Origin of the sequence: Raoultibacter massiliensis, assembly GCF_900199545.1 — a bacterium.
GTDB lineage: Bacteria > Actinomycetota > Coriobacteriia > Coriobacteriales > Eggerthellaceae > Raoultibacter > Raoultibacter massiliensis.
In genome coordinates this window covers 2,136,235-2,193,905 of record NZ_LT962671.1, presented here as the reverse complement: position 1 = coordinate 2,193,905, position 57,671 = coordinate 2,136,235, and the positions used below count along the sequence as shown (strand labels likewise).

At 58.3% G+C, this 57,671-nt stretch carries 51 protein-coding genes; 39 read left to right on the top strand and 12 right to left on the bottom strand.

Annotation, left to right across the window (positions count from 1 at the left end; genetic code table 11):
* Positions 1-127: 127 nt before the first annotated feature.
* Entirely contained in the window at positions 128-1,906 is a 1,779-nt protein-coding gene (locus C1719_RS13665) for an FAD-binding protein (protein ID WP_102375609.1), read from the bottom strand.
* A 258-nt stretch (positions 1,907-2,164) separates the two neighbouring features.
* On the opposite strand from C1719_RS13665, the gene C1719_RS16110 reads away from it, so the two are divergent.
* On the top strand, positions 2,165-3,865 hold the full coding sequence (locus tag C1719_RS16110) for a helix-turn-helix transcriptional regulator (RefSeq protein ID WP_245874537.1): 1,701 nt from the start codon (positions 2,165-2,167) through the stop codon (positions 3,863-3,865).
* Positions 3,866-3,979: 114 nt separating this feature from the next.
* Here the strand turns inward: C1719_RS16110 and C1719_RS13655 are convergent, their stop codons facing one another.
* Positions 3,980-4,534, bottom strand: a complete 555-nt coding sequence (locus tag C1719_RS13655; protein WP_102375608.1) for a TetR/AcrR family transcriptional regulator — start codon at positions 4,532-4,534, stop codon at positions 3,980-3,982.
* A gap of 255 nt (positions 4,535-4,789) precedes the next feature.
* Here C1719_RS13655 and C1719_RS13650 point away from each other — a divergent pair, with 255 nt between their 5' ends.
* The 4 genes from C1719_RS13650 to C1719_RS13635 all read left to right on the top strand — a co-directional run bounded on the left by C1719_RS13650 (position 4,790) and on the right by C1719_RS13635 (position 11,372).
* A complete protein-coding gene (locus C1719_RS13650) occupies positions 4,790-6,874 on the top strand; it encodes an efflux RND transporter permease subunit (RefSeq protein WP_245874536.1) in 2,085 nt (694 codons plus the stop codon).
* The gene (locus C1719_RS13645; RefSeq protein WP_102375607.1) at positions 6,871-8,649 is read left to right on the top strand and encodes a hypothetical protein; all 1,779 of its coding nucleotides are present in this window, start codon (positions 6,871-6,873) and stop codon (positions 8,647-8,649) included. The genes C1719_RS13650 and C1719_RS13645 overlap by 4 nt, the downstream gene beginning before the upstream one ends.
* 67 nt (positions 8,650-8,716) lie before the next feature.
* On the top strand, positions 8,717-10,075 hold the full coding sequence (gene lysA, locus C1719_RS13640; RefSeq protein ID WP_102375606.1) for a diaminopimelate decarboxylase: 1,359 nt from the start codon (positions 8,717-8,719) through the stop codon (positions 10,073-10,075).
* Between the two features lie 13 nt (positions 10,076-10,088).
* Positions 10,089-11,372 (top strand): homoserine dehydrogenase, encoded by a 1,284-nt coding sequence (locus C1719_RS13635; RefSeq protein ID WP_102375605.1) that lies wholly within the window; start codon positions 10,089-10,091, stop codon positions 11,370-11,372.
* A gap of 55 nt (positions 11,373-11,427) precedes the next feature.
* Here C1719_RS13635 and C1719_RS13630 read toward each other — a convergent pair whose 3' ends face one another.
* A complete protein-coding gene (locus C1719_RS13630; protein ID WP_102375604.1) occupies positions 11,428-13,770 on the bottom strand; it encodes an FAD-dependent oxidoreductase in 2,343 nt (780 codons plus the stop codon).
* A 208-nt stretch (positions 13,771-13,978) separates the two neighbouring features.
* Between C1719_RS13630 and C1719_RS13625 the strand changes: the two genes are divergently transcribed.
* Positions 13,979-15,520, top strand: coding sequence for a helix-turn-helix transcriptional regulator (locus C1719_RS13625; protein WP_180963621.1), 1,542 nt, complete (start codon positions 13,979-13,981; stop codon positions 15,518-15,520).
* Positions 15,521-15,540: 20 nt separating this feature from the next.
* Here the strand turns inward: C1719_RS13625 and C1719_RS13620 are convergent, their stop codons facing one another.
* On the bottom strand, positions 15,541-16,353 hold the full coding sequence (locus tag C1719_RS13620; protein WP_245874534.1) for a transglycosylase domain-containing protein: 813 nt from the start codon (positions 16,351-16,353) through the stop codon (positions 15,541-15,543).
* 261 nt (positions 16,354-16,614) lie between these two features.
* Between C1719_RS13620 and C1719_RS13615 the strand changes: the two genes are divergently transcribed.
* Complete coding sequence (locus tag C1719_RS13615) at positions 16,615-17,265, top strand: HAD family hydrolase (protein WP_102375601.1); 651 nt, start codon at positions 16,615-16,617, stop codon at positions 17,263-17,265.
* A gap of 199 nt (positions 17,266-17,464) precedes the next feature.
* A complete protein-coding gene (locus tag C1719_RS15800) occupies positions 17,465-18,661 on the top strand; it encodes a DUF4190 domain-containing protein (protein ID WP_180963620.1) in 1,197 nt (398 codons plus the stop codon).
* A 108-nt stretch (positions 18,662-18,769) separates the two neighbouring features.
* On the opposite strand, the gene C1719_RS13605 is transcribed toward C1719_RS15800, so the two are convergent.
* Together C1719_RS13605 and metA are read right to left on the bottom strand one after the other, a co-directional pair.
* Positions 18,770-18,958, bottom strand: a complete 189-nt coding sequence (locus C1719_RS13605; protein ID WP_102375600.1) for a hypothetical protein — start codon at positions 18,956-18,958, stop codon at positions 18,770-18,772.
* A 2-nt stretch (positions 18,959-18,960) separates the two neighbouring features.
* Entirely contained in the window at positions 18,961-19,890 is a 930-nt protein-coding gene (gene metA / locus C1719_RS13600) for a homoserine O-acetyltransferase MetA (RefSeq protein ID WP_102375599.1), read from the bottom strand.
* Positions 19,891-20,233: 343 nt separating this feature from the next.
* On the opposite strand from metA, the gene C1719_RS16275 reads away from it, so the two are divergent.
* From C1719_RS16275 to C1719_RS13580, 5 genes are all read left to right on the top strand, one after another.
* Positions 20,234-20,746 (top strand): alpha/beta fold hydrolase, encoded by a 513-nt coding sequence (locus tag C1719_RS16275; RefSeq protein ID WP_342745919.1) that lies wholly within the window; start codon positions 20,234-20,236, stop codon positions 20,744-20,746.
* Positions 20,747-20,824: 78 nt separating this feature from the next.
* On the top strand, positions 20,825-21,121 hold the full coding sequence (locus C1719_RS16270; protein ID WP_342745918.1) for an alpha/beta hydrolase family protein: 297 nt from the start codon (positions 20,825-20,827) through the stop codon (positions 21,119-21,121).
* Between the two features lie 538 nt (positions 21,122-21,659).
* Complete coding sequence (locus C1719_RS13590; RefSeq protein WP_102375598.1) at positions 21,660-22,940, top strand: O-acetylhomoserine aminocarboxypropyltransferase/cysteine synthase family protein; 1,281 nt, start codon at positions 21,660-21,662, stop codon at positions 22,938-22,940.
* A gap of 925 nt (positions 22,941-23,865) precedes the next feature.
* The gene (locus tag C1719_RS13585) at positions 23,866-24,048 is read left to right on the top strand and encodes a hypothetical protein (protein ID WP_102375597.1); all 183 of its coding nucleotides are present in this window, start codon (positions 23,866-23,868) and stop codon (positions 24,046-24,048) included.
* Positions 24,049-24,201: 153 nt separating this feature from the next.
* A complete protein-coding gene (locus C1719_RS13580) occupies positions 24,202-24,927 on the top strand; it encodes a B3/B4 domain-containing protein (protein WP_102375596.1) in 726 nt (241 codons plus the stop codon).
* Positions 24,928-24,950: 23 nt separating this feature from the next.
* Here the strand turns inward: C1719_RS13580 and C1719_RS13575 are convergent, their stop codons facing one another.
* Positions 24,951-26,330, bottom strand: coding sequence for a helix-turn-helix transcriptional regulator (locus C1719_RS13575; RefSeq protein ID WP_102375595.1), 1,380 nt, complete (start codon positions 26,328-26,330; stop codon positions 24,951-24,953).
* A gap of 301 nt (positions 26,331-26,631) precedes the next feature.
* On the opposite strand from C1719_RS13575, the gene C1719_RS13570 reads away from it, so the two are divergent.
* The 3 genes from C1719_RS13570 to C1719_RS13560 all read left to right on the top strand — a co-directional run bounded on the left by C1719_RS13570 (position 26,632) and on the right by C1719_RS13560 (position 29,947).
* On the top strand, positions 26,632-28,296 hold the full coding sequence (locus C1719_RS13570) for an FAD-dependent oxidoreductase (RefSeq protein ID WP_102375594.1): 1,665 nt from the start codon (positions 26,632-26,634) through the stop codon (positions 28,294-28,296).
* 127 nt (positions 28,297-28,423) lie between these two features.
* Entirely contained in the window at positions 28,424-29,233 is an 810-nt protein-coding gene (locus C1719_RS13565; protein ID WP_102375593.1) for a hypothetical protein, read from the top strand.
* A gap of 102 nt (positions 29,234-29,335) precedes the next feature.
* A complete protein-coding gene (locus C1719_RS13560) occupies positions 29,336-29,947 on the top strand; it encodes a cytochrome c3 family protein (protein ID WP_102375592.1) in 612 nt (203 codons plus the stop codon).
* A 139-nt stretch (positions 29,948-30,086) separates the two neighbouring features.
* Here C1719_RS13560 and C1719_RS13555 read toward each other — a convergent pair whose 3' ends face one another.
* Complete coding sequence (locus C1719_RS13555) at positions 30,087-30,944, bottom strand: ZIP family metal transporter (RefSeq protein WP_102375591.1); 858 nt, start codon at positions 30,942-30,944, stop codon at positions 30,087-30,089.
* Between the two features lie 326 nt (positions 30,945-31,270).
* On the opposite strand from C1719_RS13555, the gene C1719_RS13550 reads away from it, so the two are divergent.
* The 3 genes from C1719_RS13550 (at position 31,271) to rpsI (ending at position 32,731) form a co-directional block, all read left to right on the top strand.
* The gene (locus C1719_RS13550) at positions 31,271-31,558 is read left to right on the top strand and encodes a homocitrate synthase (RefSeq protein ID WP_102375590.1); all 288 of its coding nucleotides are present in this window, start codon (positions 31,271-31,273) and stop codon (positions 31,556-31,558) included.
* A gap of 343 nt (positions 31,559-31,901) precedes the next feature.
* Entirely contained in the window at positions 31,902-32,339 is a 438-nt protein-coding gene (gene rplM / locus C1719_RS13545; protein WP_102375589.1) for a 50S ribosomal protein L13, read from the top strand.
* The gene (rpsI, locus tag C1719_RS13540) at positions 32,339-32,731 is read left to right on the top strand and encodes a 30S ribosomal protein S9 (protein WP_102375588.1); all 393 of its coding nucleotides are present in this window, start codon (positions 32,339-32,341) and stop codon (positions 32,729-32,731) included. Before rplM ends, rpsI begins: the two co-directional genes overlap by 1 nt.
* A gap of 269 nt (positions 32,732-33,000) precedes the next feature.
* On the opposite strand, the gene C1719_RS13535 is transcribed toward rpsI, so the two are convergent.
* Entirely contained in the window at positions 33,001-34,833 is a 1,833-nt protein-coding gene (locus C1719_RS13535; protein WP_245874533.1) for an FAD-dependent oxidoreductase, read from the bottom strand.
* 307 nt (positions 34,834-35,140) lie between these two features.
* On the opposite strand from C1719_RS13535, the gene C1719_RS13530 reads away from it, so the two are divergent.
* From C1719_RS13530 to nadE, 11 genes are all read left to right on the top strand, one after another.
* Positions 35,141-36,661: a response regulator transcription factor gene (locus C1719_RS13530; RefSeq protein ID WP_245874531.1), complete on the top strand. Its 1,521-nt coding sequence runs from the start codon at positions 35,141-35,143 to the stop codon at positions 36,659-36,661.
* Between the two features lie 181 nt (positions 36,662-36,842).
* Entirely contained in the window at positions 36,843-37,091 is a 249-nt protein-coding gene (locus C1719_RS13525; RefSeq protein WP_102375587.1) for a toxin HicA, read from the top strand.
* 1 nt (position 37,092) lies between these two features.
* The gene (locus C1719_RS13520; RefSeq protein ID WP_102375586.1) at positions 37,093-37,416 is read left to right on the top strand and encodes a type II toxin-antitoxin system HicB family antitoxin; all 324 of its coding nucleotides are present in this window, start codon (positions 37,093-37,095) and stop codon (positions 37,414-37,416) included.
* Between the two features lie 193 nt (positions 37,417-37,609).
* The gene (locus tag C1719_RS13515; protein WP_102375585.1) at positions 37,610-38,938 is read left to right on the top strand and encodes a coproporphyrinogen III oxidase family protein; all 1,329 of its coding nucleotides are present in this window, start codon (positions 37,610-37,612) and stop codon (positions 38,936-38,938) included.
* A gap of 204 nt (positions 38,939-39,142) precedes the next feature.
* Positions 39,143-40,498, top strand: coding sequence for an amidohydrolase family protein (locus tag C1719_RS13510; RefSeq protein ID WP_102376090.1), 1,356 nt, complete (start codon positions 39,143-39,145; stop codon positions 40,496-40,498).
* The gene (locus C1719_RS13505; protein ID WP_102375584.1) at positions 40,499-40,702 is read left to right on the top strand and encodes a CASC3 protein CASC3; all 204 of its coding nucleotides are present in this window, start codon (positions 40,499-40,501) and stop codon (positions 40,700-40,702) included.
* Positions 40,703-40,867: 165 nt separating this feature from the next.
* A complete protein-coding gene (locus tag C1719_RS13500; RefSeq protein ID WP_102375583.1) occupies positions 40,868-41,848 on the top strand; it encodes a Sec-independent protein translocase subunit TatA/TatB in 981 nt (326 codons plus the stop codon).
* 3 nt (positions 41,849-41,851) lie between these two features.
* On the top strand, positions 41,852-42,670 hold the full coding sequence (gene tatC / locus C1719_RS13495; protein ID WP_102375582.1) for a twin-arginine translocase subunit TatC: 819 nt from the start codon (positions 41,852-41,854) through the stop codon (positions 42,668-42,670).
* 201 nt (positions 42,671-42,871) lie between these two features.
* Entirely contained in the window at positions 42,872-43,255 is a 384-nt protein-coding gene (gene hypA, locus C1719_RS13490; RefSeq protein WP_102375581.1) for a hydrogenase maturation nickel metallochaperone HypA, read from the top strand.
* A gap of 5 nt (positions 43,256-43,260) precedes the next feature.
* On the top strand, positions 43,261-43,914 hold the full coding sequence (gene hypB / locus C1719_RS13485; RefSeq protein WP_102375580.1) for a hydrogenase nickel incorporation protein HypB: 654 nt from the start codon (positions 43,261-43,263) through the stop codon (positions 43,912-43,914).
* Positions 43,915-44,022: 108 nt separating this feature from the next.
* Complete coding sequence (nadE, locus tag C1719_RS13480; RefSeq protein WP_102376089.1) at positions 44,023-44,841, top strand: NAD(+) synthase; 819 nt, start codon at positions 44,023-44,025, stop codon at positions 44,839-44,841.
* Between the two features lie 26 nt (positions 44,842-44,867).
* Here nadE and C1719_RS13475 read toward each other — a convergent pair whose 3' ends face one another.
* Positions 44,868-46,400, bottom strand: a complete 1,533-nt coding sequence (locus C1719_RS13475) for an FAD-dependent oxidoreductase (RefSeq protein ID WP_102375579.1) — start codon at positions 46,398-46,400, stop codon at positions 44,868-44,870.
* 277 nt (positions 46,401-46,677) lie between these two features.
* Here C1719_RS13475 and C1719_RS13470 point away from each other — a divergent pair, with 277 nt between their 5' ends.
* The 5 genes from C1719_RS13470 (at position 46,678) to C1719_RS13450 (ending at position 51,905) form a co-directional block, all read left to right on the top strand.
* A complete protein-coding gene (locus C1719_RS13470; RefSeq protein ID WP_102375578.1) occupies positions 46,678-47,904 on the top strand; it encodes a sensor histidine kinase in 1,227 nt (408 codons plus the stop codon).
* Positions 47,897-48,685 (top strand): response regulator, encoded by a 789-nt coding sequence (locus C1719_RS13465; protein ID WP_245874530.1) that lies wholly within the window; start codon positions 47,897-47,899, stop codon positions 48,683-48,685. The genes C1719_RS13470 and C1719_RS13465 overlap by 8 nt, the downstream gene beginning before the upstream one ends.
* Before the next feature lie 227 nt (positions 48,686-48,912).
* On the top strand, positions 48,913-49,200 hold the full coding sequence (locus C1719_RS13460; RefSeq protein ID WP_102375577.1) for a co-chaperone GroES: 288 nt from the start codon (positions 48,913-48,915) through the stop codon (positions 49,198-49,200).
* Positions 49,201-49,266: 66 nt separating this feature from the next.
* Complete coding sequence (groL, locus tag C1719_RS13455; protein WP_102375576.1) at positions 49,267-50,898, top strand: chaperonin GroEL; 1,632 nt, start codon at positions 49,267-49,269, stop codon at positions 50,896-50,898.
* Positions 50,899-51,353: 455 nt separating this feature from the next.
* Positions 51,354-51,905: a MarR family winged helix-turn-helix transcriptional regulator gene (locus tag C1719_RS13450; RefSeq protein ID WP_180963619.1), complete on the top strand. Its 552-nt coding sequence runs from the start codon at positions 51,354-51,356 to the stop codon at positions 51,903-51,905.
* A gap of 69 nt (positions 51,906-51,974) precedes the next feature.
* On the opposite strand, the gene C1719_RS13445 is transcribed toward C1719_RS13450, so the two are convergent.
* Together C1719_RS13445 and C1719_RS13440 are read right to left on the bottom strand one after the other, a co-directional pair.
* On the bottom strand, positions 51,975-52,616 hold the full coding sequence (locus tag C1719_RS13445; RefSeq protein ID WP_102375574.1) for a hypothetical protein: 642 nt from the start codon (positions 52,614-52,616) through the stop codon (positions 51,975-51,977).
* Positions 52,617-52,849: 233 nt separating this feature from the next.
* Entirely contained in the window at positions 52,850-53,326 is a 477-nt protein-coding gene (locus tag C1719_RS13440; RefSeq protein ID WP_180963618.1) for a helix-turn-helix domain-containing protein, read from the bottom strand.
* Positions 53,327-53,435: 109 nt separating this feature from the next.
* Here C1719_RS13440 and C1719_RS13435 point away from each other — a divergent pair, with 109 nt between their 5' ends.
* From C1719_RS13435 to C1719_RS13420, 4 genes are all read left to right on the top strand, one after another.
* The gene (locus C1719_RS13435; RefSeq protein ID WP_102375572.1) at positions 53,436-54,260 is read left to right on the top strand and encodes a TrmH family RNA methyltransferase; all 825 of its coding nucleotides are present in this window, start codon (positions 53,436-53,438) and stop codon (positions 54,258-54,260) included.
* A gap of 163 nt (positions 54,261-54,423) precedes the next feature.
* Positions 54,424-55,284 carry a putative manganese transporter gene (locus tag C1719_RS13430; RefSeq protein WP_245874529.1) on the top strand — a complete coding sequence of 287 codons (861 nt, stop codon included), beginning with the start codon at positions 54,424-54,426 and terminating at the stop codon, positions 55,282-55,284.
* A gap of 76 nt (positions 55,285-55,360) precedes the next feature.
* Entirely contained in the window at positions 55,361-55,963 is a 603-nt protein-coding gene (locus tag C1719_RS13425) for an HD domain-containing protein (RefSeq protein WP_102375570.1), read from the top strand.
* Positions 55,964-56,136: 173 nt separating this feature from the next.
* Entirely contained in the window at positions 56,137-57,612 is a 1,476-nt protein-coding gene (locus C1719_RS13420; RefSeq protein WP_102375569.1) for an alanine/glycine:cation symporter family protein, read from the top strand.
* The last annotated feature ends 59 nt before the right edge of the window (positions 57,613-57,671 follow it).

Sequence of the window (57,671 nt, the reverse complement as noted above, 5' to 3'; positions counted from 1 at the left end):
CGAGCGCGGGGCTCGGACCCGAAGTCCAGGTGTAAGTTTGGGCCTGCCGATTCGCCCAAGGGAGGGAGGATGGCGAATCGGCAGGCCATTGCGGAAAGTGCGTTTTCCGGGATCGGCGCGAACGGCCTTATGCTCCAGCCACCAGCTTCACTACGTGTAAAGCCTCGGTCATCGTGCGGCCGCAGGCGAAGCCGTGGAGCTGGTCGGGGTAGCAGCCGCTGAACACGCTGCCCGAGCAATCGCCCGCTGCATAGAGGCCTTCGATCGGATGGCCGGATGTGTCGAGCGCCTGGCAATCTTTGTTGATGCGGATGCCGTCGATGGTGGTGAGCAAGGTGCCGCCGAGCGTTGCGCCGTAAAACGGGGGCGTGCGCAGCTCGGAGAGGCGGTAGGCTTCTTTGCCGAAGTCGGGATCTTCCTGCGCGTCGAAGAGCTCGTTGTAGCGCTTGACGGTTGCGAGGAAGTTCTCCTTCGCTTCGTCTTCGAACCCGAGCAGGTCGGCGAGCTCTTCGATGGTGTCGGCCTTCTGGAGGCGTCCGTCTTCGAGCTGCTTCTCGAAGTATCCGTCAAGGTCGTAGCTGCCGTCATCCTGTTTGTAGGCGAGCACGCCGTTGCGCGTTCCCGCCGAACAGCCGAGCGTGTGGAAGCGCTGCACATCGTCGCCGAAGTTGCTATCCCAAACAGAAACGTACACGCCGCCGGGCTGCTGCGCCGCCGCGTGGGGCAGATAATCGTAGTCGGCCGACTCGTTGGCGAAGCGCTCGCCGTTTAGGTTCACCTTGAGGAAGGGTTGTGTTCCAGGATTGAACTGGCCGTTCGATGGGAACTGCGGATTGCCCGCCTTGATGCTCTCTTCGGTGTAGCCCGCGACCGTACCCGGCGTTACAAGGCCGCGATCGAAGATCATCGTTGCCGAGGTGAGGTCTTTCGCCGCACCGGCCCACATTGCCGCCTTGATGCCGTCGCCGGTGTTGTTCTGGTTGTATCCGAGTGCGGTGACGCTTTGGGTTGTAACGGGGGAGAGCGCGGTGAGCATGTCGGGGTTGGCCGAGTAGCCGCCGGTCGTCAGGAGCACGCCCTTCGCCGCATTGATTTGCACGTAGCCGCCGTCGGTTTCGAAGATCGCGCCGATCACGCGGCCTGTATCGCCGTCTTCGCGGACGAGTTTTGCGAGCTTGTGCCCGTAGGAAACCTCGTGACCAGCTTCTTTGATGTGGTTTTCGAACAGGATGTTGCGCTCTTCGAAGCCGTCGCGTCCGCCGTTCTCATCGGCATAGTGGTGCTCGAACGGGGGAGTGTAGTACGGCGTGCCGCCCATGCCGTCGGGCATGTCGAACTCGTCGGCTATCACGTGGGCACCGGCGGCCGACATGATGCCATCGACGAAGGTGAACATGTCAGCGCTCTCATCCATCCACATTCTGATCAGGCGCTGGTCGCAGTTGCCGTGCGAATAGCGGACGATCTCGCCCATGAGGCGTTGGCGGTCGACGGAGATGCCCTGCTCGGTAAAGGGCGGAGTGTCGAGTGCGGCAAACCAGTGGCGCGTTGCCCCCACCGTTTCGCCTTTCTCGCAGACGATGAAATCAACGCCCTGATCCGCTGCGTATGCCGCTGCGGCCATGCCGCCGTTGCCCGCGCCGACGATGAGCAAGTCGGTCTCGCGCGTTTCGGCGATGTCCCCTTCGGCGATTTCAGGAGCCTGCCCGAGCCAGTTGGCACCCAGGTCGGTGGAGTTCTGGGCGGCTGCGCCCGACGGGTTTGCGGTGGTGCCGTTCGCCTCGCCCGACGCTTGGCTGCTCGGTGCGCAGCCGGCGAGCCCAAGAGCCGCAAGCGCTCCTGCGCCAGCCATGCCGCCTAAGAAGCTGCGGCGCGATATTCCCTGCGTTTGTATGGTTGTTCCCATGTCATCCTCCTTGTGTCTTTTCGCGCAACCGGCGTTGTGCTTCGGTGCGCTTTGACGTTCCGAGATGATGGTATGCCGCTGCTGCGTTGTTCGCACCACCCCCTCTGGGCGGTTTCGAAACCGGGCGTTCACAGGTCGCCTGCTCCCCCCAGTGGGGTGATTTACTTCGAAAAATACGAGGTCAATCACAGAATGCTTGGCTGTGCCACCCTGTTTTGGGCAACTTGTCGTACAATACCCGAGGAGGTGGAGCCGGCCATGGGACACGCAAGCGACCGACTGAGGGAGATTCGCGCAAGCGTCACGCGAGAAACGCTTCTGTGCCTTGCTGCCGTGCTGCTGATGTCGTTTGAGGGGCAGGTTCTCAATTCGAGTCTGTACGCTCATGTTGCAACGTATTTCGGCATTGCGCGAGAGATCAACACGTTTGTCGGCGCGGCGTTCGCCTTCGTTCTTTTCGTTGTTGCGATGCGCAAGCCCTCTCTGCTGGACAAGCGGTTGATTCTGATTGCCACGCTGGGGTGTTTGCTGACATCGACCGTCGTTCTTGAGATGGCAATGCCGCTTGGCAACGGCGCTTTCACCGTTGTCGGCCTGGCTTTCTCGCGCATCGGCTCGCTGAGCGCAATGGCCTTCGTCGCGATAGCCCTCTGCAAGCTGCCTTCGATGCTATCGATAACCGTTGCCGCCGCGGGCGGGCTGTCGCTCGGAGCGGTCGTGCAAGCCTTTATGCCTCTGCTGCCCGTCGAGGCGGGGATCATCGTTGCGGCTCTGTGCAGTGCGATTTCGATCGCGTTGCTGTATCGCCCTGCCAGAGGCGCTCTCGATCGAATTGCAAGCAGAGAGGCGCCGATCGATCTGGAGCTTGCCAACCCCGAATCCTTCTTTGCGCCGACGCACGGCCTGTTTCTCTGCACCCTGCTTTTCAGTGTGGCGTCTGGGTATGCGCTTACGCTGAACGAAGTGGAGCATGCTCCCGCGTTCGTCGATATCATTGCGGTCGTGCTTGTCGGCGTTGCCCTGTGGATGATCCTTTCCCGCGTTTCCGACAAGGAAGACAAGCTCTTTTCATTTTCCTGCTTGCTGGTGATCGCGGGCTTTCTCGTCGCGCCGCTCACGTTCTTTTCGGAGACCGCATCGGCCAATGCGCTCATCCGCATCGGCATCGTGAGCTTCGATATTCTGCTGTGGCTTGTGATTGCGGCGGTGGGCAGGCGAAATGCCCTTGCTCTTCTGCCGACGTTCGCGCTTCTGCGCTGCATGAAGGCGATCGGCACGAATGTGGGCGCGATCGTCGGGCATACCTCGAACGACCTGATCGGAGTCGATAGCCAGCCTGCTGCCATCATGGCATCGATCGTGCTCTTTGCTTTCGTTGCGTTTCTCTGGATCGGATTCAGGAAGTTCAGCTTCGTCGATGCCATCAAAGGGATCGTTGAGGTTGGCGTAAGGACTGTTGAAGACGGGCGCCCATCATCGCTTGCGAGCAGGAGCGCCTCTGACGAAAAAGCCGCCGAAAAGGGCAAAGCGCTTTCGGGGGGAGGCGATCGTGCGGCTGCGGGCGACGGTGGGGTTGCGGATGGCGTCATGGCTGCGGGGGGCGGCACGGCCATCGCCGACGGTGCGACTGCCGGCGATGAGGCCGCTGATGCACCGCCGTCGATTACTCGAGGAGACGGGTGCGCAGGGGACTTATTCGTCGGCGAGCGTGATGGGACCGACTCGGGAATTCCCGATACCATCGAGGCGCGCTGCTCGAGACTGGGTGCCGAGTGCGGGTTGACCGAACGCGAGACCGAGATATTCGCCATGCTTGCCCGCGGCCGCAACGGCAGGTTCGTCATGGAGCACTACGTCGTTTCGCGCAACACGGTGAAAAGCCACGTCAAGCATATCTATGCAAAGCTCGATGTCCACTCGCAGCAGGAGCTCATCGATCTCGTCGAACACGCCGAGTAGGACTGGATCCCATCGCCTGTCGCCTTATCTGCCTCCTCGCTTCCGATCGGCGCTTGCCGCGACGTCGGTGTACCCGGTATCCGCTGTCACGCCTGCCGGATTGGCGCCTTCGCCTTACAGCGCCGCCAGACCGCTGTTGGCCATTTTCTCGATGAAGCGCGCGATGTCCTCGGAGCCCTCTTTCATGCCCGATTGTACCCACGAGCGAATTATCGCAAGGCATCCGTTTGCCATGAACGTATAAAAACGACTGAGCTCAGAGCTTGTCAAATCGGGTCGCGTCCGGCTCCACATGGCGATGCTTCTCTCGCGGAACGTATCGACGATGCGCAGCAGCAGATCGGGATCGCTGTATTCTCCGAAGAACGCCATGCAGAGCTTCTCGTTTTGCGCGATGATCGTGCAGATGTCTTTGCTGAAGGCCTCGAGAGATCCTCCGTTGATCGTTGTGCTCAGCGAGTGCATGATGGTCTGCGCCAGATCGCGCTCTATCTCTTCGTACAGTGCGTAGATGTCGGTGTAGTGGGAGTAAAAGGTGGCTCGATTGACGCCCGCCCGATCGCAGAGTTCTTTGACGGTAATTTTGCTTACGGGTTTTTCTTGCATGAGGTCGAAGAAGCTGTCGCGAAGCATCATCTTCGTAAGGCGCACGCGGTGGTCTTGCTTCATGGGGTTCCTGCCTTAGCGCTTTCGGATTGTGCATTTTTCGTTCGATAGACAACAGATCGGGGTCGAATGTTGGTTTGCTGACACTTCTCAATCATTTATCGGTTGATGAATCGCCATGATGCAATATAACTATAACCGCGTAAGATAATCAACACCGTGTTGCCAACGAGTTGCATGTTTGCCGAATCAGGCGGGCTTCGGATGCGGGATGCCGAATGCATGCATTGTTGGCGGCAGCAAAGGACATCGACTGCCGTGGACCGTTTTGCATCGTTCGTCATCGACCATAAGAAGCCGATCGTTTGGCTGACGATCGCCCTTGCCCTCATCGGCACGGTGATGACGTTTTTGGTGCCGATCAACTACAACCTTTCCGATTACCTTCCCGAATCGACCGAATCGATGCGCGCCGTCGATACGATGGAGGACGAGTTCGGGATGGCGGTTCCCAATGCCCGCGTGATGATCGACGATGTGGGCATCACCGAGGCGCTCGAATACAAGGAGCTGCTCGCCGCGGCGGCGGGCGTCGATAACGTCATGTGGCTCGACGACGTGGCCGATTTGAGCATACCCATCGAGATGCTCGATGCCTCCATGGTGGATCAGTACTACAAGGACGGCCATGCGATCTTCGATGTGACCATCGCTTCGGGTCGGGAATCGGAGGCGGTTGACGCCATCTATTCCATCATCGGCGAGGGCGGCCATGCTTCGGGACAGGCGGTCAGCACCGCCGAGATGAAATCGATGACCATAACCGAAGTCGTCAACGGCATACTCATCCTCGTGCCTCTCATCCTCGTCGTTCTCGTCTTGTCGACGACTTCGTGGATCGAACCTATCCTGTTTCTGCTCGCCATCGGCGTTTCGGTGCTCATGAACATGGGATCCAATCTGTTCATGGGCGAGGTGTCCTTTATCGCGTTCATGGTCGCCCCCGTGCTGCAGCTTGCGGTTTCGCTTGATTATGCGATCTTTCTGCTCCATGCGTTCCAGCGGTTCAGAGAGACCGAACCCGATGCGAAATCGGCCATGCGCGCCGCTATGAAGAAGAGCTTCTCTTCGATCGCGGCTTCGGCGGCGACGACCTTCTTCGGATTTGCGGCACTTTGTTTCATGCAGTTCCAGATTGGCATGGATCTTGGGTTGGCGCTGGTGAAGGGCATCGTCCTTTCATTCTTATGCGTGGTGGTGTTCCTTCCCGCCTTCACTTTGATGGCGTATAAGCTGATCGACAAGACGCATCACCGCCGATTCCTCCCGACGTTTCGCAATGCGGGTAAGTACCTCGCGCCGCTGCGCATCCCCGTTTTCCTCATCGTCATCGCGCTCATCGTGCCGTGCTTTCTGGCTCAGTCGAACACGCAGTTCACCTATGGCATGGGATCGGTTGAGGGCAGCCAGACGCGCGCTTCGGTTGACGCGCGGGCCATCGAGGATACGTTCGGGCAGGCCGAAGCTACGGTCGTGCTCGTTCCCAACAACGATATGGCCCGTGAATCTGCGCTTGTTGCCGAGCTCGAGCAGATCCCCCATGTGACATCGGTCCTCTCGTATACGAACACCGTCGGCATGACGATCCCCGTCGAGTTCCTCGACGATGCGATAACGAGCCAGTTCTACTCGGACCATTACGCCCGCATCGTCGTGTATGCAGATACGGAAAACGAAGGCGACGAGGCGTTTGGTGTGGTCGAGCAGATTCGTGCGAAATCGACGGAGTATTACGGTGACGAGAGCCTCTCGGCCGGGTACGCGACGAGTCTCTACGACATGCGCGATGTCGTTACCGTTGACAACCAGGTGACGAACCTTATCGCCATCTGCGCGATCATCCTCGTATTGGTGTTGACGTTCAAATCCGCAACGCTGCCGGTTATCCTGCTTGCGACCATCGAATCGGCCATCTTCATCAATCTGGCTGTGCCGTATTTAACGGGCGATTCGCTCAACTACCTCGGATTCCTCGTCATCAACACCGTGCAGCTTGGGGCTACGGTCGATTACGCCATCTTGTTCACCGATAACTACCGGAAAAACCGCCAGGCGATGGAAGTGAAGCCCGCGCTTGCGAAAACACTCGGCGATACGTTCTTCAGCATCCTCGTGTCGGCAAGCATCCTATCGATGACGGGAGCCGTGCTTTGGCTCACGTCAAGCAACAACATCGTATCGGTGCTCGGCCTGCTTTTGTGCCGGGGCACGTTGCTCTCGTTCTTCCTCGTCGTCACGTTTTTACCCGGTGCGCTGCGCATTTTCGACAAGGTTATCGGCAAAACCACCTGGCGCGCCAATTTTTTCGACCCGCGAGCCTCGCATAAGGAGGAATCGTCATGAACGATGCCAAGAAAACAAACCGTTTGCTGCGGATAGCTCTTTCCGGATCGCTTGCGATCGCGCTGTCTTTCGGGGCGCTGGGCGTATCGTCGCTCAAAAGCGCCGGGGCTGAGGAGAAAGGCCGATCCGGTGTTGCCGGCCAAGCCGAATCAGCGGACGGCTCAACCGGCTTGCCTGGCGAGGGATCCTCGGCGGCAAGCGGCTCTGGTCAGAACGCAACGCCCAAAGACGAAGTGGTCTATGCTCGCCTGGCGGGCGACGGATCGGTGGATAGCATCTACGTCGTCAACGTGCTCAACCCCGAGAAGCCGGGGGAAGTAACCGACTACGGCGATTATTCGGCGGTCACGAACCTCACCGATACCGGCGCAATCGAGCAGTCGGGCGATGCGGTGACGGTTGACGTGACGGGCGAATCGTTGAGCTATCAGGGAGATCTGGCGTCGAAGAACCTTCCGTGGGAGGTGTCGGTGGCGTATTCTCTCGACGGCAAGGCGATCGATGCGTCCGAACTCGGCGGCAAGAGCGGCAAGCTCGAGGTGGAGATAGAAACCAAGCGAAGCGATGCGGTCGATGCCGTGTTCTTCGAGAACTACTTGCTGCAGATCACGCTCGTATTCGCTTCCGACAAGTCGAGCAACGTCGCAGCGCCCGACGGTCAGATTGCGCTTGCCGGTTCGAACACGCAGGTAACGTTTACGGGAATGCCCGGCAAGGATGGTTCGTTTGCGGCTACGGCCGATGTGACCGATTTCGAGATGGACGGCGTCAGCCTTGCGGCCGTGCCGTTTTCCATGGTGATCGATTCGCCTGACAAAGGGGATCTGCTTTCGGGTTTCACGCAGTTGTCCGATGGCGTCGGGCAGCTTTCCGACGGAGCGTCGCAGCTTGCGAGCGGCGCGCAGAGCCTCTCTTCGGGCGCAGGCGAGATGGCTTCGGGCATCTCCGGCATTGCCGACGGCGTTTCGGGCATTGCTTCGGGTGCGAGCGATTTGGCTTCGGGAACGTCCTCGATCGCAAGCGGTCTTGAGGCGTATCAGCAGGCGCTCGAAGGCCAGGCGCAGCAGTCCCAGGGATCGGTTATCGATACGAGTGCGCAACGGCAGGCTTACCAGACCGCGCTGCAGACCTACGTTGCGGCATTTGCCGTGGCCTACCATGATGCGAATCCCGATGCGACAAGCCAGGAAGCGGCGATGGGCGCGGCCGGGCAGGCTACGGCTGCCCAAGCGGGGGAATTGCAGCAGGCGTTCGAGGCTCTCGTTGCCGTCGAGGCGGCCAACGCAGCGTATACGGCCGTCTCCCAATCGCTTTTCGCCGCCGCATCGGGGCTCGGCTCTGCCGATGATCCGAACGGGTTGGTGGGCGGCATCAAGGCGCTGGCCCTTGGGGCGTCGTCGCTTGCTTCTGGCGCCGATGAGCTTGCGGGCGGAGCGGCGAGCGCGGCGGCGGGCGCGAACTCGCTTTCGTCGGGTGCGGGCGATCTGGCGGGCGGTGCAGGCGAGCTAGCCGATGGAACCAGTAGCCTTTATACGGAGATTCAAGCGATGCCCGATACAGTAAGCGAAGAAATTGATACGATGATCGCCGAATACAGTAAAAGCGATTTCGAGCCGACAAGTTTTACCAGTTCGAAAAACACCGATGTTACACTGGTGCAGTTCGTAATGGCCACCGAGCCCATCGTTGCACCCGAGCAGGACGAACCCGAACCCGAAATGGAAGAAGGGTCGTTCTGGGACCGCTTTTTAGCGTTGTTCGGCATCGGCAACTAGATTGGCGACGGTCGGCCTTGAAGGCGAGGCGGTTAAGCTCAGCCGCCTACGAGGAAAGAGGAACCCCATGGCCCTACCCGCAGCCGACCTGAATAAGAAGGCCGACAACAAAACGACGATGGAGCTCGGGCACGTGCTGCCCATGACCGCCGAAGTAAAGGGCGATCATCTCTACATTGGCGGCGTCGACATGGTCGAACTCGCTCGCGAGCAGGGAACCGCCCTGTACGTGATGGATGAGGCCGACATGCGCCATCGCATGGAGACGTACTTGACGGCGTTTCGCAGCCGCTACGAGAATTCCGACGTTGTATTCGCAAGCAAGGCGTTCATCAACAAGGCGGCGGCGAGGATCGTCGCCGAAGAAGGTCTGTGCCTCGACGTTTCGGGCGGTGGCGAGCTGGCCGTTGCGCGCGCGGCGGGCTTTCCGATGGACAAGGTGTTCGTCCACGGCAACAACAAGACGCCCGTCGAGCTTCGTGAGGCTATCGAAGCGGGTGTGGGATGCATCGTGATCGATTCGCGCATCGAACTCGACCGCGTGTCGAAGATCGCCGGCGAGCTCGGAGTGACGCAGAGCATCTACATGCGCATCACGCCGGGTGTCGAAGCCGATACCCACGAGTACATCCGCACCGGTTGCGAGGATTCGAAATTCGGTTTCACCATGCGCGAGGATTGGGCTTTCAACTGCGTGAAGGACGTGCTTGCAGCTCCTAACGTGCGGCTTGCGGGAATCCACATGCACATCGGCTCGCAGATATTCGCGCTCCATTCGTTCAAGGAGGCCATCAAGGTGATGGTCGAGCTTATGGCGCGCATCGAAACCGAGTACGGCTACAGGATCGAAGAGCTTGACGTGGGCGGCGGTTTGGGCGTGGCGTACCTGGCCGAGGACGAGCCTTCCACGATCGATGATTTTGCCGAATGCGTGACGAGTGCGGTGAGAGAGTATTGCGCCGAGTTCGGCGTTGCTCTTCCGCGCCTGCTCACCGAGCCGGGTCGCAGTCTTGTTGCAAATGCGGGCGTGACCCTCTACACCGTGGGTATCCTGAAGACTCTGCCCGGTATTCGCAAATACGTTGCGATCGACGGCGGCATGTCCGACAATATCCGCACGGCGCTCTACCATGCGGAATACGAGCCGGTCATCGCCAACAAAGCGGATCAACCTCGCACCGAGATCGTCACGCTTGCAGGCAAGCACTGCGAAAGCGGCGATGCGGTGGTTGTCGACATGCCGATCCAGCATCCCGATCTCGGCGATATCGTGTGCGTGTTCGGCACGGGCGCTTACTGTTACACTATGTCGAACAACTACAACGGGCAGCCGCGCCCCGCGATCGTTTTCGTGAAAGACGGCGAGGCTCGCGTGACCACGCGGCGCGAGACCTACGAAGATCTGATGGCGTGCGATCTGGACTAAGGGAGACAACGTTATGGCTGTGAAACTCGGATTGGTTGGCACCGGCACCGTCGGCGGCGGCTGCATCGAGATACTGAAGAACCACAAGCAGGCGTTTTTGCGCCACTACGGCATCGACGTAGAGCTGGTGCGCGTGTGCTCGCGCAACCCCGAGCAGGCGATCGAGCACGGGGTGGAGGATATTTTTACCCAGGATTACACCGATATCGTGAATGATCCTGAGATCGACATCGTCATCGAGCTCATCGGCGGCACGACGGTCGCCAGGAACGTGGTGCTCGAATCGCTCAAGGCCGGCAAGAACGTTGTCACGGCCAACAAAGCCCTTATGGCAACCTACGGCGAAGAGGTTATGGCCGCCGCAGCCGATGCCGGCAAGGAAATCGCGTTCGAGGCAAGCGTGGGCGGCGGCATTCCCATCATCGATCCGATGAAGCATTCTCTCATTGCAAATCGCATCGACACCGTGATGGGCATCGTGAACGGCACGACCAACTACATGCTTACCCGTATGGCCGAAGACGATATGCCCTATGACGAAGTTCTCGCCGAGGCGCAGGCGAAAGGTTTCGCCGAGGCCGACCCGACGGCGGATGTCGATGGACTCGATGCAGCTGCCAAGATCGCGATTCTTGCATCCATCGCATTCAACTCGCGCGTGACCATCGACGACGTATACGCCGAGGGTATTCGCAACATCACGCCGCTCGATCTTGAAATCGCAAAGGACATGGGCTATTGCGTAAAGCTTCTGGCGCATGCCCATCGCACCGAAGAGGGAATCGACGTGCGCGTGCATCCCACCATGCTTCCGCTCGACCACCAGCTTTCCACGGTCAATGGCGTGTTCAACGCCATCTTCGTTGTGGGCGATGCCGTTGGCGAGACCATGTTCTTCGGCGAGGGAGCCGGATCGGGTCCTGCGGCAAGCGCTGTGATGGGCGACGTGCTGGAGGTGGCGCGCCATATCCAGATGGGCATTCCGCCGATTGTCGGATGCACCTGCACCGATGCGATTCCCATCGTGCCGATGGAGAATCTGAAGACCAAGTACTACATCCGCTTTGCCGTGGCAGACCGCTCAGGCGTGCTCGCCGCAATGGCGGGCGTGTTCGCCGATCATAACGTGAGCGTGCATTCGGTCATTCAGCGCGGCAAAAAGGATGCGGGAACCGTCGATTTGACGTATGTGACCCACACCGCCCGTGAGAAGAGCGTCCGCGCCGTGCTCGCCGACATCGCGAAGCTCGATGACGTGTTACGCGAAGAGCCTTCGGTCATCCGCGTGGAGGATTAAGCCGTTCCGATGGCGAAAGCGGCCCGAAGATTCGGGCCGCTTTTTGCGTTGTGCGTTATTTGCCGAGGTAATCCTTGATGTATTCGATAGACATCATTCCGCTTGTCAGCGCGTAGCCGCAAGTTGCTCCCACGTAGTCCGTGTACGGGTAGGAGAAATATCCGCCGCTGTCTTGGCCTGCAACGAACAGACCTGCGGGGGATGGCTTGTTTTCTTCGCCGATGGCTTGCAGATGATCGTTCACTTTGATTCCGTTAAAGGTGCCGTCAATCGGCGATATCACTCGAACCGCATAAAACGGGCCTTCGTCGAGGCGGTGCAAAAGCTCGGGTCTTTTGCCAAACAGCGTATCTTCGCCTGAAGAGATAACCGCTTGGTAGTCGGCGAGCGTTCTTTCGTAGGTGCCGGGATCGAAGCCCGCCAATTCGCCGAGTTCCTCAAGCGTGTCGGCTTTCCATGCTTGGTTGTGTTCGAGGGCAGCATCCATTTCATCTTGCAGGGTGTAGTAGGAGGGGACGAGGATTCTCTCACGCATTTTATACTCTGCTATGATGTCTTCTCCGAGTATGTCGTGCACCCCGCTGTTAAGCAGCTTGTCAAAATCGTTCTGGGTGAAAATAATGTAGCTGGATCCGACTCGGCGCATTGCCGATGCTCCTCGGGCGAGGGCATGGGTTATGCAGAACGTTTCGTTCATGTATCGCGCTCCGGCGGAATCGACCATGAGAAAACCGGTCTGGTTGAGGAATTTCATGTACCCGGCATAGAAGTCGAGCACGTCGTTACTGCAGAACTCCGCAAGATGCGGCGAGACTTCCGTTGATAGAACGGCGCCAACTTCTCGGCACATCGAAATGCCGTCGCCTGTGTTTGTGGCTACTCCGTTCAGATAGAAGTCCGACGAGCCGAGAATTTCGTTTTGCATGCTTTTGTTTCCGCCGAAACCGCCTGTGCAGACGAGCACTGCGGACGAGCTGATGCGCACCGTCGTTCCGTCCTGCTTTGTCGCGGAGATGCCCCGGACGGTCCCGTTTTCGACTATAAGCTCCTCAGCCTTCGTGTTTAGCAGCAGCGTTGCGCCTCCGGGGATGATGTAGTTATCCCACAGCAGCTGGAATTTTTCGGTGCCTTTTCCGTAATCGTGCGCGATGCTCGTCCCCGATGTTTCTTTGGGAGCCGAAAATCCTTTATGGCCGCATTCGTCCCAATGAGCTTGAAGCCAGTCGATCATTTCACCGGAATGATCGAGTACGTTGTAGACGAGGCTTGCGTCGCTTTTCCAGTAGCAGTAATCCATCATGTTGGAAAACACTTCTTCTACGGTGACGTGGTTGCCGACTTGCGCGTCGAGTTTGCTTCCCACGGCTAGCGCCCCGGTTGCGCAGGAGCCTTCCCCTGATATTCGGGCCGTTTTTTCGACCACCACCACGCGCAGGCCTTCTTCGACGGCTTTGAGAGCGGCGGTTGATCCGGCGGTTCCCCCGCCGACTATGCAGAGATCCGCCTCGTAAGACTCCTCTTTCGGTTCGTGGTTGGTTGCTTTAGCGAATCCGGCTAGACTGGCACCTGCTTCCGCGAGCGCTTTTGCCGTTGCTGCCGTGATGGCGGCGGCGGTCAGGGTGGAACCCGTTACGGTGTCGACGAAAACGGATTGCTGTTCTACGACGTCTTTCGGTATCCTTTCGGTTGCAGGCTCGAAAAACCCGGGAGTATCGGAGCACGAGGCTACCTCGATCGAAACGATGCTCGTTTCGTCGACGGTTACTTTGACTTGGGTTGGCTCGATGGTCGCGGGGCATCCGAACCGCTCGCCTTCGATGCTTCCCTTTTTCCATTTCCCATAAGCTTCCCCTGTGTACGTGCCGGGCGCCATGGACTGAGCTATGCTCTGCGGATCAAAATGGTTGAGCTGATTGGGATTGGCCCCTGCTTGCTTGATCGCATCCGTTACTCCGGCGATAACCGCCTGGGAGGACAGGGTCGCCCCCGATACCGTATCGACATCGATTGATTGGGTGTCGATTATGACTTGGGGAAGAACGTTGAGGGGGATGTAGCTGATATCCTCGGTTTCCGAGTGACTCGTCACCTCGATGCTGTCGATGCGGTCCTTGGAAAAGGTAACCGACATCTCGATGGTTCCGTGTTTTCCTTCGGCTTGCGCTTGATACGTGCCTGGCGTGTAGCTGACGGGGCCCGACTTCGCATCGGATTGTTGGGAAGCGCATCCGGAAAGCCCGGCCAGGCCGCCCATGCCGAGCAGGCCTATGCCGGCCATCCCGGCAGCTCCTTTGAGAAATTCCCTTCTTCCGAAGCACATCGATGTCGACGGTTCGCCGGCGGAATCCGGCACCTCGTTACCCATGTCCTTTCTTTCTGCTGTTTGCTGTTGGCTCATGGCCCCTCCTTGATTCGGTTTGGACAGGCTCTTGATTTTCGGGCAAAGGCGAAAAGTGCTCTTCCCATGAGGGTGGTGGGAAGCCTGTTTCCTCTCACCATTTATATGTTATTTTCAGCATCCTCGTGTAACTTAGTGGGTTCGAGCCGATTGATTTTGCTGTGGTTTTGCTATACCGTTCCTTATGTATAGGGCGGGGGTTTTCGGTATGGTTAATCTCGAATCGACTTCGCGGGATGCGCAGGCGGATTTGCAGGTTCGGTCTCTTGAGGCAACGTGCTTTTCGCTTCGAACGTTCATCTCGGTGGCAGTTGGGATGGCTTTTTTCTGGCAATTTTTCAGGCATGCTAATCTGGCGAATCTTTTCGATCTGTCGGCTGTTGGGGCTGTGCCCGAAATCGAGATGTGGGTTCCCGTCTACTATGGTGCTCTGCTGCTTATCGCCGTCGCCGCTTTGTTTCCAGCAGTGGTTCGCCGTTTGGAAACGAAATCTGCCGTGACGCTGGTTTCGGTTCTCGCATCGGCTTCGTCGGGCTTGCTTTTGGTTCTGAAGGTGTTCGTGGATCGCGATAGCGATTTGCTTTACGTCGTTAGCCTGCTCGCGGCAATTGCCTTTGCGGTATCGTTTGTGGCCTTGACCCTGTCGTGGGCAAGTTGCTGTAAAAACCTTGCAGGTTTGGATGCGAAAGGGGTTGTGTACTGTCTTTGCGTTTCATCGTTGGTAAGCCTGGTCGTTTCGTTCGGCCTTTTCTCCCTTTCGCCGATCCCCGAGGTTTTCCCCGCCATCGTTCCTTTGGCATCGGCTGTCCCGCTGCTGTATGTAAGATCTTCGATTGCGGGCGAGCTGCAGAACGGTTCTAGGCCGGTGGGGCCTCGTCGGGAGTTGCCTTCTCGCCGAATGGCGGCTCCAAGGGGCCTTGTGGTTGTTCTGGTCATCCTCCTGGTCATCGCTGTTTGCGTGAAAGGCTTGTACGACACGCTTGTCGTGAACAGCTTCGAAACGGGCCTTTACCTCAAGCACTTCATAACCATTGTCGAACTTGCGGGCATCATGGCGATTTGCTTGCTTTCGGTGAGGATGGAGCGGGTTGCCTTTCTGGGATGGTTCGTATTGGCAGGCGGCTTGGTTTCCGGGCTGGTCATGATTTCGCTGTCTGATTCCGACTTGTTCCTCCAGGTGGGGTTAGGAACGATCACCGCGGCTCGTACTTGCTTTGAAGTTTTCGTGTTCAGCTTGGTTGCGGCAGCCATGGGAAAGAGCCCTTTGTCGCGAACGATGCTTCTGCTCCTCGTGATTCCCGAAGCGGCATCGTGCTTGTTCGGGTATTTTGCGATACCGACCGCCTTGCTTGCCGCCGGCTTCACCGTGTTGCCGACGGTTGGTTTCATTTCTTTGGGCCTCGGTGTCGCCGTTGCGGTGTGCTCGTTTTTCGTTGCGAGCTTTCTTGCGCTTAAGGGAATCGACGCTACCGCCGACGTCTCGAAAAGGGATTCCGTGATTGGCGCGACCGAGGCGCGATCTGAAGCTCGACTCGACTGCATAGCTTCGGAATACGGGCTAACTCCTCGAGAACGGGAGATTGCCGAATACGTATTCCGGGGGTATAGCGCAAAACGCATAGCCGAACTTCAGTATCTTTCTCTCAACACGGTGCAAAGCCACACGAAGAACCTCTATCGCAAGATCGGCATTCATTCCCGGCAGGATCTCATAGATCTCGTCGACGAGGGAGTCGATGAGATCGCGTAGCCTTTGCGTTGCCGCGCCGGTCATGCAGCCTGTGCGATCTCCTGCGATTCTTCTGCGGTGATGATCTTGTATTTCACCATCTGGCGAAGAACCTGCTGCTGGCGTTCAGCGGCAAGCTCGGGGTTTTCCGTTGGCGCGTAGGCGGAGGGCGCGTTGGGCACCCCCGCGAGCAGGGTCGCCTCGTAGTCGGTTAGCTCAGAAGGCTCTTTCCCGAAATAGCCCACGCTTGCATCGTGGATGCCGTAGTAGCCGTTTCCGAAGTAGATGGAGTTCACGTACAGTTCGAGTATCTTTTCTTTCGAAAGGCTCCGTTCGATGTCGAAGGCCATGAGCACTTCGGCGACTTTGCGTTCGAGTTCGCGTGCCTGCGTGAAGTATTCGTTTTTCGCAAGCTGCTGGGTGATGGTGCTTCCTCCTTCGACGAACGCCCCCGCCTTCAGATCGTTTATCAGGGCGCGGCCGGTTGCGATTGCATCGAATCCGGGATGCAGGTAGAAACGGTGATCCTCGACGGCGATGACTGCCTCGAGGTACTTCTCGGGAAGCTTGTCGATGGTCGTGTATCCGGGTGTGGCTTCTATCTGTTCGGCCATGGCGCCGACGCTCGTGGCCTCAACCGCCTCGCTGTACATGGAGTAGCCGCGCGATACGTAAAACGCCACCGCGCAGAAGGCGAGTATTCCGATGATCAGAAGCAGTTTTCCGAGAATCGAACTGATTGACCGGTCCTCATGTCGAGGTGCGGCGACTACGCGCCTGGAGCGCATGGCGCTGCGATAGGGGGTGGGGGCGTTGTACCCGGTAGTACGTATGCTGCTGTGCGCGCTATTCATGGTAGTCACCTGCCGTTCTCTGCTCGTTTTCACTGGAATCAGCATAGCGCGACTACCTTGCGGGTACCTTACAGGGTGCTTATGAATGTCTTACACTTTTGTAAGAGAAGGGAAATACCTGTTGAGAAGGTAGGGACTGCAAAAAAGGAGCGGTTCTTTTTCGGTTGCATCGCGCAGGTTTCGTTTCTCTTGCGGAAAACGCGGCATCGGACCGTCGATTTGGTATCCTTTTTGCGAATGGTAACCTCAGAAGGAGTATTAATGGCGATCGGTGCGGTGTTTGACTGCGACGGAACGTTGCTGGATTCGATGGAAGCATGGCATATCGTGCAGAGCGATTTGGCCCGACATACGGGCATTGTTTCAACCGATGAGCTCACAGTTGAGCTCAGCCCCATGACGATCCCCGAAGCGGGGGCCCATCTGCATGCGAAGTACGGAGTAGGCATCGATGCCGACGATGTCGTCTCGATGATCGACGAGGGTATGCTCAAATATTACCGAACCCAGGCGAAGCCTCGTCTCGGCGCGCTCGAATTCGTCAAGGCCCTATTCGATTCGGGGGTTCATTGCAGCGTTGCCTCATCGAGCCCGCAGTCGTATCTGCAGGCGGGTCTCGAACGCGCGGGGTTCGCTCCGTATCTCGATGCCATCGTATCGGTTGACGATGTGGGGGCGTCCAAGCGCGAGCCAACGGTGTTCAACCAAGCATGCAAGCTCATGGGCACGCAGATTTCGAAAACCTGGGGATTCGAGGATTCCTTGTACGCCCTGCGTACCCTTAAACGTGCGGGCTACAAGACGGTGGGGGTCTACGATAACGATTTGGCAGGCACCTTCGACGAGCTTTCGGAGATCGCCGATGTGGCCGTGCGATCGTTCGACGAACTCGATCCGAAGTTTTTCGCGTGATGATCAGAGGGACCGCCGATCATCACGGATCTTTTCAAGCCGTGGGGGTCCGCCTCGATTTTTGCAAGTAGTTCAACGCTGTGTAACTTGTTAGTTCTGGCGTTTGCTATACTGGGTAAATCCTAGTATGCGGATATCATTAAATATGATCAATCCGTAAATACATGACCAACGGTCTCATTTAATTCAAGGAGGAACGATGGCCGAAGAGAACAACGTAAACCCGAACGGGATACCCGAGCAGCAGCCGTCTGCCCCGGAAACTCCCGCTCCCGATCAGGCTTCTGCCGCCGCTCCGCAGTCCGAGACCCAGCCGGTTTCCGCCGATCAGTACACGGCGCCCGAGCCGCCTGCTCCTGGGCAAACCAATCAGTATGCCGCGCCGCAGCAGCCGACCCCGGGCCAGTATGCTGCTCCCCAGCAGCCCACGCAGGCCATGCCCAATGCATATCAAGCCCAGCCTGGACAGCAGCCTCCCATGGGCTATGGCTACCAGGGCGGCTACGGTACGCCTCAACCTCCGACATCCGCTCCGGTTGGTCCCGGCAGCGGGAAAGCGCTCGGTGCGCTGATCTGCGGCATCTGTTCTATCGTGTTTTCCGGAACGGTAATCATCAGTATCATTTTGGGCATCGTCGCAATCGTGCTCGCTTCGCAGTATGTCAAATCGTTCGGTAAAGACGGCAAGGCGACGGGCGGAAAGGTGTGCGGCGTAATCGGCATCGTCTTCTCGATCCTCATGCTGATCATCTACATCTTCTCGGGCATCTTGGTGGCTGCGGCAATCAACGAATACGGCAGTTCATCCGGCCCTTCGTATTCCTATTCGTACGACAGCGGATCGTCTTCGTCTAACGACTCGAGCACCGCAACGCCGACCGATGCCGATGAGCAGGCTGCCATCGCGGCTGCGAGCGCTGTGCTCGACGAGCTGAAGAACCCCACCGATGCCGACATCAACGAGATGGCTGCCGGCCTTGACGAGGGATTCGCTTCGTCTTCGGGTCTTGAGAGCCTGAGCGATATCGGCGTCGATCCCAAAGAGTTCTCGCAGTGGCTGTTGTCCGACCTTACCTACGAGATCGACGATGCGTTCGTGTACAGCGACGGTACCGGCACGGTGTACGCCGATGTGACGACGAAAGACTACTACGAGTTCATGAGCATCTTCTCCGATAACGTCGACGCCTTCGTTGCGAGCGACGAGATCGCGAACATCGCCGATGAGGCGGCGGCCAACGCCAAGATCGGCGAACTGCTGAAAGACGCGATGGCTCAGACGGGCACCACCGAAAGCTTCGTATCCATCGAGGTTGTCAAGAGCGGCAGCACCTGGGTTGTCGATAGCGACTCGCTCGAAGACCTCGCCCAGAGCATCTTCGGGATCTACTACTAAGCTTCTTTTGCTTTCAGGTTAATCGACTTCAGGCGATAAACAACGAGGCGGTCCGTTTGAAACGGACCGCCTCGTTTTCTTCTCTCGGCAAGCTTCGCGCTCAAGTTGCTACTTCCACGGATCTTCCTCGTAAGGGTCGACCTGCTCGATGCGATCGGAATACGGATCGTAGCCATCATCGTCTTCGTTGGCCGCTCGCACAAACGGATCGGTCCTCGCATCCGTGCGCTTTCGTTTTGCCTGCAGCGCGGCTTGCGCCCGACGTCGCGCGGCTTCGCGCTCTTCCTCGGTAACCACGCCTAGTCCTCGTCTTCGCCGATCGTTCCAAGATCGTAGGGCGTTGTCTGGTAGACGTAGTAGTTGAGCCAGTTCGTATAGAGCAGCTGCGCCTGAGCCCGCCAGGTCGCGAGAGGCGGAAGCGAGGGGTCGTTATTCGGGTAGTAGTTTACGGGAAGCGCCACGTCGTCCTCTTTGCCAAGGTCGCGCTCGTATTCTTTACCGAGCGTCTCGGTATCGTATTCGGGGTGTCCGAATACGAAGAAGTGGTGGCTGTCTGTGCTCTTGGCAATGTAGACGCCCGCAGCGTCCGATACGGCAATGAGTTCGAGCGCGGGGTTCGCCTCGATGTCTTCGGCATGGACTTCGGTGTAGCGAGAATGCGGCGCCATGAAAACATCGTCGAACCCGCGTACGAGGGGGGATGACGGTTTCACAAGCTTGTGCTCGAATACGCCGAACAGCTTTTCGGGCAGTTCGTACTTGGGCACGCCGTAGTGATGGTATATGCCGGCTTGAGCCCCCCAGCAGATATGCAGGACGCTGTGTACGTTCGTGCGCGACCAGTCCATGATGCGCGTGAGTTCGTCCCAGTAGTCCACATCTTCGAAATCGAGCCGTTCAACGGGGGCGCCGGTGATGATCATGCCGTCGAAGTGCTTGTCTTTGATGTCCTCGAACGAGGTGTAGAAGGTTTCGAGGTGCTCTTCGGAAACGTTCTTCGATTCGTGGCTGATCGTTTGCAGAAGCTCGACGTCGATCTGCAAGGGCGTGTTGGAGAGTTTGCGCATGATCTGCGTCTCGGTGACGATTTTCGTGGGCATGAGGTTTAGGAGCAGCAGCTTCAGAGGACGGATGTCCTGGTGCATGGCGCGGTATTCGGTCATCACGAAGATGTTTTCGCTCTCGAGAATCTCGGTTGCTGGAAGCGAATCGGGAATCCTGATCGGCATAACGCGTCCTTTCTGCTTGCCGCTTCGTCAGCGTAGCACCAGCCGGGTGCGGCATGATGCCAGCTGGAACATGGGGTGCAGCCCCGTAAAACGAACATGCCCTATGATACCAGCGAGTGAATCCGCGTGCGAAGGCAAACAAAGTTTCGTCATATTGAGTCTGTGGCGGCCTCCACCAAGTCAAGCAGTTCCTGCTGCGAATGAATGCCCGAGGCGCCATTGTCGCCCGCGGGCGAAACCCCCGTCCGTTCCCAACCCGTATCCGCCTTTGCGAAGGGGCAGGCGTATAATCGATACGTCCGATCATCTTTGGGCGCGGAGTCCGAAAGAAAGGGGTTGCGGTATGGCGGAAATGAAGTCAGGGTATGTCGATTACCTGGGATTCAAGACCTATTACGAGATTTACGGGGAGAAGAAGCCGTGCAAAAAGCCGCTGCTCATCCTTCATGGCGGCCCGGGCGATACCCACTACTATCTGCAGAATTACCGTGAAATGGCCGATAAATACGATCGTCAGATCATCTTCTACGATCAGATCGGCTGCGGAAATTCCAAGATCCCCCATCAGGAGGACGATTTCTACAACTACGACCTGTGGATCAACGAATTCTACACCGTACGCGACGCTCTGGGCTTAGACGACATCCATCTGTTCGGTAACTCCTGGGGCGGCATGCTTGCCATGATGTGCATGATCAAGAACGACGAAGGCGTGAGCTCCATGGTTGTGAACGGCTCCCCGGTCAACATCGCCACATGGCTTTCCGAGGCGAACCGCCTGATCGAGTACATGCCGAAAGAGATGCAGGAGGCTATTGCCGAGGCCGAGCGCACAGGCGATTACGACACGCCTTAGGCGAAAGAGGCGTACAACGAGTACTACCGCCGTCATGTGGTGGGCTGCGATCCGTGGCCCGATTACGTGCAGCTCGCCATGAGCGACGAGATGGTGGGCGAGTGCTATTACGTGATGCAGGGCGCAAGCGAGTTCGTGGTGACGGGCAAGATGAAAGACTTCGACATTCGCGAGGACCTGCATAAGATCAAGGTTCCCACGCTTATGCTTTCCGGTACAAACGACGAAGCGACTCCGTATGTCGTGAAAGAGGGGTACGATCTTATCCCCGATTGCGAATGGGCGCTCATTCAGGGAGCGGCTCACATCGGCAATGCGACGCATGGCGAAGAGTACATGGAGGCCGTGGAGAACTTCATTTCGCGATTCGACTAGGCTTTGCGCGAAAGACGGATGATTCTGCATCGCTTTGCATCGATAGGGCGGCTTGGGCGTACGGGTTTGGGCGTATGGGTTCGAGCCGCTCTTGCATTTTCGTCGGACAGGCATTGCCAAGGCCTTGATATGCACGTTTTTTGCCAGATTCATACATCTGAGCGCGTTTGCCAGGGCACAAAGGTGGGGCTGAATCTTGCCTTCGGCGTACTATAATGCGTTTAACCAGGTCACAGGGGATTCTGCGGCGCTTTGGTGAGGCGGCCGAGACCAAGCGGTGCGCACCCGTGTATGAATCTGGCAAAAAGTGTGCAGATTTAGGCTTCGAGCGAGCCTTGGGGCCTCGCTCTGATTGGGGCGGCGTCCCGAATCGTGGTGCATCAAGGGTCTTCGACGGTGTGGGCGCCACCTGCGGTCCGGAGGCGTTTTCTCGGCAATCTCCTGTGGATTTCGGAATTCGAATGCGCGAAACGCTTCGGCAACGCTTCGCGGTATATAATGCATCCACTGAGAACAGCGAGATAACAAGGAGCATCACGTGAGCGAAACGATCAGCACCGTCTGCGTCCAGGGCGGATACACGCCGGGCAACGGCGAGCCGCGCCAGATCCCGATCATCCAATCCACCACATTCAAGTACGATACGTCTGAGCATATGGGAAAGCTCTTTGATCTCGAAGAGTCGGGCTATTTCTATACGCGCCTGCAGAATCCAACCAACGATCATGTGGCGGCGAAGATCTGCGAGCTTGAAGGCGGCACGGCGGCCATGCTCACCTCGTCGGGGCAAGCTGCGAACTTCTTCGCGGTGTTCAATATAGCGTCTGCAGGCGACCACGTTGTTTCGTCTTCCTCCATCTACGGCGGCACGTACAACCTGTTTGCCGTTACCATGAAGCGCATGGGCATCGAGTTCACGTTCGTTGCGCCTGATTGCTCGGATGAGGAGCTTGCTGCGGCGTTTCAGCCCAACACCAAAGCGGTTTTCGGCGAAACCATTGCCAACCCGGCTCTTTCGGTGCTCGATATCGAGAGGTTCGCGCAAGCGGCCCATGCGCACGGCGTCCCGCTGATCGTGGACAACACGTTTCCCACGCCCATCAACTGTCGCCCGTTCGAGTGGGGGGCCGATATCGTCACCCATTCCACTACCAAGTACATGGATGGGCACGGCGTCGGCGTTGGCGGATGCATCGTCGATTCGGGCAAATTCGATTGGTGTGCGCATGCCGATAAGTTTCCTGGTCTGACGACTCCCGACGACAGCTATCATGGCGTCACCTATACCGAGCGCTTCGGCTTGGAAGGCGCGTTCATCACGAAGGCAACCGCCCAGCTTATGCGCGACTTCGGTGCGATACAGTCGCCTCAAAACGCGTTTTACCTGAACCTTGGCCTCGAGAGCTTGCATCTGCGCATGGCCCAGCACTGCAAAAACGGGGAAGCGATGGCCGCATACCTCAAGGCTCATCCGAAGATCGCCTGGGTTCGCTATCCTTCGCTCGAGGGCGACGAGTACAGCGAGCTCGCGCAGAAATACCTGCCGAACGGATCGTGCGGTGTGGTGAGCTTCGGCGTGGTCGGCGGGCGCAGCGCGGCCGAAACGTTCATGAAGAACCTCAAGCTCGCGCAGATCGCCACGCATGTTGCCGACGCGCGCACCTGCGTGCTCCATCCCGCCAATGCGACGCATCGCCAGATGAACGATGAAGAGCTGGCGGCAGCGGGCATCTCCCCCGATCTCATCCGTCTTTCGTGCGGCATCGAGGGCACCGAGGACCTGATCGCCGATGTCGAGCAGGCGTTGGCCACGGTATAGAACTTGCGGATATCGCGGATTGCGCCAAAGCCCCGTTCGCTCGAGCGGGGCTTTCTCGTGCGCGCCGACCGCGAGACATGGCAAAATCGTAGGTCAACAGGTCGTTTTTCGCCGAAAAAGGCCGATCTGAAGCGATTGGCAGTGGTTTTCTTGCATATCCGATCACTGTCGTGGAGCTTAGGATGAGAGCTTGCGAGATGCAGCTTTCGTATGCATGTTGAACTGGTATTTTGTTGGAGTAGAAAAAGCGTGTTTCTCGGGAGTGGGCCTTCGCTCGATCCGCTCCTTCAGATCGGTCTTTTATGGCGAAAATCGGACGGTTGGCTCTCAGGTTTTTGAGTTGCCCGACGATCGTTCGGAGGCGGAGTCTCCGAACGATCGCTTCTTCATCTGCTCGCGTGATCATTAATAATTTCTCAATCAAATCGCAATCTTGTGTATATTGCTTCGGCGGCCGTGGTCTTGTTAGTATTCCATCATCGAGCAAGCGCCATTGCCCATCGATGCGGCATCATATCACCGGGCTCGATATGATGTTGCATCGCTTGGCAATGTGGATGTCCGACTCTTTCCCCTTCCGCTGGCCTCGCTGCAAGGCGGGGCCTTTCTGCGTCGAGCGGTACTCTGCCATCCACGGGCGGTAAGATTCTCGCAATGTGTATGAAGAAACCGTAAATAACTCCGTATTAGCAAATAAAAATGCATATTCATCCACTAAAATGCACGATAACCGAATAACGAACTTGTTTCCTTCCCCGGATGGAAACCGCGAAAGCGTTTGTATGTCGACACCGTAGGGCTTTGAAGGTGCGACGTATGAACGCTTTTTTCATTCGCGGTGCAGGGTTTGCTTGTTTCGGTTGCCATGGAATTGCCCGGAGATAACGGGAAACGTCAGGCCGCGAGGCCGCAGAAAGGAGGCATCATGTTCGAGAAGGAAAACGATGGTAGCTTGGGAGTCGTGACGATTCGCGTAGCCGATTCGGCATCGGGAACGTACGAGATCAGCTCGTCTACCATGCAAAAAGTTGCTGCTTTGATCGCGCGCGAGGAAGAGGGCATGACGGCCCGCTTGCGGACTCCGCTGCCGATCAGGTTGCCATTCTAATCACATAGGTTTGCGTTTGGCGGACGGGCGGGATCGAGTCGGGCGGAGTTTGCGAAATCATGTCGGGTTCGATTTCCGCTCGCTCCTTATGTCGAGGATGGCATAATAATCAGGTGATATACGATGTTTGCGCAAGAGCGATAGGAGCAAAGTATGCAGAAGTTCATCGCTGAAGAATCGTTTTGGGAGCTGTTTCCCGATGCCGCCATCGGCATCATCGTTGCAAGCGGCATGAAAAGCGCCGACGAGGTTGATCCGGCTGACACCGAAGCGATCAAGCGCCTTTTGGCCGAAGCGAACGAGCAGGCGGATAAATACCTCACGAGCAACGTCATTTCGGAAAACGAGATGGTGAAAGTGTGGCGCGAGGCGTACAGCAAGTTCAAGACGAAGAAGGGTGCGCGCTGCTCGATCGAGAACCTGCTCAAGCGCGTTCTCAAGGGAAATCCCGTCGGATCCATCACGCCCTCGGTCGATATCTACAACGCCATCTCCCTTAAATACGCCCTGCCCGTCGGTGGCGAGGACATCGATACGGTCGAAGGCGATTTTCGTTTGGGCGTCACCGATGGCGGGGATGCCTTCATGCCGATCGGTGAAGACGAAGAGGATCCCACGCTGCCTGGCGAGCTATGCTATCGCGATGACGCGGGCGCGATCTGCCGCTGCTGGAATTGGCGTGACGGTCAGCGCTCGGCGCTCTCCGACGATTCCGAAAACGCGATCCTCGTCATCGAGTGCGTCGATCCTGCACGCATCGACGTACTGAACGAGGCGCTCGATGAATTTGCAGCGCTTATAAGCGAGCACCTCGGCGCAAAGATCGAAACCCGGGCGATCGTCACGCGGGACAATCCGGAGCTTACGATAGCGGGGTAGGGATTGGACGAACGGCTTCTGTGCTATTCGATGCCAATCTTTGTCAGCAGCTCTTGCCGGTTGTGGATTTCGAGCTTGCGGTAGAGCTGCTTGGTGTGCCACCTGATCGTATCTTCGGATAGGAACAGTTCCCCTGCGATGTATTTCTTGCTGCGCCCTCGGCAGATCATCTTCATGATTTCGAGTTCCCGGTTGGTGAGTGCATAACTCGTGGCGATCCGGTTGCACTGCATGTCAATCGAATTCGGTTCGAAGGGAATGCTCGGAGCGGGTGCGAGCTTGGTCGTGCGCGAGAAGCTGTTGAGCAGGAGAAGGGCTACGCACGAGATTGCAAAGTAGATAACGTTGAACGGCAGTGATTCGGAGAATCCCGTAACCATCGCTTGTCGGTAAACGAAGAGCCCCGCAACGAGCGACAGCTCGTAGAGCGCGCGCCCTATTCCATACACAATGCACGGGTGGAGTCCTGTGTGCTTCATTGCATCGAATAAAAGCAGGTAAATGAGGATCGAAACGAAGCTCCGCATGGCGAGCACGATAGCGGACAGCACGGATTCGGCCATGCCGCCGAAAAACAATCCCGCAAGAAGAATAACCACGATTATGAGCAGCATGCTTCGCAACCATCCGTCCCCTCTGGCGCTGTGGGCGCGTGCGGCGAGCCAGAAAAACAGCAGCAAAGGTAAAACTATGCGAAGCAGATGGCCGACGAGCATCGAGCTGGTTGACGTCGACCATTCGCTGATGCCGTTGCGCAGGAGCCCGAAAACGAATCCGTACGTTACGATTTCGATTCCGATAATCGCGAACCCGAGCACTCTTTTACCGAGCTTTGGTGTGGTGGCGCTTGGGTCGAAAAGGGGAGCGTCGCCTTGCAAGGGCGCTGCGGGGACCCTCTGCAGCAGAGCAGTCGATAGAAACGGTGCGATCGCAAGCGCGATGCCCACTGCAAACGGGGCGATGCCGTAGAGGAGTACGAGCAGGAATCGTATGCAGGAGGAAAGCGAGAAGGCGAGCAGAGTGTAGCTGGCCGCCGTTTTGAGGGGAGCGGTGCAGAATGCGGCAAACCAGCGGCTGAAGCAGTAGGCACCTCCGCTGCTGCAGATGACCCCGCAGGTGATCTCGCCGATTTCGCTGCTGTCTGCAAACGTGAATACCGAAAGAGGCGCGAACAGCATGAGCGTTGCGGCGATCCAGGGAGCGGCTTTCACAAGGGACGTGCCGTGCGGGTGCAGATGATAGACGAGCGCGGCTATCAAAAGAGAACATCCGAATCCCAGATGAAAGGAAATGTAGAACGTTTCGCCGCTTAGGAATGGGCCGTAGATCCAAGAAAGCATCAAGCTCAAACCAAGGATCGAAATCATACCCTGTGATGAGGTGATGGCCTTTAATTCCCCCATGGTTGCTCCTCCCGAAATCCTTGCAACCAATATAGCACGTTCGGGGAAAGCAATAGTCTCATCAGGGAGTTCTCGCCCTACCCGTTGCGGGTAGTTTTGAAACTACCCTTGTTGTGCAGGCGCATTACCCGCGTTGTGTGGTGCTTTGCGGCAGCTTTGTTTCTAGGATGCAGACATCGCTTCTGCACGGCGAGGTACGACAAGAGCCTTGTAGGCGAAGTCGACCGAAGGCACTGGGCATCGACAAACGAAGCTCTAGGCGGTAAGCGGATGATTGTCGGGATCGAGGATAGGAGTAGAGATGTCTGAAGTAACGCGAAGGGGCTTTCTGAAAGGTGCGGGACTCGCCGTTGCGGGCGCTGCAGTTGCTGGTATGGTTGGCTGCTCGACGGCGGAGGCCAGCCAGGACTGGATGCCAGAGAGATGGGACGACGAGGCCGATCTGATCATTGTAGGTTACGGCGGAGCGGGAGCGCTTGCCGCTATCGCCGGTTTGCACGAGGGGGCCTCGTGCATAGTGCTTGAGAAATCCGCCGAGCGCGACGGTGGAAGCACAGGCTGCTCGGGCGGTCATATGCATACTTGCGTAGGCGTTGACGTGGACGAGTGGGCGAAAACCTACGTCCACGGCTCGTTCGGTGCAGGTGCGAGCGAAGAGGTTATCAGGGGCTATATGGCGCATGCCAACGAAACCCCCGAATGGATGGAGACATTCGGCATCGATATCACGTGGGCCGACGAGAGCAATGACGGGCACAAGCGTCCGAAGGATTACCAGGGCGGCTACATTGCGGGCCGTGACGGCATAGTCGGCATGTATCTGTTCGAGGCGCTCGACGAGGCGGCTGAGGAATACGGCGTTGATGTGCGCCTTTCCACTCCTGCGAAGCGGCTTATCCAGAATCCCCTTACCAAAGAGATCATCGGCGTTGTTGCCGAAGACGGGAACGGGCAAACGCTCAACTTCAAGGCGAATAAGGCCGTCATTATGGCGTGCGGCGGCTACGAGAATAACCCTCAGATTCAGTACAGCTACAACAATCCCGGCGTTCGTGTGTTCCCGTGGGGTACGCCGCACAACACGGGTGACGGCATCCCGATGGTGCAGGCGGTGGGTGCGAACATCTGGCACATGCACGCCCTCGAGCACGCGGCGCTGTGCTACATGCTCCCTTCGATCGAGGCCAATTGTTCGATCAGCACCGATGCCACCGACGGCATTACGCCGTACAACTACTGCATCGTCGACTACAACGGAAACCGATTCATGAAGGAGGATAAGACTGGCGCTCATGACATGGATCACAAGCCCGGTTTCGATTTCGACGGCAAGGCGTGCGACTATCTCCATCTTCCGATGTTTCTCGTGTTCGACCAGACCATGTACGACGCCAAGCCCCTGTGGGAAGGATCGGGCCGTGCGGGGATCATCAATACCTATGCTGGCGTATGGAACTACAACCACCCTGACGAGCCCATCATCGAGTGGGGCACCAACGACAACGCTGTCGAGAAGGGGTGGATCTTCAAGGGCGAAACCATCGAGGAGCTTGCGAAGAACATCAAAGCGGAACGCCCGTGCCACGACGAGAGCGAAGCGATCAATGGAATCGACGGCGCCGCGCTTGCCGCTACGATCGAAAAGTACAACTCGTATTGCGAGGCGGGAAAGGACCCCGACTTCAATCGAGACGCCAAGCACATGCTTCCATTGAACAATCCGCCGTACTACGCGATTGAGCTAGGCTATTCGAGCATCAACACGCAGGGCGGACCCGAGCGCAACGAGAACTGCCAGACGATGGATCCGTTCGGCGAGCCCATCCCCCGTCTCTACAGCACGGGCGAATTCGGCTCCTACAACGCCTTCGTCTACGACATCGGCAACATTCTCGAGGCCATTACCACTGGTCGTGTCGCCGCACAGCATGCCGTGATGCTCGAACCGTGGGATGCCTCCAAGTAGCACTGATTTCCCGCCCGTGCAGGGAGGCCCCGCACGGGAATGCCGAGAGTTCGGTTCCGAGTCCGCGCCCCTCCCTCAACGGGTTCGGAACCGAACCGACGAAAGACAAAACGAGAAAGGACAGACGATGGCAACGATAGCGAAGAAGGCAGGCCTCATTCTGGTCGCGAGCGTTCTTGCGCTCGCCTGCTTCGGGTGCAGCTCGGGTGGAGAAGAGAAGAGCGCAGAACCCGCTGTCGAACCGAAGACCGAGGTCGAACAGGAGCCCGAGAAGGAAGAGGCTGCCGAAAAGGCGGATCCCGATGCGGAGGCGCTTGCCGCCGGGAAGACGGTGAAGTACATCGACCAGTACTACACGAACCTTAAGGATGCCGTCGATAAGGCGAATCAGAACGGCGGGGGCACCGTCGTGCTTTTGGCTGACACGGTTGACACGGAAAACGGCGAGAGCCCCACGATCGGCTTCCGCACGAGCATCACCATCAAGAGCGGCGACGGAGGGCCCTTCAAGGTTTACCGTGCCGACGGCCAGGCGAACGAGATGCTGCGCATCACTGACGGGACCATCACGGTCAAAGACGTCGTGTTCGACGGGTCGGGCGAGGGTGTCACGAGCCCGATCGTCATGATATCGGATCTCGCCCGCGTGACGTTCGGTTCGGGCCTTGTTCTTACGGGCAACGCATCCGACGGCTCGGGATATGCAGAGAACTTCGGCGCTTCGGCTGTTTCCATCAGCGGCCCCGATGCTTATGTGACCATCGAGTCGGGCTGCATGATTTCCGATTGCACAGGCAGCGGTCTTGCGAAAGCCGCGCTCTACAACGACGGGGCGAACGTTGCGAACAGCGGCGGATCCTTCTCAGGAAACACCTCTGAAACGGATACCCCGAACTACGCGGGTACGGGCACCTACGAAGGAGACCCCATCGCTTAAGGGATGGTTCGTCCAAGCTGAAAACCAGGTTTTGTTGCCGAAAATCGCGGAACCAGAAACGAATGCATAGTGAAATGCGCTATGCAAGGAAAGGAGGAAGCAATGAGCCAAGCCATGAAACGAGGTGTTGCGCTCGCAGCCGTTGTCGCGTCGATGCTGTGCGTGGTCGGCCTGCTGTGCTTAAGCGGATGCGCGCCCCAAAGCGCTGCGGGAGATCAGGATAAGGGCGGCAAAGACGACGCCGCGGTTCAGGTTGCGTGGTCGTCCGATTCGGATTGCACGTCGTGCCATGCGATGGAGGCGTCCTCGATGACGGATGCGTCGTATCTGTGCGCGACCCACGAGCAGCAGGGAAGCACTTGCACGACCTGCCATACCGACGATGGCGCGCTCTCCGATGTGCACGAGAATGCGACGGATCTCACCAAGACGGCCAAGAAGCTGAAGAAAACGGAGGTGGCTGAAAGCGTTTGCCTGAGCTGTCACGACAACGGGGAGATAAAAGCCGCTACCGCAGATCTCGCTCTTTTGACCGACGACAACGGCAAGACGGTGGATCCGCATGATTTGCCGACGAACGCCGAGCACGAAGTGATTGAATGTGCGAGTTGCCATGCGATGCACTCGGCCGAAGGAGCTGATGAGCAAGCGACCGCTAAGTGCCTCTCGTGCCATCATCAAAACGTCTACGAGTGCCATACTTGCCATTCGTAGCAAGGGTTGGCAGGCTGCTGCTGCCTGTCTGATCGTATGAGCCGGGGTCGTGCTGCGAGCGCGGCCCCTCATCGCGTTTCGACGGGCTTCTTGCGCACAGTGCAGACATCGTCAAGCGTCGAGAGGTGCACCAGTTCGCCTACCCGAAGATGATCAGCAAGCCCAACATCATGCCGATGATGACGAAGAAGGCGGGCAGCTTCGAGCGGTACATGAGAATTGCCTGTGGGATGATCTCGCCGAACACCACGTAGAGCATCGCCCCGCTTGCGAAACCCAGGCTGAGCGTGAGGCCCATCGGGCCGATATCGCCCAGCCAGAAGCCGAACCATGCGCCTATCACGGTGGGCAGTCCGCTTGCCGCCGTGATGAGGATGGCGCGGATGCGCCCCATGCCGCCGTTGATGAGCGGCACGGCTACGGCCATGCCTTCGGGAATGTTGTGCAGTCCGATGAGCACGGCAAGTACGATGCCCGCGCCCGTAGCCAGCTCGTTTTGGGTTGCAAAGCCCGCGCCGATGGTCATGCCTTCAGGCACGTTGTGCAACGCGATTGCGCATGCCATGACGATGCCGGCCATGAACAGCGAAGATTTCGGATCGTTGTGCTTTCGGTGTTCGGCCAGGTGGTCGGCGTGGATGAGCTCATCGAGATCGTCGTGCGTTTTCGGATGCTCTTCGCGTGCGACGTGGGGAACCTCCCTCTTCGTTCTGCGGTCGATAAGCAGGTTGAGCAGGTATACGACTGCAATGCCTGCAATAACCGCCGCGCATACGATGAACACCGCGTGATCCGATACCACCTGGGCCGATTCGATCGACTCGCTTAAAAGATCGAAGCATACGATGGAAAGCATGACGCCGCCTGCGAAGCTCAAAAGCAAGCTGACCGTGCGGCTCGAATCGGTGCGGAACAGCGCTCCGATGATGCCGCCGAGCCCCGTGCCTCCCATGCCCGCGATGAGCGTCACCACGGTGATGAATGCCAAAGGATCCATGATTCCCCTACAGCTAAAAGGCGCCCGTGCAAATCGGGCGCCAGGTTTCTCGTCTGCATATATGATAGCAAACTTTTGTTAGCTCGGGCTAATCGGCGACGAGATTATGCGGCTTTCGGGAGATCTTCATCCTCCGCATCCGCGTCTTTTCCGCCCGAGGCATTCTGCTCGGGAGCTTCGTCGCTGGGGGCGGGAACATCGTTTTCGCCATCGGATTCCCCGACGTAAGTTGCTTTTGCGGCAGCTTCGGCGACCGATTCGGGATCGGATTTGGAAAGAACGTCGGTTCCGCCTTCAATCGCACAGCCCGAGCAGGCGCGGTCGCGATGCGAGTTGATTGCATCCTGCAGATTGCGGTGCAGTTAATGGAATCGGTCGCCAAGGACCCCGATTGCCTGAAGCAGTTCGGCGTTGATCCCGCTGAAACAATCAAGGGGGCGACGGGCCTCGAGCTGTCGGACGAAGAGGTTGCCGACGTCGTCAAGGTGGTGGAGCCTCTGCTCGAAGGCAAGGAGCTCGACATGGGTGCCGTTATGGAAACCGTGGGAGATTTCCTCGGCGACAACCCGAGCGATTTGCTCGGCAAGCTCGGCGGGCTTTTCGGGGGAAAGTAAGTGCAAGAGGCTCTGCGGGCGATGGGCGGATCCGCATGGAAACCGGATTCAGCGCAGCGGTCGCAGATGTGTGAAATTGCGGGGAAATTGCCGTGGCTGGCGGCGATTTCCCCCTATTCGTATTGACGTGCCCATTTCGTCATCTTACAATGCAAAGGTTCGCTTTCAAAAGCCCCGTGTGGCAGAAACGATGCGGAAGCGCAAAAGGCTGGAGTCCAGACCATGCCCGGCGCGTCGGCGTAGGAACCCGGCATCCGTATGCGTCTGCAACTTTTGAAAACAAACAGCCCGTAGGCCGGGTTAGCTTCTCAGGTCGCGGGAGCAAGAAATTTGGAGGAATGAAGTGAAGACGTATTACGCAAAGCCCAACGAAGTTGAGCGCGAATGGGTCTTGATCGACGCTGCTGATCAGGTTCTCGGTCGCGTCGCCACCAAGGCTGCTCATATCTTGAAGGGCAAGCACAAGCCGCAATACACCCCGCACGTTGATACGGGTGATTTCGTCGTTATCATCAACGCCGACAAGATCCGTCTCACGGGCAACAAGGCTAGCTCGAAAGAGTACTATCGCCACAGCGGTTATCCGGGTGGGCTGAAGGTCGAATCCTTCGAGGAGGCTATGGCCAAGCATCCTGAGCGCGTGATCGAGCATGCCGTCAAGGGCATGTTGCCGAAGAACACGCTCGGCCGTGCAATGGGCAAGAAGCTCAAGGTCTATGCCGGTGCGGAGCATCCGCACATGGCCCAGAAGCCCCGCGAGATCAAGATGGAGGATAACTAATGGCAGGCGAAGCTTTGTATTACGGCACCGGCCGCAGGAAGAACGCCATCGCCCGCGTTCGTCTCGTTCCCGGCACCGGTAAGGTTACGGTCAACGGCCGTGACGGTCTCGATTACTTCGGTCGCGAGGCTCTCGTGAACTACGCGAAGGCCCCGTTCAAGGTAACCGACACGATGGAGCACTTCGATGTGATCGCTACGCTCAACGGCGGCGGCATTTCGGGTCAGGCCGGCGCTCTGCGCCACGGCATCGCCCGTGCCTTGCTCGAGGCTGGCGACTACCGCGGCGAGCTCAAGCGCGCCGGGTACCTCACGCGCGACTCCCGTATGGTGGAGCGCAAGAAGTACGGCCTCAAGAAGGCCCGCAAGCGCCCGCAGTTCAGCAAGCGCTAAGCCGATACGCTGTATCGAACACGAAGGGTCCGCGAGCGATCGCGGGCCCTTTTCAGTTTCATGCGAACGCGTGCGACTGCCCTTTCCAGCGGTTCGCGCGCACGAGGCGGGCACCGCTGGGCTGCGGATGCGCAGCCCCGATGGCAGCGCTGCGCGAAACCGGATCGGCGGGCCGTCGCCGTCATCGGGGTGGAAAACCCGTGCCGTGAAAACCCGAAAAGACCGCCGAACCTGTGCTCGGCGGTCTTTTCAAGAGGTGCGTCAATAGCTTACTTGGAGGGTGTCACCGTGTTGACGCGATCCTCTTCGGGCATGGGCCCTGCGAGAATTTCAAGATTGGCGATTTCCTTTTCGGCATCGCCGCCTGCGGCATTGATGCCCGCGATGCGGCCGAACGTCAGGCAGCGGCCGTGGTTGGTGCCGGGGCAGATGGTGGGGTAGTCGTTCGAGAAGTACTGACCGCCTGCCGCACCGGCGACGTAGAGGTTTTCGATGGGCTGGTTGTTCTCGTCGAGGATATGGCATGCGGTATCCTGGCGCAGGCCGCCTGAAGCGGCGAGCAGCGTGGAGACGAGCTGCCCTGCGAAGAACGGCGGCGTGTCGACGGGCCACATGATCTCGGGGCGTTTGCCGAAATCTTCGTCGTTGCCTTTTTCGCACAGTTCGTTGTAGCGGGCGACCGTCGCCTTGAGGTTGTCGGCGGGAACACCGATCTGCTCCGCCAGCTCTTCGAGCGTATCGGCTTGGAACAGGAGACCCTGCTTGATCTTCTCTTCGCGCAGTTTCAGCTCGACTTCCATGTCGAACGGCACGCCGAAGCGGCGGTACTGCTGGTCCGACGAAATGCCGCCTGAGCGCCCGTCGTTGCAGGATTCGGCGAACGATTCGAGCGAGTTGGCATCGTAGATCGTGAACGCCTTGCCCTCGGGCTGGAACGATTTGACGCACGATTTCGATTGCGTGTTCACGTCCTCGTTCATGAAGCGGTTGCCCTCGGCGTTCACATGGAGGAAATTGTAGCTCTGGGCGCCCGACTCGAGGTGGATCGTCGAGCAGTGCGGCTCGGATTCCTGCATGGCTCCGCCGATCCACATCGCCTGCTTGTGCAGGTCTCCCGTCGAAATTCCGAAGGGGATGTACAGGCGGCTGTCAGCGTTCCAGGTAAAGGGCTGGTAGCGGGTGCGCATCTCATCGTCGTCGAGGTAATCGCCCGAAGCCACGATGACGGCGTTGGCGTTGATCTGCGTGTAGTTGCCCTCTTCGCCCACGATCGCGCCCGTCACCGGGCCGTCGCCGTCGCGCAGCAGGCGCACGCACGGGGTGTCGTAGCGGTATTCCACGCCGAGCTTTTCGCCTTTTTCGATGACGGCGGGGATGAGTACCGCCATGCCGAGGCCGGTCGAGACGCCGTCGAGGTAGACGAAGTCGGTCGTGTCATCGTAGAAGAAGTGCGTGATCGGTTCTTCGGTGTAGTCGGGCCCCTTGTAGTAGCCCGCCCACAGCGTGGGGTGCAGGCCTGAATCGGCGACGAGGTCTTCGAGCCAGTCCATGCACGCGCCGGATTTCTTGGCGAATTGCCAGAGCAGCGGTTCCTTTACGCGTCCCGTCGCCCATTCGGTCAAGCGACGTACGATGTGAGCGTAGTCGGCTTCTTCGAACCAGCCTTCTTCGACGTACTGCTTCACCATGCGCGAGCCGTAGGCTGTAATGTGGCCGCCGCGACCCGACCAGGTTGAGCATTTGTCGATGCAGAGCGTGTTCGCCCCGTATTCGGCGGCGGTAACCGATGCGATGGCGCCTGCGAAGCCGCAGCCGACGACGAGCACGTCAACGTCTTCGGTGCCCTTGATCTGGTCTGCTGGAATCTCTGCGGGCGGCGTCATGAACGACCATTCGAGAGCCGCGTTCGCACCGAGCGGATTGCCTGCAAGCGAAGCGATGTCGGCGCTCGCTCCGGCACCCGCGGTGCCGTTCGCCCCCGCCTTGGGCGCTTCGCCTGACGGAGCACATCCGATAAGGCCCGCGCCTGCGGCCCCTATGCCCGCAAGTCCTGCACCGATGAGGAACTGCCTGCGTGATACTCCTGTCATGTTCTTTTCCATGATTCCCCTTCCTCCCGTGAAGTAGGTTGTGCGGCTGCTCGCCGCGTGGTTTCGTCCGTGCCGCGCACTCGTTTTCGGCGTGCGGCGCGAATTCGGAGCGGAACTGCTTCCGTGGCATCACCATAGATCCTGACGTGGGGTTTTGAATCCCCCAGGTGCGGGTAACTTTCTGAAAAACCCCTTCTACCCCTGCAGGGGTAGACAGGCGTAGACCGTGAGCGCGGGTAGGGAGCGGGCGGTGCGAGCGCAGGTAGGGAAGGTGTGGTAGTATTTTCGCGTGAGGCTGCGACCGTAGGGGTGCGAGGGCATGGAGCAGAAGAGGGAATCTCAGGATGCGGCGTTGACCGAGCGGCGCGAGCGCAGGACGATTCTGCGCGATTTCGGACAGGAGATCGTCGCCCACTACCGTCTCTCGATCGGGTTCGGCTTATTCTGGACGTGGGTCTGGCTTGTGTTCCAGACCACGTTTTTCAGCCCTGCGTTCCTTCTCGAATCGACCATGCCGTTGCCAGGGTGGATCATCCCCTTATCGGCGTACGCCGTCACGTTTCTCGTGCTGGGCGGGTTGCTCAGGTTCAAGCGCTACGCGCCGAGGGGCGCCTGGTATCTGCGCATGATACCGGCGGCGATGTCGTTCGGCGTGCTGCTCTGCGGCGTGCTCACGTTTTCCCCGCTGCTCGATCCGGCGGTCAACACGGTCGCCTTCTGTTTGGGTGGACTGATCATGGGTGCGGCGACTTCGTGCTTTCATGTCGAATGGGGCCGCATGCTCGGCCATTTGGGGCCCCGCAAAACCATCCTTCACGGCATCGTGGGCACGGTGCTCGCTTCGGTGTTCCTTGTGTTCATAACTTCGTTTTCCGACGTGTTTCTATGGGCTATCGCGTTTTTCGTCCCCATCCTCAGCATGCGCTTGCTCAGGCTGGAGGCGCGTTCGGTTCGAAACCTCTATCCCTGCATAACAGGCGATAGGCTCCATGTTCCGCGCCGGTTTCTCGCCACGTCGTTCACCCAGGGGCTCTCCCTCGGCATCGCTCAGACGATTTTGCTGACGGGAAACTACGACGGACCCGTGGTGGCGCTTACGGCATCGAGCTTCGCTCTGTCGGCTGTCATTCTGCTTGTGTGCGCGTTGTTCTTTCGGATGGACTTCAACCAGCTCATTTACCAGATCGGGTTTCTCGTCATGGCGCTCGGCTACCTTCTGATGTCGCTGTTCTCGCCCGGTTTCATCGGTGCGGTTCTCGTGCAGATGACGGGATATCGCTTTGTCGACATCATGATGTGGGCATTGTGCGTGTACCTGATCAAGCAGCGTGGGTTGCCGACGAACTGGGTGTTCGCCATCACGACGTGCTTTCTTCTGCTCGGCCAGCTCACCGGTTCGATCGTCGGGGCGCTGACGATTGCCGCCATTCCGCTTTCAGGCGAGGGGGCCTACAGCCTTTCGGTCGTCATGGTGTTCGTGTTGCTCGCCCTCGCGCTGCTTTTGTCCGACAGGAAGAACCTGCAGACGGGATGGGGCATGGTCCGTCCCGGCGATGCGGAGGCGCTGCCCGGCAACTTCGAGATGGGATGCAAGCTCGTCTGCCGACAATACGAGCTCACGGCGCGCGAGGGAGAAGTTTTTTCGCTGCTGGCGAAAGGGCGCAATCGCGCCTACATCTGCACCGAGCTGACTTTGTCGAAGGAGACGGTGAAGACGCACATCCGCAACATCTACCGCAAGATGGGCATCCATTCGCAACAAGAGGTCTTCGAAGCCGTCGAGGCGGAGCAGCGCAACTTCGGATTCGAACAGGAAGCGCCCCACGAAATGCGAATCTGAGGGGTTCTGAGGTTCGCTCTGTTGGGTGTTGTTTGATATGCTGGTGTTATGCGGTTGGTGTTCCTAACCGAAGCCTTTTCGGGACAGCCGCCTCTTTATTGGGGCGTTCTGGAAAGGTGGTTCGAACGATGTTGCGCACTCGCTCCCTCTATCAATATAGTATCAATAGTGGTATCATTTTATGAAAAGGGCGGATCGCATCGTAGAATCGATGCGCAGGAATCCCCGAGGAGTCAAGTTTGCCGATGCCGTCTATGTATGCGACCTGTATTTCGGCGAGCCTCGCATCAAGGGCACGTCGCATCGTGTATATGCGATGCCGTGGGCGGGGGATCCTCGAGTGAATATCCAAAACGACCATGGCATGGCTAAGCCGTATCAGATTCGCCAGGTGATCAAGGCAATCGATAAGCTGTCGAAGGAGGTGTAGCGTGGGCGTTGCGGATAGATATGCCTATCGCGTTATGTGGTCAGAAGAAGATGGCGAGTATGTTGCAACCGTGGCCGAAATGCCGTCCCTATCGTGGCTCTCCAGCGAGCCGACGGCGGCTCTCGAAGGAATACGCGTACTGGCAGACGATGTTGTTGCCGACATGGAAAAGGCGGGCGAGACGCCCCCTGAGCCGCTTTCGAGCAGAAGTTACTCGGGCAAATTTCAGGTTCGCATACCGCCGGAGCTGCATCGCAAGCTCGCAATCGAAGCGGCTGAAGAGCATGTATCTTTGAATCGCCTGGTGGCTTCCCGTCTGGCGTGAGAGGTGGCTCAGCAACCGCGCGCGGTTGCCTGCGAACGTGCCTGCGGTGGCGTTTGCCTGAAAAGCGGCAGCGCTGCGTGCGATGACCTGCCGATATCGGTATTCCCTATAGACAGAGCCCATATCTGCGCACAAACAGGCGAAGAAGCTTTATCATGTGTTCGAGAAAAAACTAACCGAATAGGAGTTCCGCATGCTTTCCGAGCGCATACTTTCGCGCCTGATCCATACAATGACCAAGAGCCATCTGGCGCTGAATCCAACCGACGAGACCATGATGCCGGCGGCCAAACCTGGCCAGAAATACATGCTGTACATGCACGTTCCGTTCTGCGAGCGCCTGTGCCCCTACTGCAGCTTCAATCGCTATCCGTTCCGCGAAGATGTGGCGCGCCCCTACTTCGAGAACATGCGCAAAGAGATGATGATGCTCAAAGATCTGGGCTACGATTTCGAAAGCATCTATGTGGGCGGCGGCACGCCTACCGTCATGATCGACGAGCTGTGCGAGACGCTCGACCTTGCGCGCGAGAATTTCAGCATCCGCGAAGTCGCATCGGAGACCAATCCGAATCACCTGACGCAACCGTGGCTCGACAAGCTGAAGGGCCGTGTGCAGCGCCTTTCCGTGGGCGTGCAGAGCTTCGATGACGACCTGCTCAAGCAGATGGATCGCTACGAGAAGTACGGCAGCGGGGATGTGATCTTGGAGCGCATCGCCGAGGCCGAATCGTACTTCGATTCCCTGAACGTCGATATGATCTTCAACTTTCCCTCGCAGACCGAAGACGTTCTGATGGCGGATTTGGAGAAGATAGCGCTGAGCGGATGCCGGCAGACCACGTTCTCTCCGCTGTACGTTTCTTCGGCGACGACGCGCAAGATGGCCGCGACGCTCGGCAAGATGGATTACGATCGCGAGTACCGCTACTACCAGATTCTCGACGGCGTCCTTGCGGGCGGCGATGACCCCCTGTTTCGCCGCACGACCCTATGGACGTTCACGCGGGGCGATGAGCGCGAAAAAAAGCGCGTCGAGGGGCCGCAGATCGAAGAATACCAGGTGAATTACGACGAGTATCCGGCGATCGGCAGCGGATCCATCACCCATTTGAATGGATGCCTCTACGTCAACAACTTCAGCATCAAAGACTACAATGCGGCCATCGAGGCCGGGCACATGTCCATCATGGGAAAAACCAAGATGAGCAAGCGCGACCTCATGCGCTACCGCTTTTTGCTCGATCTCTACAAGCTGCGCCTCGATAAGAGGCAGTTCAAGCGTGATTTCGGGTGCAGCGTCGAGGCCGGGCTTCCCATGGAAATGGCGTTCATGCGCATGAACAAGGCGTTCGAAATCGATTCAAGCGACGAGCTGACGCTGACGCCCATCGGACGCTATCTCACCGTCGTGATGTACCGCCAGTTCCTCAGCGGTATGAATAACCTGCGCGATCAGGCCCGGGCGGCGCTTAAGGGGCCGGAGCGGCAGCTGCTGTTCGGAGACGGAAGCCCTGCGTAACCATCGCGCTGGGGCCGCTGTGCCGTTTTCAAGATAGGGGATCGCTTTGCGGCGCCGCTCGGAATGGGCGGCGCTTGCGTTTGCCGATGTGCGTCTCGCCTTGCCGATTTCGGTTTGCCGAATTACCGAATATAGCATGGACATCCATCAGAACGATCGCCATCAATGCTAGAATACGTGCCACACGATTTTCAGGAGACGCCTATGTTATTGTGCGCACACTATATTCTGCCCATAACGTCCGAGCCGATCATCAACGGTGCCATGCTTGTTCGCGATGGGAAGATCCGCGACCTCGGCAAGGCCGACATGCTGAAATTGCGCTACCCCGATGAAGAGGTCAAGGATTTCGGCCTTGCGGCACTCATGCCGGGCCTCATCGATTTGCATACCCATCTCGAAAACGCGGTCATGCGCGGCGTCGTGCATGACGTTCCGTATGCCACATGGATCCAATCGGTTCACGAAAAGGGTCATCGCATGGAGGCGGGCGATTGGTACGATTCGGCGATCCTCGGGGGCCTGGAGGCGCTTTCGTCGGGCATCACCTGCGTGGCAGATATCACGCCGACGGGCGCCGCCTGCACGGCGACTCAGAAACTCGGACTGCGTAGCGTGATCTACCGTGAGGTCGGTGCGCTCGACAAGCATCGCGTCGATTACGCGATGAAGCTCGCCGAGCATGATATCGCCCACTGGAAACAGGAGGTCGATTCGAGCCGCATAACCATCGGCATAGCGCCTGCCGCCCTCTATGTCTGCCATCCCTCGATTTTCGCGCGGGTGGCCGAGATGGCGACCAAGCACGACATGCCGGTTGCCATGCATCTAGCGGGCAGTCGCGAAGAATACAACTTCATCAAGTACGGCTCGTCACCGTTTTCGGTTCACGAGATGGATCAGAAGCGCGGTTACGTGGAGATCCCCCCATGGCTTCCCACAGGTACGACGCCCATTCGCTACGCTCTCAACTGGGGAGCGTTCGATGCGCCCAACGTTATGGCGATTCATTGCGTCCATATCGATGCGGAGGATATCGAGAAACTCAAAGAATACAACGTGGCGATAGCGGCCTGTCCGCGCTGCAACGCGCAGCTCGGCATGGGTGTTGCTCCCATCAGCGAATTCATTCGCGCGGGGCTTCGCACGGGTCTCGGCACCGATTCGCCTGCCGCAACCGACTCGACCGACATGCTCGCTGAGATGCGCATCGGCATGCTCGTGCAGCGCGCGGTCAACGTGGGCAAGTTTCTCGATTCGCAGACGATGCTCGAGATGGCGACGATCGGCGGCGCACGCGCTCTCATGCTCGATGACAAGGTGGGCTCGCTCGAGGTGGGGAAGGAGGCCGATGTCATTGCGGTCGATCTTTCCGGATCGCATCAGACGCCCTCGTCCGATCCGGTGTCGGCCGTTGTCAACACATGCAGCGGCGCGGACGTGCTCATGACCATGGTTGCCGGCACCATGCTGTATGAAAAGAATCACTGGCACGTGGATGTCGAGGTTGCGAAGAACATCGCCCGCGTGATCGAGATACGTGGAAAATTGAGGATGTAAATGGCGAATAAGAAGCAAAAATCGGCTTCTCAGCAAAGAGCGGATCGCATCAGGGAAGCTCAGGAGCGCGAGGCGCGCGCCAAGGCCCAGCGCGCGAGATCCGAAAAGATAAAAAAGGTGGTTATCGTCGTTGTGGCCGTGATTTTGGTATTGGCGCTATCGCTTCCGACCATGGCGCTTATGGTTATAGGCGGCGGCTCGTAGGGTTTTTCGATACTCTCGACGTAGTATCGCCTCTGTGGAATAATGCTCATGCGCGCAACCGAGCGGTATCGCAACGAGGTTTGTGCTACTATGATTCGGTTATGGATAGATGAGGTGCGCACGCAATAAGGCGAGCTTGCACCATGAGAATGTATAGGGGTTACCTTGTTTGGTATCGGTGGATTCGAGCTTTTCCTCATTCTGCTGTTCGGGTTCCTCGTGTTCGGACCCGACAAGCTGCCTGCTATCGCAAAGACGGTGGGAAAAGCGATCGGAAAATTCAGAAGCGCTCAAGAGGAGATGAACAAGGTCATCAAGACCGAGGTTTACGATCCCAACTCCGACGAGCCCTTCAAGAACCCGCTTGACGCTTTGTCGAAGATCAGCGAAGTCGGCAAATCGGAAGAGAAGACCGAGAGCTTCTCGGAGCGTAAAGCGAAATACGACAAAGAGCGTGCAGCAAAGAAGGCTGCCGAAGAGAAGAAGGCTGCAGCTGGCACGGCAACGGCGGCAGGCGCGGCGGTAGCCGCCAAGAAGGCGACCGACGATGCGAAGGCCGACGGGAAGACCGATGCGAAGCCCAAGCCGAGCGCCGACGAGCTGTACGGCAACAAACCCGCTGCAGCAAAGAAAACGACGTCCCAGGCGAAGGCGAAGGCAGACGGGGCCGAATCGGTTGAGAAGAAGCCTGCTGCCCGGAGTGCCGCCAAGCCGTCTACGGCATCTGCAGACAAGGCGGCTGCTGCAAAGCCCGCGACTGCGGCCAAGAGCGCCTCGGCCTCCAAGGCTCAGTCTGCGAAGCCGGCTGCCTCGGCGGCTACGAAGGCCACGACCTCCACTGCGGCCAAGGCAACGGCATCGAAAGCAACCGCAACCAAAGCCGGTGCGTCGAAAGCCACCGCGGCGAAGACGTCCACCGCTGCGAGCAAAACCGCTTCTGCGGCAAAACCTGCGGCTTCAACGACTGCAGCTAAATCATCGGCAACCAGGTCGACTGCTGCGTCGAAGTCCGCCGCCAAGCCTGCGGCTTCGAAGACGGCGGCGAAACCTGCGGCCTCGAAAACCGCGAGCAAGCCTGCAGCGTCCAAATCTGCGACGAAGCCCGCTTCGACCAGCAAACCTTCGACTGAGGAAAAGGGGGAATAAGCTATGCCTATCGGTCCGGCGCGTATGCCCCTTTTCGACCATCTGAGCGAGCTTCGCATGCGTCTCGTGCGCATTCTTGCCTGCTTGGCTGTTGCGGTGTGCGTTTTCTACCTTGCGACACCGACGATTTCCGAGTTCTTGATTGCGCCAATCCGCGATTATCTTCCAACCGATCTTATCGTGATCGACCCGTTCGAGCCGTTCGCACAGCGTTTCAAGCTGGCGTTCTGGACTTCGCTTGTGGCCTGTATGCCGGTAATCCTTTGGCAGATACTTGCGTTCTTCCTTCCAGCGCTTAAGCCCAACGAGCGCAAATGGTTCGTTCCGACGTTCGCGGCCGCCGTTGCCCTGTTTATCTTCGGCACGGTGTTCTGCTATCTCATCATCCTCAACCCCGCATTCGAGTGGCTCACCGAGCAGGCGGTAGGATGGGAGATCATGGCGCGAGCCAGCTCGTATCTGGATATCATCATCAAGTTCGAGCTTGGGTTCGGCTTCGCGTTCGAGCTTCCGCTCATCGTGTTCTACCTCGTCATCTTCGATGTAGTTCCCTATAAGAAGCTTCGCAACAGCTGGCGAACCGTGTACATCGCGCTCATGGTTATTTCGGCAATGGTCACGCCCGATGCATCGCCCGTTACGATGTTGCTCATGTTCGCTGCGCTCGTGGCGCTCTACGAAGCAAGCTTGCTGATCTCGCGCATCGTGCTCGGCAAGCGCATCAAGGAGCAAACCGCTGCGTACGAGGCCAAGGAAGCCGAAGAAAAGGAATGGCAGGAAGAATACGCCGCCATGAAAGCGGAAAAGAAAAAAGACAAGTAGGCGCCTTGTCGGTCGCTTTGCCGATCGGTTCGCTCGGGGCTGCGATGCTCCCGGCGCGTGCGGATGGGCGTTCGCGATAGGATTGGCTACGCTGATCGGTGCTGCACGCAAAACGGGTGCAGCACCGATTACACTTTCAGGTACGGATAGCCGCAATTCCACCGAACAGGATGGGGTTTGCGTAAACGAAAGGTTCGCCACGTGCATGAATTAGGCATCATGACCGGCGTCATGGAGTCGGTAGAAACCGCTGCAAAAGAAGCGGGAGCCGATAAGGTTCTCAAGATCAACCTTTCGGTTGGCGTTATGACCGAGGCGATCGAAGACGCTCTGCGCTTCGCTTTCGAAGCGCTTTCCGAAAATACCATCTGCGAGGGCGCAGATTTCGAGATCACCATGATCCAGCCGAGGAGCCGGTGTCTCGAATGCGGCATCGAGTACGAACACGATCGTCTGCACATGCTCTGCCCCGAATGCGGGAGCTTTGCAACCCAGCTGTTGGCGGGCAAGGAACTGCAGATCGATTCGATCGAAGTGGACATACCGGATGATGGGGCGTCCGATGATACGAGCGAAGGAGCGTAAAGGTCATGCAGATTGACATCAAGCAGCCGATTCTCGGGAAAAACGACGAGCTGGCAAAGAAGAACCGCGAACTGTTCGCCCAGCACAACGTCTTCGTTCTCGATCTGTTGGCAAGCCCTGGATCGGGCAAAACCTCCACGATCCTCGCCACGATCGACGCGCTGCGCGACGAGTTCAACATCGCCGTCATCGAAGGAGATATCGCCTCGAGCGTCGATGCGGAAAAAATCAAGGCTCAGGGCATTGCAGCCGTGCAGATCAACACGGGCGGCGCGTGCCATCTTGAAAGCGATATGATACGGCGCGCGGTTGATGTGCTCGATCTTGAGCGACTTGATCTTATCATCGTCGAGAACGTGGGCAACTTGGTATGCCCGACCGATTTCGATCTGGGCGAGAACATGAAGGTCATGATCCTTTCTGTTCCCGAGGGCGATGACAAGCCGCTCAAATACCCGGGTGTGTTCCAGGCTTCCGAGGCGATCATTCTCAACAAGGTAGACACGATGCCCGTGTTCAACTTCGACAGCGATGCCTTCTACGCGTCGGTCAAGCAGCTCAACCCCCAGGCGCCCGTTTTCCCCATAGCGGCGACCAAGGGCGAAGGCGTTACCGAATGGGCGGAGTGGCTTGCCGAGCAGATTCGCGCGATTCAGTAGCGGCAGAGAATCGGCAATGCGATCGAAACCTTCGCGCGCTATGCTTGACAAGGCGAGATGAAGCAAGACGGCACCTTGCTTGAGTCGAAGGCGGAGAAAGGCAAAGGCATGCAACCTCAGGAAAAATACCGCGCGTGCGTACGCGCTCTGAAAAACTACGCTGACGAAGCCGGATTCGTCGATGCCGTCATCGGGTTGTCGGGCGGCATCGATTCGGCGGTTGTAGCGGTTATGGCGGCCGATGCATTCGGGGCCGGCCATGTCCACGGCGTTTTGCTTCCGGGGCCATATTCGAGCGAGCATTCGGTCGAGGATGCCCAAGAGCTGGCCGATAATCTGGGGGTTTCCGCATGCACCGTTTCCATTCTCGAGCCGTTCGAAGCGTTCGAGCGCGTGCTTGCCAAGGCATGCGGCGGAGAGCTTTCGGGGCTTGCCGCCGAAAACACGCAGGCCCGATGCCGCATGGTGTGTTTGATGGCCCTCTCGAATGCCTACGGGTGGATGCTTGTTAACACGGGCAACAAGAGCGAGGCGATGATGGGCTACTCAACGCTGTACGGCGATACCGCTGGAGCGTTCGCCCCGATGGGCGGGCTCTATAAAACCGACGTCTATGCAGTCGGCCGTTGGCGCAACGCCCAAGCGGCCGACGCAGGCGAAACGCCGCCGATTCCCGAAAACGTATTCACCAAGCCGCCGAGCGCCGAGCTGGCTCCCGACCAGCAGGACGAGAAGAGCCTCGGCATATCCTACGACGATCTGGATGCGATACTGATCGCCGCAATCGAGCACGGCAGGTCGGTCGATGAGATTGCGGGGGAGGGCTTCGATCGCGACATGGTGGAAGGCGTGCTGGCGAAAACGCGCCGCTTCGCGTTCAAGCGCGCCATGGAGCCTCCTTGCCCCCAAGCGGCGTTTTACCGGTAGGGTGGTTCTTGTACGTTGCGGGCTTTTCAGGATTGCGCCTCGTTGCTCTCCTTCTCGGCTTTTTCGTCTTCGGCGGCAAGCTCGTCGACGATCGCCTTCCCGACGATCATTCCGAACGCCGCGTTCGACGCGAGGCCGTTGGCGCTTTCCGCTGCGCATGAGCCGCAGCAGTACGCGTTGGCCACGGGCAGGGAAGCGGCGTTGACGATTTGGCCCGTATCGCTGGTTTTCAGACCGCCGAGCGTCTTGTAGCGTACGGGAAACTGCTTGATGGCGTAGTAGGGCCCTTCGAGCGGCTTCAATCCTGCTTGCCGGCCGAACTCCTCGTCTTTGCCCGCCTCGACGGCGTTGCCGTACGCTTCGAGCGCATCGGCAAGCGCATCGGCGGGTACCTTCATGGCCGACGCAAGATCGTCGAGGGAATCGAACGGTCCGACAAGGCGCTTGGCCGATTTGCTTGAAACGTAGGCGACGCTGCGCGAAAGGATTCCCTCGGATAGCTGTTTGTCGAATACCGTCCACCAAAATCCGAGTTCTTGCGAAACGCATTCGGTCGCCGATTTGCCCGCCTGGTCTTCGCGAGCGAACCGCACGCCTTGCGGCGAAACGTTCACGCTCGGTCCGAACAGGCCCCAGGCCGATACTTGGGGAACATCGCTGGTGAGCAGCGCGGGTTGGTCCATCTCGGCTGTTTGCCCGCCCAGGGTGGCGCCGAGGGCGATGCCATCGCCGACGGAGTGGACGGTTAGGCATCCGATGGTCGTTTGGTCGGGACTGTTCTGGTTGATCATGTACTGGTTCGAGCAGAACCCGCCTGTTGCCAGCACGATTTTTCGAGCCCGCACGTCGAGTATCGAGTCGGATTTCGAGGAGAAAAACCGCATGCCTACGGGGTTGTTCGCGCCATCGAGGATGAACGCGACCGCCTTCATTCCAAGCGAGAATGAAACGCCCTTGCCGGCAAGCCCTTCCTTAATGGGGGACATGATGCTGTCCATATCGCCGATGCCCTTTTTCGGAAGCAGGAACGATTCGGTCGTTGGGCCTTTGGCGTAGTCCTTCGGGTCGGCGAAAGATGCCTGATAGACGCTTACGGCATGATCGATCCATTCCGCTTGCGCCATGACGAGGCTCTGCTTGAACCGGAGATCGTCGGTGCTTCCCTCTTCCTCGAGTTCGGACTTGCGCTCCTTCCAGGCGTCTTCGGCGGTCTTTTCTATACCGGCGTTTTTCTGGATATCGGTTCCCGAAACGTAGAACAGCCCGTTGGCTTCGTAGCTCTCGCCTCCCAAAAGGTCGCGCTTGTCGACGACGAGGACCGATCGCTTTTCCTCAATGGGAGGCATGGCGGCGGACAGGCCCGCGATGCCGCTGCCGACGATAAGCACATCGACGGTTTCCTCGAACGAAACCTGCGGCGAGCCGACAACGCTTTCATCGCCTGAGGAGTTCGTCTCGGCAGGCGAGGCAAGCTCGGTTTCGCAACCGAACAGGGCGCCGCCGATCGCAAGCGTTGCGGCCGAGGCCCCGGCAAGCTTGAAGAATTCGCGTCGTTCCATTGCGGCAGCCTGATCCTTTCGATGGGCGAATGCGCAGCACTCGATAGCGTGTTCGTGAAGAAGACACCCGAGTATAGGGCCCTGCAACGCCTCTTGTCACCACCTGCCTCGGCGAACGACGCAATCTCTCCACGGACCGTCGCAAACCGCTGGAGCTCCCTCGTATTTCTCGCCCGCATGCTTTTCGGATGCCGCTGTATCCTGTACATAGTTACAGTTTGAATATACTCTTGCCAGAGTATGGCGAAAAGGGCGGCGAGTAACCTACTATACATGCATGGAAAACTTTTTATTCAACACCAAGAAGATGGAAGCCGCCGATTGGCTGTTCGATGCGGCTGTTGCCATCGGCGCGTTTGCGTTCGGCTGTGCACAGCTTCTTTTGACCATGTCGTCGGTCGTGATGCCCGACGAGCTGTTTCGTCAGCTGCTCGGTATTCCGAATGCGATGCCCCAGACCGGCGCCTACGTCGCCATAGGCTTGACGACGCTTCCCCTCGTTGCGCGGCGCAAATCGCCGTGGCTCGTCTTCATCTTCGTCATGATAGCGTTTTTGGGAACCCAGGAGATTCTGGTAGGGTACACCCTGGCCGTTCTCGGGCCGATCATCGGCCTGTTCACGATCGCCCACGAGCGCGATCGAACCGAGGCGGTCGTCGCAACGGTGCTGGCGGTGATCTCGCTGCTCTTCATCGCGCTTCCCACGAACAGCGAAAGCCTTTCCGACCTCATGAGATTGCAAAACGTCACCTACATGGTGGCCGCCGCGCTCGGCGGGTTCGCGCTGCGCACGCATCAGGAATACGTGGCGGAAACCGAGCGGCGCGCCATCGCGGCGGAGAAGAGTCGCGAGGAGGAGGCCGCCCGTCGTGTCGAGGAAGAGCGCGTGCGCATCGCTCGTGAGATCCACGACATAACGGCACACTCGCTGTCGGCGGTGAGTATCCAGGCGGCTGCGGCCGATCGCCTCATCGACAAGGATCCTATTGCCGCCAAAGAGGCCATCGGCACGATTCGCGCGACCTCGAAGGATGCGCTCGAGGAAATACGCAGCATGATCGGCGTTTTGCGCAGCGGAGATGCGCAGGCCGAAACGGCTCCGACCGTTGGAACCGAACGTATGGGCGATATCGTATCCTACCTTGAGGACGCCGGACTGAACGTCGACTACGACGACTCGGGATTCGATCGCGAACGGGTGCCCGCCTACATAGATGTGGCTCTGTTCGGCATCGCGCGCGAAGCGGCCACCAATATCGTGAAGCATGCGCACGCAAGCGGCGTTTCGATTCGCCTTGCCGTGGACGGCGAGGCGGCGCGCCTATCGATCGAAGACGACGGGCGCGGGCGCAACGATGAAGAAACCGACGGGCACGGCATAGAGGGCATGAACGAGCGGGTGAGCTTGCTCGATGGTACGATATCGGCGCATAACCGCGCAGGAAAAGGATTCGCCGTGCGCGTGAGCATACCCTTGGGTGAAGCTGGGAGGAATCATGGCTGAGGAATTGATCGGCGGGTCCGATCTCTACAACGACAAGTACCGCGAAATGCAGGAGCGGCTGCGCCAGCGCAGCGAAGAGGCCGCGCGCATGGCCGATGAGGCGCTGAGCCGCGGACCCGAGCTGCGCGTGGTGATTGCCGACGATCAGGATCTTGTGCGCAACGGGTTCAAACTCATCCTCTCGTCGTTCGAGAACCTGAAGGTGGTGGGCGAGGCGAGCAACGGGCGCGATGCGGTCGAGCGCGTCCGCGAAACCAAGCCCGACGTCGTGCTCATGGATATCCGAATGCCGATCGAAAACGGCATCGAGGCAACGGCGGAGATCACGGCTGATCCCGAACTCGCTGATACGCACGTGCTGATTCTGACCACGTTCGATATCGACGAGTACGTCTACGATGCGCTTTCGGCCGGTGCGAGCGGGTTCATGCTGAAGGATTCCGAGCCCGATGATATCGCCGATGCGATCGAGGTGGTAGCCAAGGGCGATGCGCTTATACAGCCGTCGATCACGCGAAGGCTCGTCGAGACGTTCGTGGAATCCCGCGCGCGCAAAGTGCACTCCGAAACATCGCTGTCGGTTCTTACCGACCGCGAGCGCGAAATACTCGCCCTTGTCGCCCGGGGTCTCACCAACGACGATATCGCAGCCGATTTGGTCATTTCGCCTGCTACGGTGAAGACGCATGTGGCCCGCATCATGTCGAAGCTCGGGGCCCACGATCGAGCCCAGCTCGTCGTGCTTGCCTACGAGAACGGTCTTGTGGTTCCGGGCGCGTAAGGGCTGGCTGAAGGCCCTTGGGTCGATGAACTGTAGAGTCCTTGTGAAACCTTAGTCAAAGGCGCTTAGATAATCTCATTTTTTCTTGCATTGGCTTCCGTTGGTGGTAATATATCGCATTGTTTAGCACTCGTTACTCAAGAGTGCTAGCACTCCGCTCAAACGAGTGGTTAAATAGTGCAACGTGACGTGATTCAGAAAGAGCCGATCGAAAGGAAGGCATAGATATGAATCTTAAACCATTGGGTGACCGCGTGATCATCAAAGCAGATGAGGCCGAGACCACGACTGCGTCTGGTCTGTACATCGCGTCCGAGGCGAAGGAAAAGCCCACGACCGGTGTTGTGCTCGCAGTAGGCGATGGCAAGCTCGACAAGGACGGCAAGCATCTGCCGATGCCCGTCAAAGTTGGCGACAAGGTTATCTATGGGAAGTTCGGCGGCACCGAGGTTACCGTTGACGGCGAGGACGTTCTGATCCTGCGCGCTGACGACCTGTACGCGGTTTTCGCCTAGCCTTCAGCTTTTTTCTCAGAATATCAGCGAGTAAAGCAGTTCGATCATCGAAAGGAAATGAGCACTATGGCAAAAGATATCAAGTTCGAAGCCGACGCGCGCAGCGCGCTTGCAGCAGGCGTTTCCAAGCTGGCTGACGCCGTCAAGGTGACGCTTGGGCCCAAGGGCCGCTATGTCGCTTTGGAGAAATCCTACGGCGCACCGGTTATCACCAACGACGGCGTGACCGTCGCCAAGGAAGTTGAGCTGGAGGATCCGGTCGAGAACATGGGTGCGCAGCTCGTTCGCGAGGTTGCCGTTAAGACCAACGACGTTGCCGGCGACGGCACCACCACCGCAACTCTGCTTGCCGACGTTATCGTTTCGGAAGGCCTGCGCAACGTGACCGCCGGCGCTGATGCGCTTGGCATTCGCCGCGGCATCCAGAAGGCAACCGATGCGGTCGTCGAAGAGATCAAGAACACCGCAACCGAGGTGTCCGGCAAAGAGCAGATCGCCAACGTGGGCACCATCTCCGCAGGCGATGCCGAAATCGGCGAGAAGATCGCCGAGGCCATGGACGCTGTTGGCAAGGACGGCGCCATCTCTGTCGAGGAGAGCCAGACGTTCGGCCTCGAGATGGACATCGTTGAGGGCATGCAGTACGACCGTGGCTACATCTCTCCTTACATGGCTACCGACATGGAGAAGATGGAAGCCGTTCTCAAAGACCCCTACATCCTGTTGACCGACCAGAAAGTCAGCAACATTCAGGATATGGTGCCGCTGCTGGAAGAGGTTATGAAGTCCGGTCGCCCGCTGTTCCTCGTCGCTGAGGACGTTGAGGGCGAGGCTCTCGCTACCATCCTTCTGAACAAGCTGCGCGGTACCTTCAACTGCGTCGCCATCAAGGCTCCTGGTTTCGGCGATCGCCGCAAGCGCATCCTCGAAGACATCGCTGCCGTTACCGGCGCGCAGGTTATCGACAAGGACTTCGGCATGACCATGGCCGATGCGACCATCGATATGATGGGCCACGCGAAGACCGTCAAGGTCACCAAGGATACCGCGCTCATCGTTGACGGCGCGGGCGATAAGAAGGCCATCGAGGATCGTATCCATCAGATCAAGGCCGAACTCGAGCGCGTCGACTCCGATTTCGACCGCGAGAAGCTCCAGGAGCGCCTCGCCAAGCTTTCCGGCGGCGTTGCGGTGCTCAAGGTCGGTGCCGCTACCGAATCCGAGCTCAAGGAGAAGAAGAGCCGCATCGAAGACGCCCTGCAGGCAACCCGTGCGGCTGTCGAAGAGGGCATCGTCGCCGGCGGCGGCGTCGCGCTTGTGAACGCCATTCCCGCGCTCGAGAAGGTTGAAACCGCCGACAAGGACGAAGAGGTTGGCATCAACATCGTGCGCAAGGCGCTTGAGGCTCCGATGCGCGCCATCGCTCAAAATGCGGGCTTCGAGGGCAGCGTTGTCGTCGAGCACGTGAAGAGCATGAAGGTTGGCGAAGGCCTGAACTGCGCAACGGGCGAGTACGGCAACATGATCGAGATGGGCGTGAACGATCCGGTCAAGGTTACCCGCACCGCGCTGCAATCCGCCGCGTCGGTTGGTGCGCTGATCCTCATCACCGAGGCAACCATCAACGAGATTCCGAAGGACGGTCCCGATCTGTCCGCGCTCGCCGGTGCGGCTGGTGGCATGGGCGGGATGATGTAGGCCGGATCGGCTGCATTTCGTCTGGTGTCTGCACTGTCTTGCGAGGAGGCCCCACGGGGCCTCCTTTTTTGCGCGCGCATGCCGGACTGCGGGGAGCCGTCGTGCCGGACTGCGGGGAGCCGTCGTGCCGAGTTGCGGGGGCGTCGTGCCGTACGCCATCGTGCATAGCGGGGGCGGCGGGTATGCAATGTGCGCTTTCGCAAGGACAACCGTGCGTTCGCGGGCTTTGGATCATTCGTGCGCAAAGCGCGCTTCGTCACGTTTCGTGGCGGCACGTACCAGTTCGTTGCCCTCAGTTAACCTTATATGTGAATAATTAAGAAATAGTTATTTATCTGGGATAATGTGATGATTAAACGTACTTTATGAATAATGTATGGCGATGCTTGGTTTGCCTTGATGCATCGCTATTATGGATCGCGGACAAAACGAAGTACGACACCCAGGAGGATCATATGTCTACCGAAGCACGCAATCTGCCGGATCAGTTCCGCCACTGTTCGAATCTCATGCGCCGCATGTACCATCAGAGCGGTCCGATGAATACCCGCCACGGCCAGGGCAAGCTCATGCATTATCTGCTGTCCATGGACGGCGCGACCCAAAAGGACCTCGCTAAAGAAATGCGCATGTATCCCGCATCGCTCGCCGACGTTGTTCGCCAGGCCGAGTGCAACGGCTTCGTCTCAGTTGCCCCATGCGCCGACGACGCCCGCAGCACGGGTGTGTTCCTGACCGACGAGGGCCGCGCCATCGCTGAGAAGCGAGCCGCTGCCAACGAGCGCGTTGCCGAGGACATCTTCGCCGATTTCAGCGAAGAGGAGCGCGCGCAACTCGAAGGCCTGCTTGCGAAGCTCTCCGATTCGCTGGAGAAGAAGGCCACCGAGGGCGACGACGAAGACCGCCGCTGCAACCATCGCAGCCGCCGCAGCCGCCGCTACGACGGTCATCGCAAGTGCGGCGGACGTCGCATGCGCAAGAACGACCAGTTCGTTTCAAGAGCGTAGCTCGCGCTGGGATACCGCGCTTCGCCAAGTGGGCGGCTCCGGAAACGGTGCCGCCCGCTGCTTTCTAGGCTACTTTTGCGCGTAATGTCCGATTGCCGCATGGGTGTCATCGGAGGTTGTGAAATCAAGCGAAACGTGAGCCCCTTCGAGCGTGAGTATGTTCGAATCCCGGTACGAGGTCAGGGAAAACAGCTCCTTGAGTTTTGCGTCGTCGGTTTTTTGCCCCAGTTTTATCGTTTCCTGTTGCATGAGCACAACCGTATACTCCCTGTTCGCATCGGCTGGCACGCTTTCTAGCGGAGCCGGCTTCCACGAGGAAACCTTGAGATCGGCAACGAATGCGGCGATATCGGATTTATCGGTGAGCACGGATACCGTCTCGCCCGTTGACGCGTCCATAAAATTGATCTGCTGGGTTTTGTCGGCGCCTGCGCTGTCGATGCTGCCGTCGATGGCGGAAATCGCCTCGCCGAACGAATCCATCATGTCGATCTGGGCATCGCTTAACGATGACATTACCTCGTCGCCCACGGTGCCGAAAATATCGTCTGCCAGCCTCGCAGCCGCATCGGCTGCGTCATCGATGTCTTCTTTGGTGATGGGGTGCAGGGTGTCGTCCCCATCGTTGTATCCCGCGACGCATCCAGAGAGAAGCGCGCAGCCCATTGCTGCAACGAGTGCGACGATGCCGATCTTTACGTGAGCTCTCATGTGTTCCTCCTCGTGAAACGTGCATTCCCTAAGCAAAGTACCTATAGAAATAGTATTTGCAGCTTTGATCTGCGCGGCAGGTCATGCGGCCATTGTAGCGACGGCGTAAAACCTCCGTTGCCTGTTTTTAAGGAATGTTTCCGAGGATCGAGGAATGGCGGGCATGGGGGCGCGCGAGACTATTCGCATTCGCATCTTCGGGTCCCGTTGTTGTTTGGCAGCCGTCGAGGCATTCAGTGCGGTTCGGCAAGGCTGCGGATCGTGAAGAAAATGCCGATGAGCACTTCGACGATCGACAGCCCTACGAGGAATCCTGCGAGGAAATCCATCACTTCGCTTGCTGGGAGTTTGGCGAGGGACTGCCCGATGGTGAGCGTCGTGATTCCCAGCATGATGACCAGGATGCCGATAAGCGTTCTTTTTTCGCGCTGCAGTTGCCCGATCGTGTCGAGCGCTTGTTTCATGACGGTTTCTGCCGTGCTTCTTTCCCGATCGGTCTCGATGTCTTTTCCGCTCATGAGCTCGTTGAACGAAACGCCGAGACTTTCGCAGAGCGGCTGCATGATCGCGCCGTCGGGCAGGCAGCGGCCGTTTTCCCATTTCGAAACCGCTTTGCCGGTGATGCCCAGCTGCTCGGCAAGTTCTTCTTGCGTGATGCCGAGCTCCCTTCGTTTGAGGGCGATATAGCGCCCCGTGATGCGTGCGTCCATGAGCACCTCCTTGTGCGTCTTCGATGATACGAAGTAATGTGCGACGATGCCACCGCTTAAAAGTAGAATATGGTAGAACTCGATCAAGAACGAGAGGTGGACCGAAGACATGTCTATAGTGAAGCTCGATACGCTGGATGATTCCCGCCTCGATGCCTACGCGCGCCTCACCGAGGTGCAGCTGCGCAACAAGCTCGAGCCCGAGAAGGGCATTTTTATTGCCGAATCCGAAAAGGTGATCGTGCGAGCGTTCGACGCGGGGTACGAGCCTGTCTCGTTTCTCATGGAAGAAAAATGGCTTGATGTATCGGCGGAGGTGATCGCGCGTGCAAGCGAGGACGTTCCCGTATTCGTGCTGCCATCCGACGAGCTCAAGCGTCTGACGGGGTTCGAGCTCACGCGTGGCATTCTTTCTGCAATGCGCCGTCCGCCGCTGCCGAGCGTGGAGGACCTTCTGGTGCGTGCGAAACGCGTGGCCGTGCTCGAAGGCATTGTCGACCACACCAACGTGGGAGCCATTTTTCGTTCGGCTGCCGCACTTGGGGTCGATGCGGTGCTCGTAACCCCCTCATGCTGCGATCCTCTGTATCGTCGGGCGGTGCGCGTTTCGATGGGCACGGTGTTTCAGGTGCCATGGACGCGCATTGGAAAAACCGTTGTCGATTGGCCCGGAGAAGGGCTTGCCCGCCTGCGGGATCTTGGGTTTGCGACGGCTGCGTTCGCCCTGACCGATGATTCTCTTTCGCTTGACGACGCCCGGCTTCGCGCCTGCGATCGGCTTGCCATGATATTCGGTACCGAAGGCGATGGGCTTGCCCGGGCGACCATCGCCCAATGCGAGTACACGGTTAAGATCCCCATGGCTCACGGAGTCGATTCGCTTAACGTTGCCGCTGCTTCGGCTGTGGCGTTTTGGGAGCTGCGCTCGCGGTAGCGGTTGCCCGTGGCGGAGCATCCGCAAATACAGCGCGGATCTTTGCGGGAATCGCCGCAAAGTGTGTCAAGACGTTCCCTTTTTCTGCGATTCGTCAACGGACGCGTATGCGGGGCCGGTGTGGGTTTTGATTCTGCTAAAATACTCTGCCATGGAAATCGTCTTGCATATCTTAGAGCATTCGCTGATCGACACGCTGCGGCTCGTCCCTTTTTTGTTCGTCACGTATCTTGCCATGGAGGCGCTCGAGCATAAGGCGGGGGATAGGGCCGAAGCGGCTATTCGCAAGGCGGGGGCTGCCGGTCCCGCGATCGGCGCAGTGCTCGGCGTATTTCCCCAGTGCGGATTCTCCGCTGCCGCCGCCACGCTGTATGCCGGACGCGTGATCACGTTCGGTACGCTGATCGCGGTGTTCCTCTCTACTTCCGATGAGATGCTGCCCATCTTCATCGCCGAACAGGTCGATCCCATCGTCATTTTGAAGATACTGGGAGCGAAGCTGCTGATCGGCCTGATCATGGGCTTTCTAGTTGATGGCGTCATGCGAATCGCACGTCGGCGTGGAGCCGATGACATGAGCATTCACGAGCTGTGCGAGCGAGACCGGTGCCATTGCCATGGCGGCGGCGGTGGGATTCTCAAGAGCGCCGTCAAGCATACGCTGCAGGTAACGTTGTTCATCTTCATCATCACGCTTGTGCTCGAAGCGGCGATCGAGGGCGTTGGCGAAGACGTGCTCGCCGAGTTCCTCGGCGCGAATCCCGGCCTTTCGGTGTTCGCCTCGGCGCTTGTAGGCCTCATCCCCAATTGCGCGGCGAGTGTTGTCATCACCGAGTTGTATCTCGAGGGGACTCTGGCTGCGGGGGCCATGATGTCGGGTCTGCTTGTTTCTGCGGGCGTCGGCCTGCTGGTGCTTTTCCGCACGAACCGCCCGGTAAAGCGAAACATCGCCATACTTGCCGTGCTCTACGGTATCGGCGTGGTGTGGGGCCTTATCATTTCGGCCGCGGGGATTACGTTCTAACGGAGAAGCGCGTTGCCTTTGTCAACCGAATTGCTATAGTGGGCATAAGACGGATAAGCGTGAAACAGGAGGAACCATGGCGAAGCTTGAAGCTGGAATGACGCGCGACGAGGCGTTCGCGCTTTTGCAGGAGCATAATAAGGATCCCTTCCATATCGAACACGGCGAAACGGTCGAGCAGACCATGATGTACTTCGCTCGCGAATACGATCCTGAAAACGAAGAGTTCTGGGGGATTGTGGGTTTGCTGCATGATCTGGATTGGGAAGAGCATGACGACGAGCCCGAGCTGCACACCATCTATGCGGCCAAGGACATCGAGGCCGCCGGCGGATCGCCGGAGCTCATTCGAGCCATCCAGTCGCACACGTCCGATTTCAATACCGATCTGCCGAAGCCCGAGCTTCAGATGGAGAAGATCTTGTTCGCGACCGAGGAGCTTACCGGGCTGATCGGTGCCGCGATCGTCATGCGTCCGTCGAAGAGCGTTATGGATTTCGAGGTGAAGTCGCTTAAGAAGAAGTTCAAGGACAAGCGCTTCGCTGCCGGCGTGAGCCGCGATGTTATCCGCAGCGGCGCCGAAATGCTCGGCTGGGAACTCGACGAACTGTTCGCCCGCACGATCGAGGCCATGCAGTCGTTTGCACCCGATAGGGATACGTTCGTTCCCGCCGAGTAGGGCGGCGAAGAAATCGGCGATCGGGGCCTCCTTGCGGAGGCCCTTTTTGCATTCTCATACGAATTCGATCCGAAGCTATGCGCCCAACCTGTTGTCTCGGATGTACCCTTATGGCAATCGATCTGGTACAATTCGCTGGTCAGCGAGACGAGGAGGTGCTGAATTTGGACGGGATGACCGATCTTCTCATCAGTATAACGGGCGCGATCAGCGATGCCATGTACACGTACGTTTTGGTTTTCATGCTTGTCGGCGTGGGAGTGTACTTCACCATACGGACGAAAGGCGTTCAGTTCCGCTACATCAAGGATATGTTTGCGGTGCTGACCGAGAACAAGCACGTTGGAGGCAGCAGGAGCGTGTCGTCGTTTCAGGCGCTCATGGTCTCGACGGCGAGCCGCGTGGGTACGGGAAACATCGCGGGTATCGCCACGGCCATCGCCACGGGCGGGCCGGGGGCGGTATTCTGGATGTGGCTCATGGCGCTGATCGGTTCAGCGTCGGCGTTTATCGAATCGACGCTTGCTCAGATGTTCAAGATCAAAGGGCCGAACGGCGAGTTTCGCGGAGGGCCTGCGTACTACATCGAACAGGCGCTCGGAAAGCGTTGGCTCGGCGTTCTGTTCAGCATATTGCTCATCATATGCTTCGCCTACGGGTTCAATGCGCTCCAATCGTTCAACATGAGCTCTTCGCTCGAGTACTATATTCCCGGATATTCCGAATCGCAGGCTCCGCTGGCGTTGGCTATCGTGCTCGTGGTGTTTACGGCGTTCGTCATCTTCGGTGGTGCGCATCGCATCAGCTTCATGACATCTATAATCGTGCCGATCATGGCCATCGCCTACATCGCTTTGTCGGTATGGATTACGGCGACGCATATCGATGCGATACCGGCCGTGTTTTCCCTGATATTCGAATCGGCGTTCAACTTCCAGTCGATCTTCGGCGGATTTGCCGGCTCGGTTGTGGTCATCGGCATCAAGCGCGGTTTGTTCTCCAACGAGGCGGGCATGGGCTCGGCACCTAACGCCGCGGCTGCCGCATCGGTTTCCCATCCTTGCAAGCAGGGGCTCGTTCAAACGCTGTCGGTGTTCATCGACACGCTCGTTATCTGCTCGTGCACGGCTATGATGGTGCTCGTGTTCTTCGTCGGTGGAACGCCCGGCGATCTCAACGGTATGCCGCTTGTCCAGCAGGCCATCAACTATTCGGTTGGCGAGTTGGGCATCCATTTCATCACGTTCTCCATCTTCGCGTTTGCGTTTTCGAGTTTGATCGGAAATTACTTTTATGCCGAAAGCAATATCAGGTTCATCAAGGATAACAAGATCGTGTTGTTCGTGTTCCGAATCACCTGCCTGATCGCTATTTTCATGGGGGCGCAATCGAGTTTCGATCTTGCCTGGAACATCGCCGATATCGTTATGGGCGCCATGGCCTTCGTGAATATCATATCGATTGTTCTGCTGGGTAAATGGGCTCTGCGCGCACTCGACGATTACACGGCTCAGCGCAAAAGGCATGAAGACCCGGTTTTCGTCGCGTCGAGCATTCCCGGCTTGCCGCCGACGCAGTGCTGGCACGAGACCGCAGAGGAGCTCGCCGAACGCGATCGAGCCTTGCGGACGAGGGAGGAGCAGGTCTAAACTGCTCGTTGCTCGTTGCTCGTTGCTCGTTGCTCGTTGCTCGTTGCTCGTTGCTCGTT

Coding starts and splice junctions, on each gene's coding strand:
- C1719_RS13665 (WP_102375609.1), bottom strand. CDS start 1,906: ATGGGAACAACCATACAAACGCAGGGAATATCGCGCCGCAGCTTCTTA.
- C1719_RS16110 (WP_245874537.1), top strand. CDS start 2,165: ATGGGACACGCAAGCGACCGACTGAGGGAGATTCGCGCAAGCGTCACG.
- C1719_RS13655 (WP_102375608.1), bottom strand. CDS start 4,534: ATGAAGCAAGACCACCGCGTGCGCCTTACGAAGATGATGCTTCGCGAC.
- C1719_RS13645 (WP_102375607.1), top strand. CDS start 6,871: ATGAACGATGCCAAGAAAACAAACCGTTTGCTGCGGATAGCTCTTTCC.
- lysA (WP_102375606.1), top strand. CDS start 8,717: ATGGCCCTACCCGCAGCCGACCTGAATAAGAAGGCCGACAACAAAACG.
- C1719_RS13635 (WP_102375605.1), top strand. CDS start 10,089: ATGGCTGTGAAACTCGGATTGGTTGGCACCGGCACCGTCGGCGGCGGC.
- C1719_RS13630 (WP_102375604.1), bottom strand. CDS start 13,770: ATGAGCCAACAGCAAACAGCAGAAAGAAAGGACATGGGTAACGAGGTG.
- C1719_RS13625 (WP_180963621.1), top strand. CDS start 13,979: ATGGTTAATCTCGAATCGACTTCGCGGGATGCGCAGGCGGATTTGCAG.
- C1719_RS13620 (WP_245874534.1), bottom strand. CDS start 16,353: ATGAATAGCGCGCACAGCAGCATACGTACTACCGGGTACAACGCCCCC.
- C1719_RS13615 (WP_102375601.1), top strand. CDS start 16,615: ATGGCGATCGGTGCGGTGTTTGACTGCGACGGAACGTTGCTGGATTCG.
- C1719_RS15800 (WP_180963620.1), top strand. CDS start 17,465: ATGGCCGAAGAGAACAACGTAAACCCGAACGGGATACCCGAGCAGCAG.
- metA (WP_102375599.1), bottom strand. CDS start 19,890: ATGCCGATCAGGATTCCCGATTCGCTTCCAGCAACCGAGATTCTCGAG.
- C1719_RS16275 (WP_342745919.1), top strand. CDS start 20,234: ATGGCGGAAATGAAGTCAGGGTATGTCGATTACCTGGGATTCAAGACC.
- C1719_RS16270 (WP_342745918.1), top strand. CDS start 20,825: ATGAGCGACGAGATGGTGGGCGAGTGCTATTACGTGATGCAGGGCGCA.
- C1719_RS13585 (WP_102375597.1), top strand. CDS start 23,866: ATGTTCGAGAAGGAAAACGATGGTAGCTTGGGAGTCGTGACGATTCGC.
- C1719_RS13580 (WP_102375596.1), top strand. CDS start 24,202: ATGCAGAAGTTCATCGCTGAAGAATCGTTTTGGGAGCTGTTTCCCGAT.
- C1719_RS13575 (WP_102375595.1), bottom strand. CDS start 26,330: ATGGGGGAATTAAAGGCCATCACCTCATCACAGGGTATGATTTCGATC.
- C1719_RS13570 (WP_102375594.1), top strand. CDS start 26,632: ATGTCTGAAGTAACGCGAAGGGGCTTTCTGAAAGGTGCGGGACTCGCC.
- C1719_RS13565 (WP_102375593.1), top strand. CDS start 28,424: ATGGCAACGATAGCGAAGAAGGCAGGCCTCATTCTGGTCGCGAGCGTT.
- C1719_RS13560 (WP_102375592.1), top strand. CDS start 29,336: ATGAGCCAAGCCATGAAACGAGGTGTTGCGCTCGCAGCCGTTGTCGCG.
- C1719_RS13555 (WP_102375591.1), bottom strand. CDS start 30,944: ATGGATCCTTTGGCATTCATCACCGTGGTGACGCTCATCGCGGGCATG.
- C1719_RS13550 (WP_102375590.1), top strand. CDS start 31,271: ATGCGAGTTGATTGCATCCTGCAGATTGCGGTGCAGTTAATGGAATCG.
- rpsI (WP_102375588.1), top strand. CDS start 32,339: ATGGCAGGCGAAGCTTTGTATTACGGCACCGGCCGCAGGAAGAACGCC.
- C1719_RS13535 (WP_245874533.1), bottom strand. CDS start 34,833: ATGGAAAAGAACATGACAGGAGTATCACGCAGGCAGTTCCTCATCGGT.
- C1719_RS13530 (WP_245874531.1), top strand. CDS start 35,141: ATGGAGCAGAAGAGGGAATCTCAGGATGCGGCGTTGACCGAGCGGCGC.
- C1719_RS13525 (WP_102375587.1), top strand. CDS start 36,843: ATGAAAAGGGCGGATCGCATCGTAGAATCGATGCGCAGGAATCCCCGA.
- C1719_RS13515 (WP_102375585.1), top strand. CDS start 37,610: ATGCTTTCCGAGCGCATACTTTCGCGCCTGATCCATACAATGACCAAG.
- C1719_RS13510 (WP_102376090.1), top strand. CDS start 39,143: ATGTTATTGTGCGCACACTATATTCTGCCCATAACGTCCGAGCCGATC.
- C1719_RS13505 (WP_102375584.1), top strand. CDS start 40,499: ATGGCGAATAAGAAGCAAAAATCGGCTTCTCAGCAAAGAGCGGATCGC.
- tatC (WP_102375582.1), top strand. CDS start 41,852: ATGCCTATCGGTCCGGCGCGTATGCCCCTTTTCGACCATCTGAGCGAG.
- hypB (WP_102375580.1), top strand. CDS start 43,261: ATGCAGATTGACATCAAGCAGCCGATTCTCGGGAAAAACGACGAGCTG.
- nadE (WP_102376089.1), top strand. CDS start 44,023: ATGCAACCTCAGGAAAAATACCGCGCGTGCGTACGCGCTCTGAAAAAC.
- C1719_RS13475 (WP_102375579.1), bottom strand. CDS start 46,400: ATGGAACGACGCGAATTCTTCAAGCTTGCCGGGGCCTCGGCCGCAACG.
- C1719_RS13470 (WP_102375578.1), top strand. CDS start 46,678: ATGGAAAACTTTTTATTCAACACCAAGAAGATGGAAGCCGCCGATTGG.
- C1719_RS13465 (WP_245874530.1), top strand. CDS start 47,897: ATGGCTGAGGAATTGATCGGCGGGTCCGATCTCTACAACGACAAGTAC.
- C1719_RS13460 (WP_102375577.1), top strand. CDS start 48,913: ATGAATCTTAAACCATTGGGTGACCGCGTGATCATCAAAGCAGATGAG.
- groL (WP_102375576.1), top strand. CDS start 49,267: ATGGCAAAAGATATCAAGTTCGAAGCCGACGCGCGCAGCGCGCTTGCA.
- C1719_RS13450 (WP_180963619.1), top strand. CDS start 51,354: ATGTCTACCGAAGCACGCAATCTGCCGGATCAGTTCCGCCACTGTTCG.
- C1719_RS13445 (WP_102375574.1), bottom strand. CDS start 52,616: ATGAGAGCTCACGTAAAGATCGGCATCGTCGCACTCGTTGCAGCAATG.
- C1719_RS13440 (WP_180963618.1), bottom strand. CDS start 53,326: ATGGACGCACGCATCACGGGGCGCTATATCGCCCTCAAACGAAGGGAG.
- C1719_RS13435 (WP_102375572.1), top strand. CDS start 53,436: ATGTCTATAGTGAAGCTCGATACGCTGGATGATTCCCGCCTCGATGCC.
- C1719_RS13425 (WP_102375570.1), top strand. CDS start 55,361: ATGGCGAAGCTTGAAGCTGGAATGACGCGCGACGAGGCGTTCGCGCTT.
- C1719_RS13420 (WP_102375569.1), top strand. CDS start 56,137: ATGACCGATCTTCTCATCAGTATAACGGGCGCGATCAGCGATGCCATG.